This is a genomic window from Micromonospora sp. NPDC126480 (assembly GCF_040302465.1).
In the GTDB taxonomy this organism is placed as follows: domain Bacteria; phylum Actinomycetota; class Actinomycetes; order Mycobacteriales; family Micromonosporaceae; genus Micromonospora.
Map to the genome: position 1 here is coordinate 56,006 of NZ_JBEORU010000019.1, position 57,671 is coordinate 113,676.

Genomic DNA, 57,671 nt, shown 5'->3' on the forward strand with positions numbered 1-57,671 from the left:
GGCCCTGCTCGTACGGGTGTGAGATGCGGGTCGCGATCCGCAGCGCCGCTTCGTGCAGCCCGACGGTCCGTTCCGTCCGGCCCATCTGCGCCAGGGTCAACGCCAGGTCGTTGAGGGCAGCGGCCTCCACCTGCCGCTCGCCGGAGTCGACCGCCAGCTTGGCGGCGAGTTCGTGCTGCTCGACAGCCTCCTCGAGCCGTCCCAGGTGCCGCAGGGCCACACCGATGTCGTTGCGTACCTCCGGCTCCGCGTACCGGTGGCCGGTCCGGTCACGCAGGGCCATCGCGGCGGACATCAGCCGGATCCCCTCTGCATGCCGGCCCATCCTGCTCTTGACCGATCCGATGTGGCCGAGAGCGTTGAGCACGTGGAAGTAGTTCTTGTTGAGTCGGGCGTGGAAGAGATGGGTGCGATGCATCCACAGCGCCTCGTCGTACCGACCCAGAGCGGTGAGCGCGAGACCGATGTTCGGCAGGAAGCTCGGCACCTCGTCGCTCTCGAGGAAACGGCGGGCCCGCAGGCCCTGGAAACCCAGCTCGACGGCCTTGGTCAGGTCACCGCGCATCCAGTACACCGCAACCATGTTCGCTCGATAGCGGTCGATGCTCGGGCGGTCGCCGAGATCCTCGGCGATCGCCACCGCCGCGGCAAGGTGTTCGAGACAGGACCCGTACTCCGCCATCCGCAGGTGGGCGGAGGCCAGATAGTTGTGCATCATCGCCGTCGCCCGCTGGTCGCCGAGGGCCCGCGCGGCAGCCAGCCCGTGCGTGTGGATGGTGATGATGTCGTCGAAGTAGGCGCGGATATAGAGAAACCGCCACAGCGTCCGGGCGAGGCGCCAGGTCTGCCCGTGCAGGCCGCGGCGGCGGGCCGCCCCGACGAGCGATACGAGACTGCCCCGCTCCGCCTCCAGCCACTCAGTCGTGGCGGGCTCCGCCATCTCGACGAGGTCGGGCCTGCGCGGTGCGCCCAGCGCCACCTGACTACGGAGAAATCTGGGCTCGACGGTCAGCGCCGCACGCAGTGCTGTGTGCAGCACGAAATCGAGCAGATCTGACAGTGCGCCGTCACGTTGCTGGACGGTGTCGTCGCGTTGCGACAGATCGTGGGAGTACTGGCGGATCAGGTCATGCATCCGGTAACGCCGGGCGGCGATCTCCTCAACCAGGTGAAGGTCGACGAGTTCGTCCAGTGCGAGTTCGGCGGTGTCGGCGGGCAGGCCGGCCAGCGCCGCCGCCATGGGCAGACTCAGGTCGTCGCCGGGATGCTGACTGAGCAGCCGGAACAGCCGTTTCGCGGATGGCTCCAGGAGCTCGTACGACGTGGCGAACGCCCCCGCCACCGACCGGTCCTTCGCCGCCAAATGACCGAGCCGGCCAGCACTGTCCCCGAGAAGCTGCGCCAGGTGAGACACCCGCCAAGCCGGGCGGTTCGCCAGCCGGGAGCCGGCGAGCCGGATGGCCAACGGAAGGTAGCCGCAGTGCCGGACGACGGTTGCCGCGGCCTCGCTCTCCCCCGCCATCCGTGCCGCACCGGCAGTCGCTTCGAGGAGGGCCATCCCTTCCTCGGTGCTCAGTACGGGCAGCGAATACGGGGGGCCGGCATCCAGACCGACGAGTCGGCGACGGGACGTGACGATCACCAGGGTCCCGGGACGCACCGGCAGGAGAGGCGCGACCTGCTCGGCGCTGGCGGCGTTGTCTAGCACCACGATGCTGCGTCGACTGGCCAGTTCCCGGCGCCAGAGGTCGACACGCAGGTCTCGGTCCGACGGGATCCGACCGGCCGGTACGCCGATCTGCCGAAGGAGGACACCGAGTGCGGCGGTCGGGTCGATCCCACCGGAACCTTCGTGACCACGCAGATCGATGAAGAGTGCCGCATCCGGGTAGAGCGGCGCGAGAAGCCGGGCCACGTGCGCCGCCGTCGTGGTCTTTCCGCTGCCTGCCATACCGTCGATGACATGCACTGGGGAGCTGTGCCGCTCCAGCTGGCGGGTCTCGGCCAGCAGCAGGTTAACCGTCTCGGCGCGCCCGATGAACTGCGGCACGGGCCGCGGCAACCAGTTGAGCGACCCCTCCACCGGCCGCCCACTCGCTCCGCCGGCCTGGTCCGTCAGGCCGGGGGCACCGGTGGCCGGTGCAGACTCCCGGGCAGGCCCCGGCAGGTCGCGAAGCAGTTCTCGTACCCGCTGGAGCTCCTCACCGGGTCCGACGCCCAACTGCTTTTCGAGCAATGTTCGGGCTGAGTCGTACGCCTCGATGGCGGTCGCGCGGTCGCCGTGAAGGTGCAGGGCACGGACCAGCAGTGCGTGGGCCGATTCCCGGAGCGGATCACGTGCCAGGATCTCCCGCAGCACGGGCACGGCCTGTTCGGGCCGGTGCAACTCGAGCCACACCTGGGCGAGAAGCTCCGTGGCGCGAAGGCGCTGCTCCTCAGCGGCCGCCACACGGGCGGAGAGAATCTGACCGAGTGGAACTCCGGCGAGCATCCGGCCCCGCCACCGGCGAACCGCCCGGGCCAGGAGGTTCGCCGCGGACTCGCGCTCCTGCCGGCCGATCAGGATCTGCGCCTCCTCGTAATCAGCGGTGAACCGAATCAAATCCAGCTCGCACTGACCGAGGTGCAAGCGGTACGCATCCCCCTTTCGGACGATGAGTGCACCGGCGGAGTCGAGTCCTCGGAGGGTGCGCCGGAGGTTGGCGGCATACGTGCGAACGTTCGGTACGGCAGATCGCGGCGGCTCGACGCCCCACAACTCGTCGACCAGTTCGTCAATCGTCACCAGCTGTTCGGGCACGGTTACCAGCATCGACAGAACCATCTGCTGCTTGGGCGTTCCGAGGTGGACGTCGCCCGACGGGCCTCGCAACGACAAACCGCCGAGAACCTGAAGCTCCAAGAGGCGTCAACTCCGCTTGCCGGCATTCATGACGTCACGATGTGCAGTTCCGATGCCAACACGTGGTGGCGATGCCATACGTCGAATGCCTGATTTCCGGCACTGTCCCAGTCACCTTCGAGCACACAGCGTACGCGTTCATCGGCTCTCAGGGGTCCTCGCCGGACTCACTCGCGCCCTGCATCCCCCTACCGGCCGTCGACGCGACTCGCACCCTCGGACTGGATTCACCACGGCTGGCTCGTCGAGAATCGAGGCGGGCTACGCATCGACGGTGGCATTCCGTGAAGATCATAATGACGTCTGCACGGAAGGCAGCCGTTCGCACTGCACACCCTCAGTAACCCGGCCCACTACAACATATGAACAGCTACCCAACCGGCACTGCCCGACAAGGCAACTGTGCTGACGGCCTTACCGCCACGGCCAGCAGCACGAAGGTGGCCACGATGGCTGAGGGATATGGCATAGCAACCGATTTCGAAAAGCCGCACGCTTTCGGCACGATCGGTGGCGACAGCGCGAGCAAGGACACCAGAAGTCCCGAGAGAATTGCAGAAAGTAACGAAGCAAGGTCGAATTCTCATCTATCGCTCATAGTGACATATATCCCTCCATAATCGGTCTAACCGCGCCTAGGCTAACAGCCGCCAGATCCGAAGCGACGAGCTTCGGTCCTGATTGGGAGGGGCGGCGCCATGTCGGCACACGAGTGGCAGTGAGCGATTGTGGTCACCGGTTGACCCGCCGTAATCTTGAGCGCGGTGACAGGATCGAGCGATCGCAAGACAGAGGCCGAGCGGCAGCTGACGCTGCACGTCGGCCTCGTCTGCGTTCTGGCCTCCGGTGCGGCCGTCGCATCGATACACCAGATGTTGCGCCTCGATCTGGCCAGCGAGCACCTGGCGCTTTCGCTGGCATTGATTTCGATGGCGGCACTCGGTGTCGCGATCAAATGGCGGGTACGCATCCGTGCGACCGTGCATGCCATCTCCTGGAGCGAGACGGCGATCGTCCTGGGTCTTGCGGTCGCACCCGTGTCGCTTGTGGTCCTGACCACTGGCGTCGGGGTGGCGACCGCCCTTCTGCTCATCAAGCTTCCGCCCCTCAAGACCGCCTTCGGCGTGGCCAAGAGCATGCTGCTGGCGGCCGGGGGCGGGGCGGCCCTGACTGCTCTCGGCTGGTCACCGGCGAACGGTGACCTCCGGCAGGCTATCGTCATGATCGGTCTTGCGTACGCGGTCACGGTCGTCCTCGACGAGGCCCTGACGCTTCCGGTCATCGCACTCGCCACGGGCACCCGCGTCGGGCGGCTCTTCCGCGAAGACGTCGGAATGCGTCTCACCAGTGCCGTGGCTCGATTCATCCTCATCGTCACGACACTTCTCATCCTGCACGCTGATCCGCGACTGCTGTTGGCCGTGCCGCCCCTGGTGCTCAGCCTGCACCTGCTCTACTCCAACCGGGTGAAGGCCCGGACCGAGCAGCAGGCTTGGCGACGGTTGGCGCGTACGACCGACGCGCTCAACGTGGTCGACCTCGACCAGGTCCTCAAGACCGCAGTGACCCAGGCCGCCGAGCTGTTCAGCGCCGACGAGGTCGAGATCGAGCTGCGCGAGGGCGGCCGCACGGTGCGGGGCGGCGCCGGCACGATCACGTACGACGGCCCCACCGGCGAGTCCACCCCGGTCGACGGCACGGTGCTCGCCACTCCGCTGGAGGGTCACGACCGGGCCGTCGACGTCGGCGTGCTGCGGCTGCGGTTCCGCGGCCCGGTCCAGCTCTCCGAACGCGAGCAGTACACCCTGCGCACCTTCGCCTCGGCGCTGTGCACCGCGGTGCGCAACGCGCAGGCGTACGCGGAACTGGCCCGCGTCGCCGACGAGCACGCCTACGCGGCCACCCACGACGCCCTCACCGGCCTGGCGAACCGCCGGCACCTGCTCGACGAGGGCACCGAGCAGCTCAGTACCCGGCACGCCGAGGGCGTCACCGCTCTCGTCCTGATCGACCTCAACCACTTCAAGGAGGTCAACGACACGCTCGGGCACGCCGCCGGGGACCAGGTGCTGGTGCAGGTCGCCGACCGGCTGCGCACCGCCGCCCAACCCACCGATCTGGTGGCGCGGCTCGGCGGCGACGAGTTCGCCGTCCTCCTGCGCGGCCTACCGGCCCCGGCGGTGGCCGCGCACCGGGCGGAGACACTGATCGCCACCCTGCACGAGCCGTTCGACCTCGACGGCATGCGGATCAGCGTCGAGGCGAGCGGCGGCATCGCCGCCGCCCCCGCCACCGGCGGCATGGCCGAGCTGCTCCGCCGCGCGGACGTCGCGATGTACCAGGCGAAACGGGTTGGCCAGCGGATCGCCACGTACGCCCACAACCGGGACACGGCCGACGTCGCCCGGCTCACCCTCGGCGGGGAACTGCCCCGGGCCGTCGCCGACCACGAGTTCACAGTCAACTTCCAGCCGATCGTCGACCTCGGCACCGGCGCCGTCACCGGCGCGGAGGCACTGGCCCGCTGGCACCACCCCACCCACGGGGTGATCGACCCCCTGCGTTTCCTCGAGGCCGTGGAACGCTCGGGTCTGCTCCCGGCCTTCGCCGAGGCCATCCTCGACCAGGCGCTCGTCGCCGCCGCCAGCTGGCGGGACGCCGGGTTCGACGTGCCGGTGGCGGTCAACGTGTCGCCCCGCAGCCTCCTCGACGCCCGGTTCCCCGGCTCGGTGCTGGCCCGCCTCCGCGCCAACGACCTGCCACCCGACCGGCTCGTGCTCGAACTGACCGAGACCCTCACCCTCAGCCAGCTGGACATCGTCGACCGGGTGCTCAGCCGGCTCCGCGACGAGGGCGTACGCCTCGCCCTCGACGACTTCGGCACCGGCTACTCGTCACTCTCGCTGCTCTCCCGCATCCCCGTCCACGAACTCAAGATCGACCGAAGCTTCGTGACCGAGATGGAAAGCTCCGTCGAGGCCGCCGCCGTCATCCGCTCCACGCTGGACCTCGGCCGCAGCCTGGGCCTCACCGTGATCGCCGAGGGCGTGGAGAACGAGCCGCAACGCCGCGCCCTCTGGGAGCTGGGCTGCACCGGCGGACAGGGCCACCTCTTCGCGCGGCCGATGCCCGCCGGGACGCTGCTCGCGGCCCTGCGACGCGGCCCGGGCGGCCGTCCCGGCCTGCTCGCGGCGCCGCTGCACGACGCCGGAGCGGTCGTCCGGCTGCCCGCCGGCCGTCGCCCCGCCACCCGCGGCCGCAACCAGCCCGCCTGACCACCGCGCCCGGGCCGCCGGCGAGAAGCGGCCGGGCCTGCTCCACCGGGGCGGTTCTGCCAGACTGGCCCGCGTGACCGCCGCCGCCCCGACCGTCCGCCGCCACGGTTGGCGGGCCATCGACACCGCCGCCGGCGGCCTCGCCCTCGACCTCACCCTCTACGCCGCCTCCGGGGTGTTCGCCACGGTCACCGCGCTGACCTCTACTCTCCTCCCGCACCGGGCCTGGGGCGGCGTCGCCGCCGTCGGCTACCTCGTCGCCGCACTCGCCGTCGCCGGCCAGCTCCTGATCCGGCGGCGGCGCCCCGCGTCGGCGCTGGCCAACCTGCCCGCCCGCTGGGCGCTCACCGCGTTCACCTGGGCCACCACCGCCCTGCTCCCGGTCGTGCTGCAGAGCGTCGAACGGGCCGGCGGGCGCACCGACCGGGCGCAGGAGGAGGTCATCGTCGTCGAAGAGTCCGGCCGCCGCCTGGTCGACACCGGCACGCCCTACCTCGGGCACGACGCGATCGCCGCGCTTCCTCCCGGCGAGCAGCTGCTGGGCTACACGCCGTACCAGCCGGGCATGGCCCTCTTCGGTCTGCCGCGGGCCGCCGTCGACGCCGCGTGGACCGACGCTCGGGTCTGGTTCGCGCTCGCCACCGCCGCCGCGCTCGCGCTCGCCGTGCGTACCCTCCGGCACGCCGGCACGCCCGAGGAGCGCGACCGCCGGGACGGCCCGGTGCTGCGGGGTGTCCAGGCCGCCACCGTGCTTCCGGTCTGTGCGCTCACCCTCGCCGCCGGCGGCGACGACCTGCCGGTCCTGGCACTCTGCCTGCTGGCCCTCGCCCTCGCCGCCGCCGGCCGGCCCGGCCGGGCCGGTGTGGCCGTGGGTCTGGCCGGCGCCCTGAAGCTCTTCGCCTGGCCGGTGGCCCTCGTCCTGGTCATCTGGGGCGCGACCCACCGCGCCGGCCGGCGGGTCGCCGCCGGTGCCCTCGGACTGCCGATCGCCGCTCTCCTGCCCGTCCTGCTCGTCGACCGCGACGCTCTCGTGGAGAACGTCCTGCGCTTTCCGCTCGGCCACGGCCTGGTCACCAGCCCCGCCCAGTCACCGTTCCCCGGCCACCTCGTCGCCACCGCGCTGCCCGCCGGCCGCGCGGTTGCCGGCGCCCTGCTGCTCGCCGCCGGGCTCGTCATCGCCGTCCGGCTCGCCCGCCGCCCGCCCCGCACCGCCGCCGACGCGTCGCTCGTCTGCGGGTACGGGCTGCTCGCCGCGATCCTGCTGATGCCCTCGACCCGGTTCGGCTACCTGCTGTATCCCCTCGCGTTCCTGGTCTGGGCACCCGCGCTCAGCCGGCCCGGATCCGCCAACCACCCGGCGGATCCCCCCGACACGGCGTAAACCTGAGGGATGACCACCTACCGAGACCGAACCGACGCGGGACGCATGCTCGCCGACCGGCTCACCGCTCTCGTCGGCGACCCGGACGTCATCGTCCTCGGCCTGGTACGCGGGGGCGTGCCCGTGGCCGAGGTGATCGCCCAGCGGCTCGGCGCGCCGCTCGACGTCCTCGTCGTCCGCAAACTCGGCATGCCGTGGGCCCCCGAGGTCGCCTTCGGCGCTCTCGGTCCCGGCGACGTACAGGTGCTCAACGATGTTGTCGCCAATCGGCTCAGCCCGGACGACATCGCCGAGGTGCGCCGCCGCGAGCAGGCCGAACTGGACCGCCGCGAGCGGCTCTACCGGGGCGGCCGCCCACAGCTGGATCTCGCCGGCCGCACCGCCGTCATCGTCGACGACGGGCTCGCCACCGGCGCGACCGCCCGCGCCGCCGTCCAGGTCGCCCGCCACCTCGGCGCCCGCCGGGTCGTCGTGGCCGTCCCGGTCGGCTCGCAGGAGGCGTACGAGATGCTCTCCGCCGAGGCCGACCAGGTCGTGTGTCCGCAGCACCCGCCGGAGTTCATGGCGGTCAGCGCCTACTACGACGACTTCCACGAGGTCTCCGACGACGAGGTGACCGAGGCGCTGACCGCGACGGCGTGAACCGACCAGGTACCGTCGGGTGATGAGCCTCACCTGTCCCAAGTGCCACGGAGACATGCGCCAGTACGAGCGCAGCGGCGTCGTCATCGACCAGTGCAGCGAGTGCCGGGGGATCTTCCTCGACCGCGGCGAACTGGAGAAGCTGTTCGAAGCGGAGGCCAACTGGAACCGGCAGCACGCCGCTCCCGGCCCCGCGCAGCCCGGCCAGCCGGCACACCAGCAGGGCGGGTACCCGCCGCCCCCTCCGCCGCCGCCCGCGCCGGCCCCGCACCAGCCCGGCTACGGTGCCGTGCCGCCACCGCCGCCGCCCGCGCACGGCTACCCGCCGGCGCCGGCGTACGGGAGCCACGGGCAGCACTACGGCTACCACGGCCACTACCGGCGCAAGAAGCACAAGAGCTTCCTCGACGAGATGTTCGGCTGAGACCGGGCCCGGTCGGAGCCTCCCCGGCCGTGCACACCCGCCCCGCCCGTGCGACGCTGCGTCCCATGACGGCGCACGTCGCACTGGCGGAGGCGTACGGCGGGATCACCGCGGTCGTCGCCGGTCTCGACGACGTCGACCTGCAACGGCCCACCCGGTGCCGGGGCTGGCTCGTCGTCGACCTGCTCCTGCACGTCGTCGGTGATGCCCAGCGGGCCCTGGTCGCCCTGGCCAGCCCCGCCACCGGTCCGCCGGACGTGGACGACGTCAGCTACTGGCGGTCCCTCCCGGCGGAGGACGGTTCGCGGCACGCCTGGTGGGTGCGCCGCTCGGCGGCCGCGTTCGAGCGGCCCACCGGCGTCGTCCGGCTCTGGACCGACACCGCTCCGGCGGCTGTCCGGGCGGCCGCCGCCGCGGACCCGGACGCCCGCGTCGCCACCCAGGGACACGTGCTGCGGGTCGCCGACCTCCTGGCCACCCTGACCACCGAGGCCGTCGTCCACCACCTGGACCTGGTGGTGGACCTCCCCGACGTGCCCGCGCCCGGTGCGGCGGCGACCCGGGTCGCGGTGGCGACAATGGACGGGCTGCTCAGCGACGACGCAGTCCGCCCCGCCGGCTGGGACGACCACGAGTACCTGCTGAAGGCCGCCGGGCGGCTCCCGCTCACCGACCGGGACCGCCTCGAACTCGGCGAGGTGGCCGGCTGGTTCCCCCTGCTCGGCTGAGCGGGTCGGACGGGACCTCGCGGAATCAGACGATCGCCATGTCCACGAACCGCGACAGGTGGAGCTGGGCTGCGACTGTCACGGTGTCTGTTGGTCCATTTCGATGCTTTGCAACAATAAAGTCCGCTTCGCCCGCTCGCGGCGACTCCTTGTCGTAGTAGTCGTCGCGATGGAGAAGGATGACAACGTCGGCATCTTGCTCAATTGATCCTGATTCGCGCAAATCGGACAATTGTGGGCGCTTGTCGGTGCGTTGCTCGGGGCCACGGTTCAACTGACTCACCGCGATGACCGGGCACTCGACCTCCTTGGCCAGCAGCTTGAGGCCACGCGACAGGTCGGCCACCTCCTGCTGCCGGCTCTCCGTACGCTTCGGCGAGGTCATCAGCTGGAGATAGTCGACGACGATGAGCTTCAGGTCGTGCTTCTGCTTGAGGCGGCGGGCCTTGGCCCGGATCTCCATCAGGTTCATGCTGGGCGTGTCGTCGACGAAGAGTGGCGCCTCGCTGATCTCGCCCATGCACCGGGCCAGCTTGGTCCAGTCGTCATCGGAGAGCTGGCCGCTACGCAGCACGTGCAGCGGCACCCGGGCCTCGGCCGAGAGCAGCCGCATGACAATCTCGACCTTGCTCATTTCAAGCGAGAAGATCGCCGCGGCCTGATTGGCGCGGATTGCAGCGTTTCGGGCGAAGTCCATGCTTGCGGTGCTGTTGTGCGTGGGAATCATGGACCGGCCGGCCAGGTAGAGGTGCTCGGGATTGTCGACCGTCACGCACCGGACCGGCACACTCGGCACCGGTCGGACGTCCACGATGAAACGCGACGTCGACCGCACGTCGGAGATGGTGCGCCGACGGGCGGTGTGCGCCGCCCGCTTGCGCTCGAGACGGAAGATGGAATCTGGTGTCGAGAAGTTCAGGGTGTACGCGGTCGAGGAGTCGGCCGTGCGACCCCGGACCGCCCTCGTCGTGACCGTGCAGCGATAGCCGAGGCTGACCACCAGCTCGTGCACGTCCTCAGCGAGCCGCTTCGAGGTGGAGGTGTACTGCAGATTGCCGGTCGGTGCAACGGTGCCGTCGGTGTCCATCAGGCCGGCCAGCAGCGCGCGGCGCTGCGCCTCGGACGCGCGTAGGTAGTACCCGGGAATGTGCTTCACGGCCGCGACGCCGATCCGTCGAAGCAGGGCGAGAAACGACCCACTCGCCGCTCGGCAGTCGGCGCAACGCTTGACGGCCGGATTGTCGCGGAGCGCGCGGGTGGACCGGCCGCAGTACGCGCAGGTCCGGTCCGGCGAGGCGTCGATCTCGGGCGGCAGGATGGTGTACACCATTCGGCCGCTGGGACGGACGGCGAAACCATCCCGCTCGACGTACTCACAGATCTCTGGATCGGCCGTGGTAAAGCGACTGGCTCCGGTGTGTCCATCGCCCAGCCAGATGCCCAGGGTGTACGGCGGGATCGGCAGATCCCGCTCTGCGAGCTGGAGCGGGCGGCAGTTCTCCACCGCGTGGTTCAGCCGCTGGTCCGCCGTGTCGGTGCGCAGCGTGGCCGCGATCGCCGCGGTCGTCACCACGCTTTCATGGCGGACCCGGGTGGTCGGACCCCCCTGCCTCTCGACCCGGGTGAGCAGCCCGGTCAGCAGCGCTTTGGCCGGGTAACCCGGGGCGCTCCAGTTCCGCGCCTTGCCGGCTCTCGTGACGGGCCGGCTGATGCGGCCGTTGGAGCCGATGTCGGCCGCGACGGTGTGCAGAACGTTGCGGAACTCCGGGCCGACCTGTCCCACAGCATCCGACATCGTGACGAGGTGGTCGGGAACTGCCGCCACCCTCGCGGTCGCCGCCCGGACAGTTGCCAGCGACGATTCCGACCAGCGCCGACGGGATCGCCGCTCGGGCTGCCGACGGCTCGCCCGGGTGGTCGTCTTCCACAGGTGCTCGGCGTCGGCGACGATCACCGTTCCGTCGGAGAACTCGACCTCGTAGCACGGCCGGCCGTACATGACGTCGAACGCCGCCGTGACGGTGGTGGGCCGGCCGTCGGCGGAGAGCAGCTGGTCGCCGGCCTTGACCTCGCCCATGGTGGTCCAGCCGTCCGGCGTTGGCAGGGGCGTATCGAGGGCGAGCGCCTTCCCCAGACCGGGCCGGCCGGCAACGATGATCAATTGCCCTGGGTGCAGGCCGTTGAGCAGGCGGTCGAGGTCGGTGAAGCCGGTGGGCACGCCGGTCATGACGCCGCCCTGGGCGCCTACCGCCTCGATCTCGTCGAGGGTGGGTTGGAGCATGTCGGCGAGGATTGCGAAGTCCTCGCTGACCCGGCGCTCGGTCACGTCGTACACGGCCTGCTGGGCGAGGTCGACGACGTCGTCCACGTCGCGGCTGCCGCCGGCGGCGGTGCCGTAGCCGAGCTGGACGATGCGGGTGCCGGCCTCGACCAGCCGGCGCAGCACGGCCCGCTCGCTGACGATCCGGGCGTAGTAGGCGGCGTTGGCCGCGGTGGGCACGCTGGCGATGAGGGTGTGCAGATAAGGTGCGCCGCCGATCCGGACCAGGTCACCGGAGTCGGCCAGGGCCGCCGCCACGGTGATCGAGTCGGCCGGCTCGCCCCGGCCGTAGATCTCGAGAATGGTGTCGAAGATCGTGGCGTGGATCGGCCGGTAGAAGTCGTTGCTCTTGAGGATCTCGACGACGTCGGCGATGGCGTCCTTGGAGAGCAGCATGCCGCCCAGCACGCACTGCTCGGCGGCGATGTCCTGCGGGGGCGCCTTCTCGTACTGGCCGTCGCGTGGCGCCGGCGTGGGCGGCTGCCCTCCGGGGCGCGGGTCCGCCCGCATGTCGTCGGTGACCGACACGGTCCCCCCTCCACGCCGTCGGATCCTCGTCCCAGCTCTACCGCCGGGGTACGACAACTTGTCGACCTGTGCGGCGATCGGGGGTCATCGTGCGGCAGGTCGGGTGGTCACCATACGGAACGCGCGGTCAACCGCTCAACAGCACCGGTGGACGAGTCTCGGGACAACCTGTGGACGCCGGTGGACGAGCATGTGCGCAGCGTGTGCACAGGCTGTGGACAACGGTTGGGGAATCCACCACCGATACGGCCCTGAGCTGGGTGGATGCAATCCCCACCCTGTGGACGGAAAAATTCCGGTCAGACTTGGACCTCATTTGTCCCGTACTATCTGCACCACCGGCTATGTCTACACAGCGGGTTGCGCTTTCAGGTGGAGAAGGGTCACGCTGCGGCCGTGAGTTACCGGGACTGGGAACGCGGAGAGGATGACCCGCGCGGGCGACGGTCGGCCGCCCGCTGGGACGACCCAGCCGTTCCACCGGTCGACTCGTACGCGTCCGGTGCCGGTGGCTACCGCACGCCGAGCCGTCGCCGTGCCATCGAGCGGGGCCAGGAGGAACCGGTCGACGCCTATCTTCCTCGTTGGGCGCTGGAGTCCGGCGTCCGTCGCGCCGACGGCGGCGGCCGGCACGCGGCCCCGGACGACGACGAGGGGTACGAAGCCTACCCGTCGCGCTCGCCGGACGACTGGGACTCCGACGGGGCGACGGGCGGTTGGCGGCGGGTAGCCGAGACCAGCTGGCGGGAGACGCCGGCGATCGGTGCCGCGCCGGAGTCGGACCACACCCGTGAGTGGACGTTCGACCGGCCGCAGGACCAGGGGTACGTGGGCAGCCGGCGGGCGGGGGACGATCCGGTCTCCGACCTGGGCCCGCAGTCGCGCCCCCGGCGCGCGGTGTCGCGCCGGCAGCCGGTGGTCTGGTCCGGTCTGGAGGAGACGGAGACGCCGGCCGAGTCGGAGCCCGCCTGGTCGCCGGACCGGCCGGCCCGGCGCAGCCGTCCGGCGACCGCCTCCCCTCCGGCCGTGGATCGGTGGGACCGGTCGGCGGCGTCCGCCCCCGTCGACCCGTGGGGCCGGGAGGCGCGACGCGGGCCGGAGCCGGCGTACCGGCCGGCGGTGGATCCGTGGGACGCGTCGGGTGTGCACGCGTGGCAGCCGGCCGACGAGGTCGACCGGTGGGGCCGGGGCGAGGGCCCGGACCGGTGGGACCGGACGGACGCCACCGGCCGGTGGCAGCAGCCGGACGCGACCGGTCAGTGGGACCGGTACGTGGAGCCGGCGTGGGAGCGTACGGAGGCGCCCCGCTCGGACGGCGGCGCCGAGGGTTGGTCGTGGGCGCGGGACGAGCGGGATGACGGGTTCTGGTCCGGCACCCGCCTGGCCGGGGACGATCCGCGGTGGATGGACCCTCCGCCGTCGGCACCGCGCTCCCCGGTGGTGTCGTACACGGCTCCGCGTCCGCGTACGGCGTCGCGGCGGCGGGTGGAGCGTCCGCTGGCACCGGCCTCGGTCGGCACGGTGCGCCGCCGGGTCGAACCGGTGGGTTCGGGACCGTGGTCCCGCCGTCTCGAGGACGACCTGCTCGATCCGGACACCGGTGGGCCGCTGCGACCGTTGCTCTACACGGCGGCGTGCTATCTCCTGCCCGCGTTGGTGATCTTCGTGTGGGTGTTGACGCTTGACGCCTCGGCGCCGGCCGGCTGCGTCACCGACATCAGCGGTGGAGGGTGCGATTCGTCGCGGTCGCGGGCGCTCGGTTCGCTCGCGGAGGGCATGCCGCGGTTCGGGCTGGCGCTGGTGAGCAGCCTCGTCGTCGCGGTGCTGCTGCGTCGGGTCGGGACGACGTGGCGGGCGGCGACCGTGGCGCTGGCAGCGGCGGTTGTCGGCGGTGGCGTGTCGACGGTGATGATCAGCGCGATCACCGGTCAGCCGATCGGCTGACCAGGCGCGGTCCCGCGCGTCGGACGGTCCGCTCCGGCCCGGGCCGCTGGTGCGGAGTGCTGCGACCGGGATCGGTGTGCGGCGGGCCCGGCACCCGGCGGTGGCCCGACCTGTCGAGGCGGCGCGGACGCGAACAGGGCCCGCGCCGGAGTCGGCGTGGGCCCTGTCGTGTCGCTGGCCGGGGTGTCAGCTCTTGGTGACGCTGAGGTCGAACGTGGCGGTCACCTCGGGGTGCAGCCTGATCCGCACCGGGTAGGAGCCGGTCGACTTGATGTGACCGGGGAGCTCCAGCCGGCGGCGGTCCAGCGTCGGGCCACCGGCGGCCTTCACGGCCTCGACGACCTCGGTCGGGGTGACCGAGCCGAAGAGCCGGCCGCCGTCGCCGGCGCGGGCCTTGAGGGTGACCTTCAGGCCCTCGAGCTGGCCCTTGACCTCGTTGGCGTGACCGAGGTCGCGGATCTCGCGGGCGGACCGGGCCCGCTTGATCAGCGTGACCTGCTTCTCCGCGCCCTTGGTCCAGGCGATCGCGAAGCCCTGCGGCAGCAGGTAGTTACGGCCGTAGCCGTTCTTGACCTCCACGATGTCGCCCGGGCTGCCGAGGCCGGACACCTCCTGAGTCAGAATGATCTTCATCTCGGTGCCCCCTCTCAGCGAGCCGTCGCCGTGTACGGCAGGAGCGCCATCTCGCGGGCGTTCTTGACCGCACGGGCGATCTGCCGCTGCTGCTGCGAGGTCACGCCGGTCACCCGCCGAGCGCGGATCTTGCCGCGGTCGGAGATGAACTTGCGCAGCAGCGCGGTGTCCTTGTAGTCGATGTACGTGATCCCGTCCTTGTCGAGCGGGTTCACCTTCTTCTTCGGCTTGCGAAGTGCCGCAGCCTTGGCCATTGCTCTTGCTCCTGGTTTGCGATCGCGGGCGCTCGGCGCCATCAGAACGGGGGCTCTTCGTCGAAGTTGCCGCCACCGGATCCGCCGCCGCGCGAGGGGGCGGGAGCCGCCGAGGCCCAGGGGTCGTCGAAGTTGCCTCCGCCGCCCTGGCCACCACCGCCACCGAAGCCGCCGCCACCGCCACCCGAGCGGGACATCTTCTGCACCTTCGCCGTGGCGTAGCGCAGCGACGGGCCGATCTCGTCGACCTCCAGCTCGATGACGGTGCGCTTCTCACCCTCACGGGTCTCGTAGGACCGCTGCCGCAGCCGGCCGGACACGATCACGCGGGCGCCGCGCTGCAGCGACTCCGCGACGTGCTCGGCGGCCTGCCGCCAGACGGTGCACGAGAGGAACAACGGCTCGCCGTCCTTCCACTCACCGGACGCCTTGTCCATGAACCGGGGCGTCGAGGCGACCCGGAACTTGGCGACCGCCGCGCCGGAGGGGGTGAACCGCAACTCGGGGTCATCGGTCAGGTTGCCGATGACCGTGATGGTGGTGTCTCCTGCCATGACCATCTCCTCGCGCACTCATCGTCTCGCCGTACAGGCTCTCAGAGCCGTCCGACAATGCCGACGAGGCTGATCCGGGGGTGCCGGGTCGGAACGCGACTAGCGCGTCTCCGGCCGGATGACCTTGGTGCGCAGCACCGACTCGTTGAGTCGCAGCTGACGATCCAGCTCAGCCACGGCCGCAGGCGTGGCCTGCAGGTCGACGACGGCGTAGATGCCCTCGGTCTTCTTGTTGATCTCGTACGCGAGGCGCCGGCGGCCCCACACGTCGGTCTTCTCCACCGAGCCACCCGCGGTCCGGATCACGTTCAGGTACGTGTCGAGCGACGGGGCGACGGTGCGCTCCTCGAGGCTGGGGTCGAGGATCACCATGATCTCGTAATGACGCAAGACGTGCTCACCTCCTGTGGGCTAAGCGGCCACGGTCCTTCCGTGGCAGGAGGTCGTGCGTCGTGGCCCGGACCGGACCGGGGGAACCCGGCCGGACGCGGACAACCGGACCAGGATACCCGGTCCGGACGATCATGCCCGGGGTGGTGGGCCTACCCCGCGGGCGTACGCCAACGGGGGGCCCACCAGGACGTCGATGTCGAGGCGGGCCCCCCGTGACGGAGGCCGCGGGGCGTCCCGTCCGCATTCCTTGGGTGGGACCTGGGGAGGAACGACCACACCGATGAGGTTGGACCGGAGACGCCCCGCGGAGCTTCATCATGTTGTTACCCGAACTTATACCGAATCACGCTACTTGTCGGAGAAATCGGAGAATCTCCGACAATTTTCTTGAGTAGTTGAATCGGGCGGATCGTGGGCGGTCCCCGCCGCGCCGGGCCGCGCGGCGGGGTGCCCTGCTTTGAACGGATCGTCCGGCCGTGCTCGGCGGTCCGCCGCACACGCGACGGACCGGCCGTCCCACTTCCCTCAACGAGCGCCGCCCGGCTCCGGTGACGCGCGTGCCCCACCGCCGTCGCCCCGACTGTCAGCGACTCGACGTAGGCTCCCCTCCATGCGTATCGGAGCCCACGTCGACTCGTCCGACCCGCTGGCGGAGGCGACCGCCCGAGCGGCAGACGCCGTGCAGTTCTTCCTCTCCGACCCTCAGGGCTGGAAGGCGCCGAAGCCCCGCGAGGACGCCGAGCGGCTGCGCGCCGCCGAGGTGGACCTGTACGTGCACGCGCCGTACGTCATCAACGTGGCGACGCTGAACAACCGCATCCGCATCCCCAGCCGGAAGCTCCTGCTCGCGCACGCCCAGGCCGCCGCCGCCATCGGTGCCCGCGGGCTCATCGTGCACGGCGGCCACGTCAACGCCGGCGACGACCTCGCCGTCGGCTTCGACAACTGGCGCAAGACCTTCGCGTACGCGGCCGACTCGGGCGGCCTCGGCGTGCCGGTGCTGATCGAGAACACCGCCGGCGGCGAGAACGCCTGCGCCCGTCGGCTGGACGCGCTCGCCCGGCTGTGGGACGCGCTCGGCGACCACGAGGTGGGCTTCTGCCTGGACACCTGCCACGCGCACGCCGGCGGTGAGGAGTTGCTCGGGCTGGTCGACCGGGTCAAGGCCATCACCGGCCGGATCGACCTGGTGCACGCCAACAACTCCAAGGGCGCGTTCAACTCGGGCCAGGACCGGCACGACAACCTGGCCGGCGGCACGATCGATCCGGAGCTGGTGGTGGCGGTGATCCGCGCGGCCGGCGCCCCCGTGGTCGTCGAGACCCCGGGCGGCGTGGCGGGCCAGGCGGCCGACATCGCCTTCCTGCGCGACCGGCTCGGGACGGGGGCTCCGACCGCATGACCACCGGAAAGGCCGGCGGTTCGCCGCCGCTTCGTCCCGTGGCACCGACCACGAACGGCACCGGCGACGCCGCACGCCCCAACGACGCGGCGGCCGGGCCTGCCGCCGGCGACGGCTCCGGGGAGGGTCCCGCCGGAACGGGCCGGCCCGGGAACGACGAGTCCGGCGCGGCCGCGGCCGCGGGCGACACGACCGGCGCGGCAAAGCCGAGCGGCGGCACGGGCGACACGGCCAGCGCCGACAAGGCCAGCGCCGACAGGACCGGCCCGGCGAAGGCGCTCAGCGGCACGTCCGGCCCGGCGAAGGCGGCCCCCGACCAGACCGGCGCCGGGAGCACCACCGGTGACAGCACCGGTGCCGGCCGGGCCGCGGACGGCGCCGGCAGCGAGGACCGGGACCCGTTCGCGTCCTTCGGGCCCGCGCCGGAGCCGGTGCCGACCCGCGCCCGCCGGGGGGCCCGTGCCGTCGGGCGGGTGCTGGTGCACGAGTGGACGCTCGCCGTCCTCGGCTCGCTCGTCCTGGCCGTGGCGATGACCTGGCCGGCACTGCGCTATCCGCGCTACACCCTGCCCCAGGACTACTGGGACCCGAGCCTCCAGGCCTGGCAGATGGCCTGGTCCGGCCACGCGCTGCTGACCGATCCGGCCCGCCTGTGGCACTCGAACGCGTTCTTCCCCGAGCGGTGGAGCTTCGCCTTCTCCGACACCCTGCTGGGGTACGCGCCCGCCGGGATGATCGGGTCCGGGCCGGAGGACGCCATCCTCCGGTACAACATCATGTTCGTCCTGGCCCACGCGCTCGCCACGTTCGGCGCGTACGCGCTGGCCCGGCAGCTGGGATCCGGCCGGATCGGCGCCGCGGTCGCCGGCGTGACCTACACCTACGCGCCCTGGCTGCTGGCGCAGGCCGGGCACCTGCACGTCGTCTCCAACGGCGGTATCCCGTTGGCGCTGGCCATGCTCGCCCGTGGACACGGTTGGTCGTTGCGGCACGGCTACCGCCCGGAGAGGCGGCAGGTGGGCTGGGTGTACGCCGGTTGGTTACTCGCCGCCTGGCAGTTGAGCCTCGGCTTCGGCATCGGTCTGCCCTTCGCGTACGTCCTCGCCGGCACCGTCGTGGTCTCGGCGGTGACCTGGTTCCTGCGGCGGTGGGTCATCCGCCCGGTGAAGCGGCCGTTCGGGCAGCGGCTGCTCACCGCCGACGTGTTCGGCGGGCTGGTCTTCGCCGCCGTGGGGCTGTTGCTGGCGGTGCCGTACTTCCAAGTGGCCGAGCTGCATCCGCAGGCGGAGCGGACGGTCGGCGACATCGCCCTGTTCTCCCCGCCCGCGACCGGTTTCCTCACCGCGCCGGCCGAGTCACGGATCTGGGGCGGCCTGCACGAGGGGGCGCGGGAGACGCTGCCGTGGCATCCCGAGATGACGCTGCTGCCCGGGTACGTCCTCTACGCGCTCGCCCTGGGTGGCCTCTTCTTCTCGGTCTGGCGGCTCCGGCACCGGCTCCTGCTGCTGGCCGGGGTCGTGGTCAGCATGGTGCTGGCCATGGGCACCGAGTTCTTCGGGGGCCGGTTCACGTTCGTGCCGCTCTTCGAGCACCTGCCCGGCTGGAACGGGCTGCGTACCCCGGGCCGGCTGATGCTCTGGGCGACGCTGCTGCTCGGTCTGCTCGCGGCCGGCGCGGTGAGTGCGTTCTCCGCCCGCGTGCGGGAGATCTCCGCCGAGCGGATCCCGTCCTGGCCGAGCCCGTGGCTGCGGATCGCCACGCTGCTCCCGCTGCTGCTGGTGACCGTCGAGGGGTTGAACCGCACACCGCACCCGGTCGTTCCGGTGCAGCCGGCGGCGATGCGCACCGTGGACGGTCCGCTGCTGGTGCTGCCCAGCGGCCAGAACCACGACCAGCCCGTCATGCTCTGGTCGACCACCCATTTCCAGGACATCGTCAACGGCGGGAGCGGTTTCACCCCGACCCTGCTGGACGACGTGCGCCGGGTGACGATCGCGTTTCCCGACCGGACCAGCGTCGAGTACCTGCGCACCCTCGGCGTGCGCAACGTGCTGATCGTGCGCGACCAGGTGGCCGGCACGCCGTGGGAGATCAGCGTCGACGCGCCCGTCGACGGCCTGGGCATCGCCCGTGAGGAGATCGGCGACGTGGTGGTCTTCCGGCTCTGACCCCCGCCGCCGGTCAGGTGGTGACCGGCTCGGGGGTCGGGTCGGCGGCCGCGCGACGTCTCTGCAGCCACGGAGCGTCCGGCGCGCCGTCGATCACGCCCGCGTCCGGGTCGTCGGCGTAGGTGGCCCGCACCGCGTCCTGCTCAGGCCGGAGGATCTCCCGTACGACGAGGACGCAGAGCACCACGACGGTGGTCAGCCGGAGCGTGGCGGCAAGCACGAAGACGCCCTCGGGAAACACCGGCCGGCCGGTCGACGCGCCGAGCAGTTCCCCGTAGAAGGCCGCGAAGTAGGCGACCTCGGCGAGCTGCCAGGCCAGGAAGGCGCCCCACTTGGGCCGGGCGAGCACCGCGAGCGGCAGCAGCCAGAGCACGAACTGCTGGGACCAGACCTTGCTGAAGATCAGGAACGCGGCGACGACCAGGAAGGCGAGCTGGGCGAGACGCGGCCGGCGCGGCGCCCGCAGCGCCAGCACGGCGATGCCGACGCAGGCCAGCAGGAACAGTGCGTACGACAGGTTGTTGAGCACCGGGATGTTGACGTTCAACCACTCGAACGGTCCTTGCGAGCCCGGATCCCCGAGGTTGACCTTCCCGTCCAGGTAGCGGCCGATGTACCAGAGGGTGCCCCAGTCGATCGGCCGTTCGGTGTTGAGTTCGAGGAAACGTCCCCAGTTCGTGGGGTAGAGCAGGGCGGTGGGCAGGTTCACCACGAGCAGGGCGGCCGCGCCGGTGCCGATCGCGGTCAGTGCCGCCCGTAGCCGACCGCTGCGGATCGCCAGCAGCAGGATCGGCCAGAAGAGGAAGAGCGGCCAGAGTTTCGCCGCTCCGCCGAGGCCGAGCAGCAGGCCGGCCAGGGCGGGTCGGCTGCGCGCCCAGGCGAGCAGGCCGAACGCGGCGAGGCCGATGGCGAGGAGGTCCCAGTTGACCGTGGCGGTGAGCAGGAGCGCGGGCGCCAGCGCGAAGAGCGCCGCGTCCCAGGGACGGCGGCGGCGCAGGGCGAGGAGTACGGCCACCGTCGCCACCGCGAGCGCGCCGAGCACGAGGACGTTCAGGTTGTAGAACCACATGCCCTGGTTGAGGCCCGGGTCGTCGGCGCCGAGCGCGTGCACCGGCAGGCCCAGGGCGCCCATGAAGTAGCCGGTGAGCACCGGGTACTCCACCGGGTGGTCCCGGTAGGGGACCTTGCCCTCGTTGAGGCCCTCGGCGTAGTAGAGGGCGAGCACGTCGGTGTAGCAGAAGCGGGTGTACTGGACGTTGTTGGTCCAGGCGCCGTCCTGGCAGGGCGACTTCTGCACCCAGTGCAGGGCCATCGTCAGGCAGACCAGGGCCAGGACGATCCGCGCGGCGGTCCAGAACCGACGCTCCCGCCCGACCGGCCGGTCCAGCGCGACGGCGTGGTCGCCCAACGGCCCGCCGATCAGGCCGGAGGCTCCACGGACGAATCCGTCGGAGCGGGACGGGTGGTCCGGGGCACCGGCGTCGTCGATGCCGCGCGTCGACTGCGTGCTCATGAGGGTGCATCCTGCCGTACGCGAGGGCTCCGCGTCCCGCCCCGAGGCCACATGTCGTACGCGAAGACGCCGCCGGTGGGCGGAGCGGCTGCTCGGCCCACCGGCGGCGTCCGGATGGTCAATCCCGACGTGGTGTCAGGGTCGGCTGGATCCCGTCCCGGTCGTCGCCGCCCGGCGGGGGCGGTGGCTCGTTCGGGTTGCGCGGGCCGCCGCCGTTGTTGCCGCCGTTGTCGCCCCCACCGTTGTTGTTGCCGCCACCGAGCTGGCAGAACAGGTCGAGCGGCGGGCAGTTCGGCTGCTCCGGGGGCGGCGGTGCCTCACCGTTGCCGGAGTCCGGGTCACCGACGTTGGCCGCCGGCGGGAACTCCTTCTTGTCCGCCCCCTTGAGCGCCCGCTCCATGAACTTCTCCCAGATCTCGCCGGGAAGATTGGCGCCCGAGACGTTGCCGCCACCCTTCAGCTTGAGCGCCTTGCGGTCCTTGACGTTGCCGACCCAGACCGCCGTGGCGAGTTGCGGGGTGTAGCCGATCGTCCACGCGTCGCCGTTCGCCAGGGTGCCGGGCTTGAGTTCCCAGGTGCCGGTCTTGGCGGCCGCCTGCCGGCCGTCCTCCAGCCGGTGGTTGATCCGGCCCGGGTACTCCTTCAGCACGCTGGTGACGTCCGCGACGACGTCCTTGGAGATCGCTTCCCTGGGCTTGATCTGCTCGCTGGCGACCGTGTCCCACTTGCCGGTCTGCTGGTTCCGCTTCTGCACCGAGTGCAGGAAGTGGGCCTTGACGTACTTGCCCTCGTTGGCGAAGGTGGCGACGCCGTTGGCGTGGTCCAGCACGGTGATCGGGTACTGGCCGTAGGCGACGACGTGGAAGAACGGCGCCGGTGCGACCTCCTTCGTGTCCTTCACCTTGGTCAGGTCGACCGCCTCGGCCGGGTTGGTGTTCCACATCGTGGTGATGCCGGCCCGCTTGGCGACGTCGACGATCGCGTCCGGCCCGATGTCCTCACTGACGTGGTAGAACGGCACGTTCAACGACTTCAGCGTCGACTCCCGCAGCGTGCAGGAGTTGCCGCAGGAGGGGTTGTCGGTGCCGGCGTTGCTGACCTTGAACTTGGTGCCCTTCGGCGTGAAGGCCTTGCCCTTCCACCGCGACTCGAGGGACTTCTCCTTCTCCAGCGCCGCCGCCAAGGTGTAGATCTTGAAGCTCGAGCCCGGCGGGTGGCCACCGATGAGGTTGCCGTTGCTGTCGGTGTTCTTGCCGGCGTAGTCGGTGCCGGTGCCGTTGTCACCGCCGTAGTAGCCCTTGACCCGGCCGGTGGCGGGCTCGACCGCTACCACCGCGGCCATCAGGTTCGACGGCTGGCCGGCCAGCTCGGAGTCCTTGCTCTTGCGCTGCGCGGTCTGCACCGCCGCCGCCTGGATCTTGGTGTCGATCGTCGTGCGGATCCGGTACCCGCCGGACATCAGGGCGTCCGAACAGGTCGGCTTGTCGGGCGTGACCTCCTCCTCGCTGGAGACGCAGACGCCCTTCTCCCGCATCTCCGCCTTGACGTAGTTGATCACGTTGCCGTACGGGGTGTTGATGCCGTAGTCGAGCCCGGCACCGGCCTTCTTCGGGTCCTTGATGTTCTTGGGGTACTCGGTCGGCGCCGCCTCCCGGCCGGGAGCGTTGAGCCAGCCCTCCTGGATCATCCCCTGGATGACGTAGTTCCAGCGGACCTTCGCCTCCTCCGGGTTGACCGCCGGGTCGTACCCCTTGTGGGTCGGGCTCGGCACCGGTTGCTTGATGAGAGCCGCGAGCACCGCGCCCTCGGCCACGGTGAGCTTGCTTGCCGACTTGCCGAAGTACGTCTGCGCCGCCGCCTCGATCCCGTACGCGCCCCGCCCGAAGTAGATCACGTTCAGGTAGTGCTGCATGATCGTGGGCTTGTCGTACTTGTCGTTGAGCTTGGAGGCGAGGATCGCCTCCTTCACCTTCCGGGCGTACGTGTCGTCCTTCAGGTTGTCGTAGGCGTTGCGGGCGTACTGCTGGGTGATCGTCGAGGCGCCCTGCTTGTCGCCGCCGGTGAAGTTGTTCCACGCGGCCCGGGCGATGCCCTTGTAGTCGACGCCGGAGTGCTTGTAGAAGTTCCGGTCCTCGGCGGCGGCGACCGCGTCCTGCACGTGCTGCGGGATCTGATCGATGGTGACCAGGGTGCGGTCCTGGGTGCCGAGCTTGGCGATGAGCGTCTTGTTGTCGTACGCGTACAACGTGGTGGCCTGCGGCGGGGTCGTGTCCTCGGGAAGGACCACGTTCGTCGAGTAGTAGGTGAAGCCGACCACGCCGAGACCGGCGAGCATGATGAAGACCGCGAACGCGGCGATCAGCATGTTGGCCCGTTTGCGCTTCTTCGCCCGGGCGATGGCGTCCGGATCGCGTCCGGGGCGCGCGAACCCGCCGGGCCCGCCCGGACCGCCCGGCCCGCCGGGACCACCCGGGCCCCCCGGACCGCCGGAGACCGGCGAGACGCTGGCGCGCGCCACCGAGGCGCGGCCACCCACCGCGGCCGAACCGACCCGCGCGCGGCCCGCCGACGCGGCGCCGACGGCGGCCGCACCGACTCCGACGGTCGCGCGTCCGGCCGAGCCGCCCGGGGCCGGGGACACCGGGACCGAGGCACGACCGGGTGCCGGGGACACCGGCACCGACGCCCGACCCGGGCGGCCGACCGGGGCCGAGCCGGCTGCTCCCCGTGCGGGGACGGACGCCGAGCCGCCGACGGAGGCCCGGCCGCCGGAGGCGCCGCCGCGGGGGGACACCGAGGCGCGGCCCGCCGATGCCGTACCCTCCGATGCGGCCGACCAGCCACCCGCCTCACCGCCCCTGGCGCGGTACGTGTCGTCGGCCGGCCCGGGGTCGCCGTGCTGGCCCGGAATCCGGGCCCGCCCGTGCGGGGAACTGGGATCGCCGTACGAGTTCATTCCTCACACCCTGCCGGTCGCGGTGGGGCGCGGCTGCGCCACCACCGGGTTGCCGTGAGTTGGGACACCCGCCGCCGCACGGTCGCGCCGGACGGCCGGTGTCACTTGCGAATCTTTCGGGCCAATCAGACCAACGAGCCGTCGGTCGCTCCGGGCGTGCACGCGCAGGCCGGGGTCAGCCGATCGAGCTGAAGTCACCGTTGCGCCTCTCGCCTCCGTCGCCCGGTCCGAGCGCCGGCGGCGGCCACGCCACCCACCGCGCCCTGCTCCGGCCCCTCCTCGGCCAGCCCGTCCCGCCCGAGCAGGTACTGCTCGACGAGATGGTTCCAGTCACAGCCGAGGCACACCTCCACTACGAAGACCTGGAACTCACGGAGCGTCATCGCCAGCACGGGCAACTCGGCCAGTGTCCGGGCCTGGCCGGCGGACTGCTTGAGTTCGTCCCCGTAAATGTAGTGCACGTGCGTCAGGTTCTCGCTCCGGCAGATCGGGCACCGCTCGTCGGTCGGCTCACCGTGGAAGCGAGCCGCGTTCTTCAGGTACGGCGATGCGTCGCACACGTCGTACGTGCCGACCCGCCCGGCGAGGAGATCACGCAGCACCGCTCGCTTCTGGAGCGAGTAGTCGACGACCTGGCGCTGCGTACGCATGCGCAAGAGGGTACGCGGTCTCGCCCGGCCCGGCGACAAGGGTGACTGAGCGTGATTGCGGGACCCCGGAACGGGGGTTTGCCCTGCCCCCGACGATCCGCTAGCGTGCGATGTATCGGTCCGATACATCGCAGCGAATAGGGCCCGGTGCGCAGGGTAAAGGGAGGGTGGCCGATGCTCGAACTCGCCATCCTCGGCCTCCTTCAGGAGGCCCCGATGCACGGCTACGAGCTGCGCAAGGAGTTGACCGCCAAGCTCGGCGCCATCCGGGCCGCGATCAGCTACGGCTCGCTCTACCCGACCCTGCGCCGCCTGCAGGCGGCGGGGTGGATCACCGAGGCCGCTGAGACACCCGCAACCGCCGAGGAGGTTCCCGCGCTGACCAGCCGACGAGGTCGGGTGGTCTACAAAATCACCGCGGAGGGCAAGGAACGCTTCGCCCAGCTCATCGCACAGGCCGGGCCCGAGACGTACGACGACACGGGCTTCGGGGTGCACTTCGCGTTCTTCGCCCGGACCGACCAGGCGACCCGACTGCGCATCCTGGAGGGTCGTCGCCGAAAGATCGAGGAACGTCGCGAAGGGCTCCGCGACGTGCTCGGCCGCGCCGCCGAGCGCCTCGACGCGTACACGCTGGAGCTGCAGCGCCACGGCCTGGAGGCCTGTGAGCGCGAGGTCCGCTGGCTGGAGGAGCTCATCGCCAACGAGCGCTCCGGCCGTGCCCCGACGGTCCCGGGCACCGGGACGGCCGGCGGCCGACGAGAAGACAACAGCCCGCCTCCGCCTGGAGAGTCCAGGAAAGAGCGGCCGTGATGAAGAAGAAGGAGGCAGACGCTATGGGCTCCGTCCGCGTCGCCATCGTCGGTGTGGGGAACTGCGCCTCGTCCCTCGTACAGGGCGTGGAGTACTACCGCAACGCCGACCCGAACGACCGCGTCCCGGGTCTCATGCACGTCACCTTCGGCGACTACCACGTCTCGGACGTGAAGTTCGTCGCGGCGTTCGACGTGGACGCCAAGAAGGTGGGCATGGACCTCGCCGAGGCGATCGTCGCCAGCGAGAACAACACCATCAAGCTGTGCGACGTGCCGCCGACCGGCGTGACCGTGCAGCGCGGCCCGACCTTCGACGGTCTCGGCCAGTACTACCGCGAGATCATCGAGGAGTCGGACGTCGAGCCGGTCGACGTGGCCCAGGCGCTGCGCGACGCCGAGGTCGACGTGGTCGTGTCCTACCTGCCGGTGGGCTCGGAGCAGGCCGACAAGTTCTACGCCCAGGCCGCGATCGACGCCGGCTGCGCGTTCGTCAACGCGCTGCCCGTCTTCATCGCCTCCGACCCGGTGTGGGCGAAGAAGTTCGAGGACGCGGGCCTGCCGATCGTCGGTGACGACATCAAGAGCCAGGTCGGCGCCACCATCGTGCACCGCGCCCTGGCGAAGCTGTTCGAGGACCGTGGTGTCGAGCTGCTGCGCACGTACCAGCTCAACTTCGGCGGCAACATGGACTTCATGAACATGCTGGAGCGCAACCGCCTGGTCTCGAAGAAGATCTCGAAGACCCAGTCGGTGACCTCCCAGGTGCCGCACGAGATGGCCAAGAGCGACGTGCACATCGGCCCGTCGGACCACGTGCCGTGGCTGGACGACCGCAAGTGGGCGTACATCCGCCTGGAGGGCCGCTCCTTCGGTGACGCTCCGCTCAACGCCGAGCTGAAGCTCGAGGTGTGGGACTCGCCGAACTCGGCCGGTGTCATCATCGACGCGGTCCGCGCCGCGAAGATCGCCCTGGACCGGAAGATCGGTGGCCCGATCCTGTCGGCGTCGTCGTACTTCATGAAGTCCCCGCCGGTCCAGTACGCCGACCACGACGCGCACGCCGCCGTGGAGGAGTTCATCGCGGGCGAAATCGAGCGCTGACGCGCCGAGCGAACAGCGACGGGAAGGGCCGGGTCCGTGCGGACCCGGCCCTTCCCGTCTGCTCACGACCAGGCGTGCCGGAGGGCCACTCCCGCCTCCAACTCGAGGAGCGTCACCTTGCGGTCGAGCCCGCCGCCGAAGCCGACCAGCTTCCCGCCGGCGCCGACGATCCGGTGGCACGGCACGATCACCGGGATCGGATTGCGGTTGCAGGCGACGCCGACCGCCCGCGCGGCGGACGCGTCGCCGAGGCGGCGCGCCACCTCGCCGTAGGTGAGCGTCTCCCCGTACGGGATCGTGGTCATCTCGCGCCAGACCGCCCGCTCGAACTCCGAGCCGCGCGGGATCCGCACCGGAACCGTGAACGCGGTCAGGTCACCGGCGAAGTAGGCCCGCAACTCCGCGACGGCGCGCGCCGCCGCGTCGCCGGGCGGTTCGTCGTCGACGGTGGCGACCCGCCCGAAGTGCGCCCCGCACACGGCGGACCCGTCGGTGGCCACGGAGAACTCGCCGATCGGGGTGTCGAGCACGGTCCAGCGCATAAACCCATTGTCCCCGCCGGTACGACACCGTTCTCAGAGCAGGTTCACACCGAGCAGCAGCGTTCCCGCGGCCAGGCTCGCGCCGCCGGCGACGGTCAGCCAGATCAGCTTGTTCGGCTTCGTGTCGGTCGGGCGGACCACCGACAGGAAGAAGCCGAGCGGCATCAGGATCGGCGCGGCGACGAACAGGGTCCGGATCAGCGTCCGGGTGCCCTCCGACACGTCGGCCGCGTCGATGTAGGGGAGGGCGACCAGGGCGAAGAGGACCAGCACGCCGGCGTGGGCGTGCCCGGCGGTCCAGAGCCCGCGCCGAACCGGGTTGTCCAGGTAGCCGGCTTTGCGCCGGGCCAGGTGGGTGAGCAGGGTCAGCCCGCCGTACGCGATGGTCACGACCGTGATCATCAGGATGCCGGCGGTGGTCAGCGTCGCCGAGGACACGTGGCACCTCCATCTAGTCACTGTAAAGATGCCAAGCGAGGCGAATCTTGTCAACAGCTAGATTGCGGGTTGCGCAAGGCCGGTACCGTGCCGGGCGTGGCAACGGGGACTCTGATCTTCCTCATCGTCGGCGCGGTCGGCGTCGCGGTGCTGGTGCTCGCACTGCTCGGCGGCGAGCTGCTCCACTTCGGTCAACCGGACATCGACGGCCCGGTCACGACCGAGGCGGTCGCCGGTTTCGCCGGTGCGTTCGGGTTCGGCGGCGCCGTCGTCAACGAGCTGCTCGGCGGGCGTACCCCGGGAATGCTGGCACTGGCCGTCGCCGGAGGCGTCGTCGCCGCCGTGCCCACCGCCTGGGCCGCGTCCCGCCTCGGCCGGGCGGCCCGCGACATGCCCACCGATCCGACGCCCACCCGCGCCGACGTGGTCGGCGCACTCGGCCTGGTCGTCACCCCCGTTCCCGCCGACGGTTACGGCGAGGTCCGGGTCCGCGTCGCCGGCACGCCGGTCAAGTTCAACGCCCGCGCCGACCGACCCATCCCCGCCGGTTCCCAGATCTTCGTGGTCGAGGCGCTCAGCGACACAAGCGTGCACGTCGAGACCTACTGATCCGCCGAACCTCCCGACCGACACGTCCCGGACGTGTCGGGATCCACCCACGCCAGAAAGGCGGTTCTCATGCCCCTCGTCATCGCCATAGCCGGAGCCGCGCTCCTCTTCGTCGTCCTCATCCTCTTCGTGCTCTCCCGGATCAAGGTCGCCGGACCCAACGAGGCGTTCATCGTCACCGGCCGCAAGGGGCGCACGACCCAGACGGCCGACGGCAGCCGGTCCACCGACATGTCCGGGCAGAAGGTCGTGCTCGGCGCCTCGGTCTTCGTGCTGCCGGTCGTCCAGAAACTCCAGTCGCTCGACCTGTCCAGCCGCCGCATCGACGTCGGCATCCGGGGCGCGGTCAGCAAGCAGGGCATCCGCGCCGACCTGCACGGCGTGGCGATCGTCAAGGTCGGCGGCACCGAGGACTCGATCCGGGCCGCCGCTCAGCGCTTCCTGCACCAGCAGGACGAGATCGACAACTTCACCCGCGAGGTGCTCGCCGGCGCGCTGCGCTCGATCGTCGGCCGGCTCACCATCGAGGAGGTCATCCGCGACCGGGCCGCCTTCGCCAGCGCGGTGGCCGAGGAGGCCGAGCATTCGATGACCAACCAGGGCCTGGTGCTGGACACGTTCCAGCTCCAGGACATCCTGGCGGAGGGTTCGTACCTGGCCGACCTCGGCCGGCCCGAGGCCGCGCGGGTGCTCAAGGACGCGGCGATCGCCGAGGCGCGCGCCCGCCAGGCCGCCGAGCAGGAGCGGCTGCTGGCCGAGGAGGCGATCGCCGAGGCCAACCGGAACCTCGCGCTCAAGCAGGCCGCGATCCAGGCCGAGATCGACGCCGCGAAGGCGAAGTCGGCGGCCGCCGGCCCGCTCGCCCAGGCGGAGCGGGACCAGGCGATCCTCTCCGAGCAGCAGAAGGTGGCCGAGCGCAACGCCGAGCTCAAGCAGCGCCAGCTCGACACCGAGGTACGCAAGCCGGCCGACGCGGCCCGCTACAAGGTCGAGCAGGAGGCCGAGGCCGCCCGCAACGCCGCCGTGCTCCACGCCGACGCCCAGCGTCAGTCGGTCATCGCCGCCGCCCAGGCCGCGGCCGAGCAGGCACGGCTCACCGGTGAGGGTGAGCGGGCCCGGCGTGCCGCGCTCGCCGAGGCGAACGCCATCGAGGGTGCCAAGGAGGGCGAGGCCGAGCAGCGCCGCCGCTCCGCGATCGCCGAGGCGGTCGAGCGCGAGGGACAGGCCGAGGCGGCCGCCACCCTCGCCCGGGGACAGGCCGAGGCGGAGGCGATGGCGCGCAAGGCCGACGCGTTCGCCGCGTACGGGGAGGCGGCCGTCCTGGACCTGCTGGTCAAGGTGCTCCCGCAGGTCGTCGAGGCGGCCAGCGCGCCGATCGGCGCGATCGACAAGATGACGGTGATCTCCACCGACGGTGCGTCCTCGCTGACGAAGTCGGTCGCCGGCAACGTCGCCCAGGGTCTTCAGCTCGGCAGCGACCTCACCGGCATCGACCTGGCGGGGCTGCTCGCCCGCCTGGCGTCCTCGACGGACTCGGTGGGCAACGGCAAGCCGGCGGTCGAGAGCGCCGAGACCCGCTGACCGTGACCCCGGGGCGGCGCCGCGCGGTGCCGCCCCGGGCTACGCGATGACGCCCTGCTCCCGGGCCCAGCGCAGCAGCTCCGCCTCGGCCTCGTCCCGGTCCAGCGGGCCGCGCTCCAGCCGCAGCTCCTTCAGGTGCTTCCACGCACGCCCGACGACCGGCCCCGGCGGTACGCCGAGCAGCTCCATGATCGCGTTGCCGTCCAGGTCGGGGCGGACCCGGGCCAGGTCCTCCTCCGCCGCGATCCGGGCGATCCGCTCCTCCAGCGCGTCGTAGTCCGCGGCGAGCTGAGCGGCCTTGCGCCGGTTGCGGGTGGTGCAGTCGGAGCGGGTCAGCTTGTGCAGGCGCGGCAGCAGGTCACCCGCGTCGGCCACGTACCTCCGGACCGCCGAGTCGGTCCACTCGCCGCGCCCGTACCCGTAGAAGCGCAGATGCAGGGCGACAAGCGCGGTGACCTTGGCGATCACGTCCTTCGGGTAACGCAGCGCCTTCATCCGGGCCTTGGTGAGCCGGGCACCGACCACCTCGTGGTGGTGGAAGCTGACCCGGCCGTCCGTTCCCACCGCCTTTGTGGCCGGCTTGCCCACGTCGTGCATGAGCGCCGCCATCCGGAGGATGAAGTCGCAGCCCTCGTCCTCGTATGAGACCGCGTTGCCGACCACGGTCAGCGTGTGCTCGTAGACATCCTTGTGCTGGGCGTGCTCGTCGATCTCCAGCTTCAACCCGGTCAGCTCGGGCAGGAAACGCTCGGCCAGGCCGGTGTCGACAAGCAGCCGCAGCCCGGTCACCGGGTCGGCGCCGCAGAGCAGCTTGGTGAACTCGTCACGGATCCGCTCCGCGGTGATCCGCTCCAGGTCGGCGGCCATCCGGGTCATGGCCGTCCGCACGTCGGGGTGGACCGCGAACCGTAGCTGCGCGGCGAATCGGGCCGCCCGCAGCATCCGTAGCGGGTCGTCGCCGAACGACTCGTGGGGTGCGCCCGGGGTACGGATGATCCGGGCGGCGAGGTCGGCGAGGCCGCCGTGCGGGTCCGTGAACCGGTGGTCGGGCAGGCTCACCGCCATCGCGTTGATGGTGAAGTCGCGGCGGCGCAGATCCTCGGTCAGGTCCGTGCCGTACTCGACAAGCGGGTTGCGGCTGACCTGGTCGTACGACTCGGCCCGGAACGTCGTGATCTCCAGGCGCAGGCCGTCGCGCTGCACGCCGATGGTGCCGAACTCGCGGCCGGTCTCCCAGATCGACTCCGCCCAACCCCGGACGATCCGTAGCGTCTGGTCGGGGTGCGCGTCGGTGCAGAAGTCCAGGTCCTCGCCGAGCCGGCCGAGCAGGGCGTCCCGGACGGAACCGCCGACCAGGTGCAGCTCGTGCCCCGCCTTCGCGAACCGGCGGCCCAGCTCGTCGGCGACCGGAGAGACCCGGAGCAGTTCGGCGACGGCGGTGCGCTGCGCGGCGGTGAGATCGCGGCGGTCGGCGGCGTACGGTGCGGAGGCGGCGTCGGACATCGGATCGTCAGCCTATCGGTCGGTGCGGGCATCCTGTCCGGCGGGCGCGGGTAACGACGGGCCGTTGACTAAGGTCTGTTGGCGGGCTCGGACTCTGTGGCGGGCTCCGACGCACCCCTGGAGGCGACAAGGATGAGCGGCCGGGTCTACCGCAGCGCGAACGCGCAGGGTGGCGATGACGGCGCCTTCATCGCCGCCGAGCCGCTGAACCAGCCGGCCGCCGAGGCCACCGCACCGCCCCAGGAGGTGGTGGCCGAGGGCAGCGCCGCCGCGAACAGCGCGGTGATGGCCGTCGGCAGCCTGGTCAGCCGGGGCACCGGCTTCCTGCGGACCCTGGCGCTCACGGCGGCGCTCGGCTCGGCCGTGGGTGACGCCTACACCACCGCGCAGATCCTGCCCGGGATGGTCTACGAGTTCCTGCTCGGCGGCATCCTCACAAGCGTCCTGATCCCGGTGCTGGTCCGTCGGCGCAAGGTGGACGCGGACGGCGGCCAGGCGTACACCCAGCGGCTGCTGACCCTGGCGGTGCTGGCCCTCGGCGCCGCGGCCGTGCTGGCGGTCCTCCTCGCGCCGGTCCTGACCTGGCTCTATGCGAGTGACCAGTCGAGTCCGGACTACCAGGATCTGGTCACCGCCTGGGCCCGCCTGATGCTGCCGATGATCTTCTTCACCGGCCTCAGCGCGCTGATCAGCGCCGTGCTCAACACCCGCGGCCACTTCGCCGCCCCGATGTGGGCGCCCATCCTCAACAACATCGTGGTGATCGCGACCGCGGGTCTCTACATCGCGATCTTCACCACCGACCGCCTGGCTCCCGCCGAGATGACCCCCGGCCGCATCCTGCTGATCGGCGGCGGCACCCTGCTCGGCGTGGCGGTACAGGCCGCGGGACTGCTCCCCGCCCTGCGGAAGGTGGGCTTCCGGTGGCGGTTCCGCTTCGACTTCCGCTCGCTCGGCCTGGGCGAGCTGGCCCGGCTCGGCGCGTGGATGTTCTGTTACGTCGGGGTCAGCCAGATCGGGCTGATCGTGGTGTTCAACCTGCTCAGCCGCACCAGTGGCACGGCGGCCGGCCCGCTGATCTACAACAACGTCTTCCTCCTGCTGATGATGGCCCACGGCATCATCGCCGTCTCGATCATCACCGCGCTGATGCCCCGGATGAGTGCCGCCGCCGCCGACGCCCGGTACGGGGACCTGGCCGCCGACCTGTCCCGCGGCACCCGGACCGTCTCGGCGGTGCTCGCCCCGATCGCGGTCTGCTACGCGGTGCTGGCCACCCCGATCTCGTTCACCCTGTTCCGCTACGGCGCGTTCGAGGCCGAGAACGCCCGGGCCACCGCCCCGGTCCTCGTCTTCGCCGCCGTCGCCCTGGTTCCGTTCGCGATCAGCCAGCTGTTCACCTTCGCGTTCTACGCCCTGCCCGACACGCGTACCCCGGCCCTGGTCAACATCCCGGTCGTCGTGCTCCGCGCGCTCGTCCAGATCGGTCTCTTCGCGGCGTTCTCGGCCAGCTTCGCAGCCTCCGGGATGATGATCGGCAACGCGGTCTCGTACCTGGCCGCCGCCGTCGCCTCGGCCTGGCTGCTGCGCCCCCGGGTCGGCCGGATCGGGCTCGGCGCCATCCTGCGGACGCTGGGTCGGGTGTCGGTGGCCGCCACCGGTGCGGCGCTGGTCGGCCTGCTCGTGGTCGCCCTGCTGCCGGGCGACGACACGCCGACCCGGCTCCAGGCCGTCGTCCAACTGGTGATCGGCGGGACGGTGATCGGCGGCACCTATCTCGGGCTCGCGGTGCTGCTGCGGATCGGGGAGATCACCGAGGTGGTCGGGATGGTGCGTCGGCGGCTCGGTCGCTGAGCGTCCGGTCGGCGGCCCTTCGAACTGCCGCCGGAATGGACTGCACGCTGAGTGAACGAGGATCACCAGCCTGGGGATGCGGCTGTGGATAACTCCGCGATCCACCGCTCACTGACCGGATCGGCCTGTGGATAACCAACCGGACGGCTGAGCATGGCCGACCGTGGTGCGGGAACTACCGGTCGCGTCGGCGTGGCCGGCGCATCCGGTCCAGCCCCACCGGCGACTACTTGCGGTCAACCTCTAGATTGGCTAGTACATGTGCCAGCAACGCGGCTGACAACGGTCGTAATCGGACAAGTTCCCCGACCGCCGGCAGCCTCTCCCGGTGCGGCGGGAAGATGACATGTCGAGGAGCCGGCCAACCCGGGTAAGGTCGCTCTCGACGGGTACGGCAGGCGACGGCGCCCGCGCGTCGACACCGGCCGGCCGGTTCCTGGAAAGCAGAGCGGAAGCCACAATGCCCAGCAGCACGGGTCCATCGATCGACACGATCACCGAGGGAGGACGGGTGACCCAGGTCGGCGAGGGTCAGGAGGCGGACGAGAACGCTCCGTCGGTCATGACCTTCGGTGCTCCGACGGCCGGTGAGGTCCTCGCCGAGCGGTACGAACTCGTCGAGCACATCAACAACGACAGCGCAGGCCGACTGGTCTGGCGCGGGGTCGACGTCGTGCTGCGCCGTCCCGTCGCGGTGGTGCTGCGCTATCCGGGTGGCGACTCCGCCACCGAGATGCTTCAGGCCGCCGTCGCGGCCAGCCGGGTCATCCACCCCAACCTGGTCGGGGTCTACGACGCGATCGACGAGGGCGAGCGGGCGTACGTGGTCCGCGAGTGGGTGGACGGGCAGTCGCTCCGGGAGCACGTGACCGAGGAGCCGCTCGACCCCGCCCGCGCCACCGCCGTCGGCAACGCGGTCGCCAGCGCGCTGGCCGCGGTGCACGCCACCGGGATGGTGCACGGCAACGTCCACCCCGGCACCGTCATGATCAGCGATGACGGCCGGGTCGTGCTGGCGGACGCGCGCACCGACGGGGACGACAGCCAGGAGAGCGACGTCCGGGCCGTCGGCGGCGTGCTGTACTTCGCCCTGACCGGCCACTGGCCGCACACCGAGGTTCCGCTGCGCGGCGCGACCGCCGGCCACGGCCGCGCGGCCATCCCCGACGCCGTCCGGGACGCCGAAGGGGTGCTCGCCGCGCCGCGCCAGGTCCGCGCCGGGATTCCCGCGTACCTGGACGACCTCACCATGGACCTGCTGGACGCCGAGATCGCGCCACCGCCGTCGGACGTCCTCGCGGCGGAACTGGCCCGGCTGGACGTCCCGGCGGACGAGCACTTCCTGGACAACACCGGTCCCCTGCGCTTCGCCGCCGAAACCGAGGAGGAGCCCTCCCCGCTGGCCGCCGCTGGCGGGCGCAAGGTCGCCATCGGCGTCGCCGGCATGCTCGCCGTCGCGCTGGTCGGCCTGCTGGTCGGCATCAGCGCGCTCGCAAACGGTGACGACTCCGACCGGCGCCCGAACTCCGCCGCCGTCGCGACTCCCAGCCCCGGCGGGGACGCCACCCCGGCCGCCGCCGCGGTCGGCCCGCTGAAGATCAGTGCCGCCAGGATCATCGACGACCCCCGCGGAGACCGCGAAGAGGTTCGCGACGCCGAGAAGGTCTTCGACGGCGACGAGGACAACGCCTGGGAGACCCAGACCTACAACCGGACCAATTTCGGCAACTTCAAGAAGGGCATGGGCGTCTGGATCGACCTCGGCGAGCCGCACACCGTCAAGTCGCTGCAGGTCAAGCTCTCCGCCCGCGGGGCGTCGGCCCAGCTGTTCGCCGGCACCAACGACCATCCCTCCTCCAAGACGGGCGACGACGCCCTCTACAAGGAGTACTCGAAGAACCCCATCGGCGAGCCCTTCGAGGACGCCGACACCACCATGACCTTCATCGCCTTCGACCCCGACAAGCAGTACCGCTACCTGCTGTTCTGGCTCACGGAACTGCCGCCGAGCGACGGTGGCTTCAAGGTCGGCGTCCAGGAGATCGAGGTCAAGGGATCGTGATCCGCGGGCCACGCTCCGGGCACCGCCTCCGCCGGACGTGGTGATGGCGACGAACGGGACCACCGGGCGACCCGCGGGCGACGACGTCCCGCCGGTGGCGGCGTCCGACCTGGAACTGCTGCACGCCCACGTGGCGGGTGACCGGGACGCCTTCGCGGAGCTGTTCCGCCGGCACCGGGACCGGCTGTGGGCGGTCGCAATCCGCACACTCGGCGACCGGGAGGAGGCGGCCGACGCGCTGCAGGACGCGCTGCTGTCCGCCCACCGCGCGGCCGGGCGGTTCCGGGGCGACGCGGCGGTGACCACCTGGCTGCACCGGATCGTGGTCAACGCCTGCCTGGACCGCGTACGGCGCCGGCAGGCGCACCCGACCGTGCCGCTGCCCGACGGTGTCCGCGACGCCGAGGGCGCGACCGGCGGCGTGGAGCCCGCCGCCCCGGCGGCCGACCACGACACCGCACTCGTGGTGCGGGAGGCGCTGGCCGGATTGCCGGTCGAGCAGCGCGCCGCGCTGATCCTGGTGGACGTGCAGGGCTACCCGGTCGCCGAGGTGGCCCGCATCCTGGGCGTCGCCGAGGGGACGGTGAAGAGCCGGTGCGCCCGCGGCCGGGCCCGACTGGCGGCGGTGCTCGGGCACCTCCGACCGAAACCCGCGGCCGGGCCCGCGCGGCCGGGCGGGAACGTGCCGACCGTCACGCGCGGGAACCCGGAGCCCGCCGGGGGCGTCGGATCGGTGTCGGGGCGTTCCCGGCGCGACACCCACCAGGAGGACTCGTGACGACCGGGGGTTTCCGGGAGGTCGACCACGACCTGCTCGCCGACTACGTCGGCGGGGCGCTGGACGGCACCCCGGACGAGGTGAACGTCGCCCGCCTGGTCGAGGAGGACGCGGCCTGGGCCGAGGCGTACGCCCGGCTCGCTCCGGCGGTCGCGGACGTGCGTGCCGACCTGCTCGCCTGGGGCACCCGGGCGGAGGAGATGCCCGCCGACGTCACCGATCGGATCGCCGCGGCGTTGGCCACAGCCGACCCGACCGGCCCGGCACGGGCCCCGGCCGGTCATGTCGTCCCGGTGCAGCCGCACGGCGGGCCGCGACGTCCCGGCGGTGCGTCCCGACCGGGCGGTTCCGCGGCCGCCGGCCGGCGGCGCCGGCGCTGGACGCGGATCGGCGCTCCCGTCGCGCTCGCCGCGGCGGCGGTGACCGCCGTCGGACTCCTCGGCGTGGACCAGCTCGGCGGCCGGCGGGGCGGCGACAGCGCGGTCACCGGAGCCGGCTCGGAAGCAGCCGCTCCGGCCGTCGGCCAGCCGGTGCGCACCGCCGCACCGCCGCTGCGTACCGGCCTGAACTACACGCCGGAGGCGCTGGCGGCCCCACCCGCACGGACCTTCGCGAGCGACGGGCCATCGATCCGGTCGGGCGACGCCCAGCAGGGCGGCCGGGTGGCCGGGCCGATCGGGCTCGACCGGCTTGAGGATCCCGGCGCCCTCACGGCCTGCCTCGCCACGATCGGCGCCGAGCACGGCCACGCTCCGATGACCGTCGACCTGGTCGACTACGCCCGGTTCCAGGGCGTGCCGGCGCTTGTGGTCCGGTTCACCGACGCCACCGGGGCCCGCTGGGCCTGGGTGAGCGGTCCCGAGTGCGGGGTGCCCGGGTCCGGCTCGGACAGCCGGTACCGGACCCGGGTAGGGTGAGACCACGGTCGTAGGGGCTGTGTCCCGCGACGTGACGTGACCCACCGGATGACCGGCTCGGGAATCCCCGGTTCGTACGATGACGTTCTGCACATCAGTTGCCGGCACTGGCTGAGGCGTCGGCACGGGATCGGCATCGGTGCGCGCGCCGATGGCGAACACACACAATCGGGAGACGGCAGTGGACGAGGTCCGCAACCTGATCATCATCGGCTCCGGGCCAGCCGGGTACACGGCGGCGGTCTACGCCGCGCGCGCCAACCTCAACCCGCTGGTCATCGAGGGCGTGCAGTCCGGCGGTGCACTGATGACCACCACCGAGGTGGAGAACTTCCCGGGTTTCGCCGACGGCATCCTCGGCCCCGAGCTGATGGACAACATGCGCAAACAGGCCGAGCGGTTCGGTGCGGAGTTCCTGACCGACGACGTCACCCGGGTCGAGCTGAAGGACACCGGCGAGATCGGGTCGGACACGGTGAGCACCGTGTGGGTGGGCGGGACCGCCTACCGGGCCAAGGCCGTCATCCTCGCCACCGGCTCCGCGTGGCGCCCGCTGGGCGTGCCCGGCGAGCAGGAGTACCTCGGCCACGGCGTCTCCTCCTGCGCCACCTGCGACGGCTTCTTCTTCCGCAACCAGCACATCGTGGTCGTCGGCGGCGGTGACTCGGCGATGGAGGAGGCCAGCTTCCTGACCCGGTTCGCCGAGTCGGTCACGATCATCCACCGCCGGGACGAGTTCCGCGCCAGCAAGATCATGGCCGCGCGGGCGCTGGGCAACGACAAGATCAAGGTCGAGTGGAACACGGTGGTCGAGGAGATCCTCGGCACCGACGGCAAGGTCTCCGGCGCCCGCGTCCGCAACGTGCACACCGGCGAGGCCAAGGTGCTCGACGTGACCGGCGTGTTCGTCGCGATCGGCCACGACCCCCGCAGCGAGCTCTTCCGCGGCCAGGTGGAGCTCGACGACGAGGGGTACGTGAAGGTCGAGGTCCCCAGCACCCGGACCAGCATCCCGGGTGTGTTCGCCGCCGGTGACCTGGTCGACCACACCTACCGGCAGGCGATCACCGCCGCCGGCACGGGCTGCGCCGCCGCCTTGGACGCCGAGCGCTTCATCGCCACCATCCAGGGCTGAACAACCGAAACACATCCCCGAGGAGGGTCGTAGTGGGAGCAACCAAGTCGGTCACCGACGCCAGCTTCGCCACCGACGTGCTCAAGTCCGACAAGCCGGTTCTGGTGGACTTCTGGGCCGAGTGGTGCGGACCGTGCCGGAAGGTGTCGCCGCTGCTCGAGGAGATCGCCGGCGAGATGGGTGACCAGGTCACCATCGTCAAGCTCAACATCGACGAGAACCCGGAGACCGCCCGCACCTACCGGGTCATGTCGGTGCCGACCCTCACGGTGTTCGTCAACGGCGAGCCGGTGCAGTCGATCGCCGGCGCCAAGCCCAAGGGCGAGCTGGTCAAGCTCATCCAGTCAGCGCTCTGACCAGGGCCGACACGATCCGACCCCGCACCCGGCGGCACCGGATGCGGGGTCGCGTCTTTTTCCCGGCGCGCCGCACCTGAGGCCCGGCCAGCGCATAACCTCAACCTCAGAGGCTGTCCGGAGAACCCGAGGCGGGGCCCGACGTGGGACACCCGACAGCCTCTCCGGGCCGCCCGGCCAGCCAGCGTCCGTGCAGAGGGGGTCGAGCGTGCGTCCGATCCGACCTGGTGATCGCGGCCCGGCGGTCAACGAGATCCGTACGGTGCTGGCCGGCCTCGACCTGCTCGCCCCGTCGGCACCGGACGCCGACGAGTTCGACGCACACACCGAACGGGCCGTACGGGCGTTCCAGCAGTCCCGAGGGCTGAGCGTCGACGGCCGGGTGGGCGCGGAGACTTGGCGGGCGCTCGACGCGGCGCGCTGGCGGCTCGGCGCCCGTACCCTCTACCACGCCGTGCCCGAGCCGCTCACCGGCGAGGACGTCCGGTCACTCCAGGAACGGCTGCTGGAGATGGGCTACGACGCCGGTCGCGCGGACGCCATCTACGGGGTACGGACGTCCCGGGCGGTCGCCCAGTTCCAACGGGAGGTGGGCCTTACCCCGGACGGCACCTGCGGCCCGCACACCATGAACGCCCTGCGGCGGCTGGGCCGCAAGGTCGTCGGAGGACGCCCGCAGTGGCTGCGCGAGTCCGACGCCATCCGGCAGTCCGGGCCCACCCTGGTCGGGCGGACCGTGGTCGTCGACCCGGGCCACGGCGGCACCGACCCCGGCGTCGTCGTGCCCGACGGCGCGTTGCGCTGGACGGAGTCCGACCTCGTCCACGACCTCGCCAGCCGCCTCGAGGGACGACTCGCGGCGGTCGGGGTGCGCGTCCACCTCAGCCGTGGGCCGGCGCAGCGGGAGTGCCTGCCCGACGTCGACCGCGCGGGCCTGGCCAACTCGCTCGGCGCCGACGTGTTCATCTCCCTGCACCTCGACGGTCACGCCAATCCGGCGGCCGAAGGTGTGGCGACGTACCACTACGGCACCGACAACGGCGTCACCTCCGCCACCGGGGAGCGCCTGGCCGGCCTCGTGCAGCGGGAGATCGTGGCGCGTACCGGGCTGCGGGACTGCCGTACCCACGCGAAGGCGTGGGATCTCCTGCGGCTCACCCGGATGCCGGCCGTCCGCGTCGAGGTGGGCTACCTGACCTCGCCGGGGGACCGCGCCCGGCTGGTGGACCCGCGCTTCCGGGATCGGGTGGTGGAGGCGATCGTCGCGGCGGTCCAGCGGATGTACTACCCGGTCGAGCGGGACGTCCCGACCGGGTCGATCGACGTGAGCGAGCTGCGGGCGGTGGTGGCCGCCGGCACGGTGGTCGACTGAGCGGCCCCGGTCAGCCGCTGGTCGAGCGGGTGGCCGGGGCTGGGCGGACCGGCCGGAGGAGCGTCTCCGGGCTCATCGAGCCGAGCAGCTTCTCCAGCGCGTACTCGACGTCGGACTTCCAGCTCAGCGCCGTGCGCAGTTCCAGTCGCAGACGCGGGAAGCGCGGATGCGGGCGGACCGTCTTGAAGCCCACCGAGAGGAAGAAGTCGGCCGGTGCCACGCAGGCCCGGGTCGGGTCGTCGCCGTCGCCGAACTTCGCGTCACCGAACGCCTCGATCGCCTTGATCCCGCGCTTGGTGAGGTCCCGGGCGACGCCCTGCACGAGCATCCGGCCGAGGCCGCCCCCGGCGAACGCGGGCACCACCTTCGCCGTCATCAGCAGCGCCGCGTCGGGCGAGACCGGAGAGGTGGGGAAGGCCATCGAGCGGGGCACGTACGCCGGTGGGGCGTACATCACGAAGCCGGCCGGCATGCCGTCGACGTACACCAGCTTGCCGCAGGACCCCCACTCCAGCAGGGTCTGCGAGACCCACGCCTCCTTCTCCAGCCCGGGGTCACCGGCGGCGCACGCCCGGTCGGCCGAGACCGGGTCGAGCTCCCAGTAGACGCACTGCCGGCAGGAACGGGGCAGGTCCTCCAGGGTGTCCAGGGTCAAGCTGACCAGACGTCGCGACATTGGCGCATCCCCACATTAGGCTCGGAGGTGAGACCGGCACGGAGCGGCCCCGCCGCCATCCCTGCCCCCGACGAGCGATCGTACGCCGCGCACGGACGCCGCGGGAGGGGACGCCCGAACGGGCACCGTGTGGGTGACCGGACCGTCCGGGATGTGGACCTGGCCGTCCGGCCGGCGACGTTCCTGGTGGAAGCCGACTAGGATCGGCATCCGGCGCCCCGAGCCGCCATGGTCGCCGGTGTCCCGGGTACGCCCGGGGCGGGGGAGGCACCCGAGCACGCATCGAGGTGATGTCATGACCGGCACGACGCTCGACGACTACACCGACCGGTACGCCCGTCGGGTCCGGGGCATGACCGCCTCGGAGATCCGGGCGCTGTTCGCGGTGGCCAGCCGCCCGGAGGTGGTCTCGCTCGCCGGCGGCGCCCCGTACATCGCCGCGCTCCCCCTCGACGCGGTCGGCGACATGCTCGGCCGGCTCGGCGCCGACCACGGCGTCACCACTCTCCAGTACGGCATCGGCCAGGGCACCCTGGAGCTGCGTGAACGCATCTGCGAGGTGATGTCGCTCTCCGGCATCGACGCCGCCTGCGGGGCCTCCCCGGACGACGTCGTGGTCACCGTCGGCGGCCAGCAGGCGCTGGACCTGGTCGCGCGGCTCTTCCTCGATCCGGGCGACGTGGTGCTCGCCGAGGGTCCGACGTACGTCGGGGCGCTCGGCGTGTTCCAGGCCGCCCAGGCACAGGTCGTGCACGTGCCGATGGACGACGACGGGCTGATCCCCGAGGCGCTGGAGACGGCCATCGCCGAGCAGGCGCGCGCCGGGCGCAGGGTGAAGTTCCTCTACACCATCCCCACCTACCAGAACCCGACCGGCGTGACGCTGACCGAGGAGCGCCGGGAGCGGGTGCTCGACATCTGCGAGCGCGCCGGCCTGCTCGTGGTGGAGGACGACCCGTACGGTCAGCTCGGCTTCGCCGGCGACGCGCCGGCGCCGCTGCGCGCCCGGCGCCGCGACGGGGTCTTCTACCTCAGCACGTTCTCGAAGACCTTCGCCCCCGGGCTCCGGGTGGGCTGGATCCTCGCGCCCCACGCCGTGCGGGACAAGCTGGTGATCGCCAGCGAGGCGCAGATCCTCTGCCCCAGTGGCTACGCGCAGGCGGCCGTGTCCACCTACCTGGGCACCATGCCCTGGCGGCAGCAGCTGAAGGTCTACCGGGAGGTCTACCGCGAGCGGCGGGACGCGATGCTCGACGCCCTGGCGGACCTGATGCCGGATGGCACCACGTGGACGCGGCCGGACGGCGGCCTCTTCGTCTGGGCGACCCTGCCCGACGGGTTGGACTCGAAGGCGATGATGCCGCGCGCCATCGCCGCCCGGGTGGCTTACGTGCCCGGCACCGGCTTCTACGCCGACGGCACCGGCACCGGCAACATGCGGCTCAACTTCTCCTTCCCCTCCCCGGAGCGGATCCGGGAGGGCGTCCGGCGGCTGGCCGGCGTCATGGAGCAGGACATCGCCATGCGCCGGGTGTTCGGCACCGTGGGCCGGCCAGGGTCCCGGCGGGGGCAGGCCGGCTCGGACGCGCCGGGACCCGACTTGGCATGATTCCGGCATGCGTACGACCGCTGCCGAACCTTCCGTCCTGACCGACCTGCGGGTGCTGGTGCTCGCCGGCGGTCTCTCCTACGAGCGGGACGTCTCGCTACGGTCCGGCCGGCGGGTGCTGGACGCGCTGCGCGCGGTCGGCGTGGACGCGGAGCAGCGCGACGCCGACGTCGCCCTGCTGCCGTCGCTCACCGCCGATCCGCCGGACGCGGTCGTCATCGCGCTGCACGGGGCCACGGGTGAGGACGGCTCGCTGCGGGGCGTGCTCGACCTGTGCGACATCCCGTACGTCGGTTGCGACGCCCGCGCGTCCCGTCTCGCCTGGGACAAGCCGTCCGCCAAGGCGGTGCTGCGGGAGGCCGGCATCCCCACGCCGGACTGGGTGGCGCTGCCCCACGACCGGTTCTCCGAACTCGGCGCGGTGGCGGTACTGGACCGGATCGTGGACCGGCTGGGCCTGCCGCTCATGGTGAAGCCCGCGCAGGGCGGTTCGGGCCTCGGCGCCGCCGTGGTCCGGGACGACGCGGCGCTGCCGGCGGCGATGGTGGGTTGTTTCGCGTACGACTCGACGGCGCTCGTCGAGCGCTACGTCCCGGGGATGGACGTGGCGGTGTCCGTGGTCGACCTGGGCGAGGGCCCGCAGGCGCTGCCGGCGGTGGAGATCGTGCCGCGCAACGGCGTGTACGACTACGCGGCCCGGTACACCGCAGGCCGCACCACCTGGCACACGCCGGCCCGGCTGTCCCCTGACGTGGCGGAGGCGGTCGCCGAGGTCGCCCTCGCCGCCCACCGCGCCCTGGGGCTGCGGGACCTCAGCCGGGTGGACCTGATCGTCGACGGGGACGGCCGGCCGCACGTCCTCGAGGTGAACGTCGCGCCCGGCATGACCGAGACCTCGCTGCTGCCACTCGCCGTCCAGGCCGCCGGTCTCGACTTCGGTCGGGTGCTCGGCACCCTGGTCGCCCGCGCCGCCGCTCGGGGCAACTGATCCGGTCCCGGCCCACGCCTCGGGCGGGTGCCCGAGGTGCGGGCCGGTCCCGGCCGGCGCGGCCGACCTAGGAGGCCGGCCCGGTCGCCGCGTCGGGGGCCTCCTCCGGCCCGCTGACGGCCCGGACGTCGCCGGCCGGGCTCCGGGGGGCGACAACGCCCGTAGGGCCGTCACCGGGCCCGCTGGCCCCTTCAATGCCGCCCCCGGTTACCGGACCGCCGGTCGACCTGGCCCCGGGGCTCTGGGACACCGCGGCCGCCGACTCCGGACTCTCGGCCGCCGGCGCGTTCCCGACGGTCCCGCCGGCTGCCGCGGACGCGTTGGTCCGGGGTGTCGCGGTTGCCGTCGACGTGTGCCCACCGGACGCCGCGGCTCCGATCGCCGGTGCCCTCTTCGCGGCAGCCGGGGCGCTCGTCGGCCCCGGGCCGTCCGCCTCGGTGGCGCCGCCGGCGTTCCCGCCCGCCGGGACGTCGCCCGTCGTCTCCGCGTCGCCCGTTGTCTCCGCGTCGCCCGTTGTCTCCGCGTCGCCCGTTGTCTCCGCGTCGTCTGACGGCACCGTGCCGTCCGACGGCGCGCGGCCGCTGGCGGTGCCGCCGGGCGCGGGCTCCTCGTCGTGCGCCGGGTTCTCCTCGGCAGATTCGATCACGGAGGTGCCGTCCTCCTCCTCCGCCGCCACCGGCACCGGCTCGCTGAAGCTCGCCCGGGCCTGCCACTGGATCCGCGGCGGTTCGGCGAGCGGACGCCCGCCGAACTCCGCGAGCCACGCTGCGACCAGTGCGAGGTTCTCGCGCCACGTCGACTCGGGGATCGGGGGCAGGATCGAGTCCCACAACGGAAGGAACGTCCCCCGGAGCTGGAGCTGGCCAAGCGGCCGGGCGAGGAACCACAGGTGGAGGTGAGCGGAACCGTCACCCCAGCGGTTGACATGCACCCGGGCCACCCCGTCGAGGGAGCGGATGGCGCGCTCGAGCCGGACCGTCATCACCCCCAGCTCGGCCGCGAGCAGGTTCGGTAGGTCACCGAGATCCAGATGTGAACGCGATTCGAGGATCAGCACCATCGGCAGACCGGTGGGCCGGTCCATGGTGCGGACCCGCCAGCGCTCGCCCACCCAGATGTACGCCTCGTCCGGGGCGCCGCAGGCGGTGCACTCCCGGTGCCCTTCGCCCCTGCGGGGCGGCTCGACCGGGACGGGATCGTCGAGCTGCTTGACGCGGATCTCGCCCTCGAAGGGAAAGGACGGCCACTGGGTGAAGTCCGGAGGTGAGGGAGGGGTGTCTTGCACGAGGCTGACCCTAGCCGTTTCCGGCACCGCTGTCCCTACCCCTCTCGTCGCCGATCACGGGACGGAATTCGGCCGCCGCCCCTGGTTTCCCCAGAGATATCCACAGGCCGCTCAGGTGCCGACCACACGCCGTCATCCACAGCTCAGCAAGGGATTCGGGGCGGTGTTTCACGTGAAACGACGACGCCCTGTGGACAACGTCTGTGGATAACGCTGGGCCCTACGACAGTTAGCCGCTCCCACCTCGGACCGATGAACCGGGCTCACGCGAAGGATCGCTGCCGCGGGCGGCACCTCGCCGGTTCTGTGTTCCCAAGCGGACCGCGGGTTGCGACGGGCGGCCCCCGGACGAGCGTCCGGCGAACCGATCACCAGGGCTACCCGGCCGCGCCCGGACTGATGAGTCCGCCAGGAGGGCGCGCTCCCGGTCCGGTGCCTCACGTAGCCCGGTGTCGGGGAGCCGTCCGGCGGGTGGTGGCCGACATCGGTGAGCCGTCGGGGCGGTGGCCGGCGTCGGTGAGTCGTCAGCGCGGCGGTGACGGTGCCATGCGACCTCGATCGGCAACTGGTTGAGGAGCGACGTGGCCCCGCATCCGCAACGGACCACGGATGGGCTCGCCGGTCTCCGCACGCGCCGGTCGGAGTCGGGGCTCGGCCGCCGTGCCACCGTGCCACCGTTTCACGTGGAACAGCCCGCCCGCCGTTTCACGTGAAACCGCGCACCCCCGGCATCAGCGTTCCACGAGGGCGACCGGTCAGGCGGGCGGCACCGATGCGCCGGTGACCCGCGCGCGGCGCCGCGATCCGCTTCGCGTCCGTGTCGGTGTTCCACCCCCGGCATTTCTGCCAGAGAACGACGCGGCCGCGCGGTCCAGCTGGACACACGCGGCCGAGTAGCCCGGGGGATCAGGACGTGGGCTCGTCCCGGTCGACGCCGATGATGCCGACGATCCGTTCGAGGTCGTCGACCGTGGCGAATTCAATTGTGATCTTGCCCTTGCTCCGGCCGATGTCCACCTTCACCCGGGTGTCGAACCGGTCGGAGAGCCGGTCGGCGAGGTCCGACAGGGCCGGAGCGTGCGGCTTCGGGCGGCGCTTTGGCGACTCCTTCCGGCCGGTGCCCTCGCTGAGCGACAGCGCGACGATCTCCTCCGTGGCACGGACGGACAGACCTTCGGCGACGATCCGGAGCGCGAGCTGTTCCTGGGCCTCCGCGTCGTCGAGGCTCAACAGCGCCCGGGCGTGACCCGCCGAGAGCACCCCGGCGGCGACCCGCCGCTGCACCTGCGCCGGCAGGTTCAGCAGCCGGATGGTGTTCGAGATCTGCGGACGGCTGCGGCCGATCCGTCGGGCCAACTCCTCGTGGGTGGCGCCGAACTCGTCGAGCAGCTGCTGGTACGCGGCGGCCTCTTCCAGCGGGTTCAGGTTGGCCCGATGGATGTTCTCCAGCAGGGCGTCCCGCAGCATGGCATCGTCGCGGGTGTCCCGCACGATCGCCGGAATGCTGTCCCGGCCGACCGCCTGGGCGGCGCGCCAGCGCCGCTCACCCATGACGAGTTCGAACTTCTCACCGTCGAGCTGACGGACGACGATCGGCTGGAGGAAACCGACCTCCTGGATCGAGACCTTCAACTCCTCCAGCGCGTCCTCGTCGAAGACCTGCCGAGGCTGCTTCGGGTTCGGCACGATCGCGTCGACCGGGATCTCGGCGAAGCGCGCCCCGGGCACCGGGCTGAGTTGCTCGGCTTCCTGGGGAACCGCCACGGAAGACTGCGGCAGATTGGCCGGCACGGCTGCCGCAGCGCCGGCGGCCGGGTCGAGCGCGCCGGTCGCCGCCGGTCCGGTGGGAATGAGGGCACCCAGCCCTCGACCCAGACCGCCCTTCGGACGGTTCTTCATGCCACGCCTCCCCGCGACTCGTCGGCACTACGCATTGCGCACCGGCGCCTTGGCGCCCCGCTCCGCGATCTCCTGGGCGGCCTCGAAGTAGCTCGTCGCCCCCCGCGATCCGGGATCGTAGGTCATCACCGACTGACCGTAGCTGGGCGCCTCGGAGACCCGGACGTTGCGGGGGATGACCGCCTGGAGGACCTTGTCGCCGAAGTGGTTGCGGACGTCCTGCTCCACGGCGTCGGCCAGCCGGGTACGCCGGTCGTACATCGTGAGCAGGATGGTGGAGACCTCGAGGCGAGGGTTGAGGTGCTGGCGAACCAGGTTGATGTTGTTGATGAGCTGGTTCAACCCCTCCAGCGCGTAGTACTCGCACTGAATCGGGATGAGCACCTCCTGCGCGGCCACCAACGCGTTGACCGTGAGCAGACCGAGCGACGGCGGGCAGTCGACGAAGATGTAGTCGAAGTGACCGGGGTACCCGGTGATCGCGCGCGACAGCCGGGACTCCCGGGCGACCACGGAGACGAGTTCGATCTCGGCGCCGGCCAGGTCGATCGTGGCCGGCACGCACCACAGGTTGGGGATGCCCTCGACGGCCTGGGCGACGTCCTCAAGCGGCACGCCGTTGATGAGGCAGTCGTACACGTCCGGAATCCCGGTGTGGTGGGGAACGTTGAGCCCCGTCGAGGCGTTGCCCTGCGGGTCGAGGTCGACCACCAGCACCCGGTTGCCGTGCAGGGCGAGTGCCACCGCGAGGTTCACCGTCGTGGTGGTCTTGCCCACGCCGCCCTTCTGGTTCGCGACGCACATGACCCGCGTCCGCTCCGGACGAGGCATTGTGACCTCACCACTCGGATTCAGGATCTGCACGGCACGCATCGCTTCCATCGCCAACGGTGGGTCATCCTCTTCGCGTGTCGGGGTTTCACGTGAAACGTACGTGTCGTCGGCCTCGCCACGCCCGTAGGGCACGTCCGGAATCGCCGTCGTGTCGGTCACCCGACCCGACTCCTCCGTTGGACCCGCCTGCTGCGGCACGGCCACCTCGAAGCGGGTCGGCGCGGCGGCGTTTCCCCGCGCCGGAGCGACCCGTTCCGCCGCGGACGGATTGCCGACCCGTGGGCCGTCCGCGGCGCTCCGCGGCGCCGCCGTCTCGGGTGGCACCGGACGTGCCGCGCCGGTCGCCGGAGGCTCGCGCCGGACGACCGGATCACAGTCCGGGGGCGACGGAGTCATGGACGGGCCGCGCGCCGCCCAACCGGGGTAGTCGGTTTCACGTGAAACGGAGTCGCCCGCTGACCCGGTCACGCGTGGATCGTCGTACCTGCCGTCGTCATGCACCTGTCATCCCTGCCCGCTTCGGATGGTCGGTCCGCATCCCGTCAACGGGCCGCACGTGCGCTCGCGCTCGGGGCGTGCGGCCGGCGGGAGCGATCGGGACTCTGGTGTGCGCCCGTCGCCGCCCGCTCCACATTATCGACGCGCGGCCAGCCTACGGGGATCGGGCGCAGCCGGTCCACGTCGGGTTCTCATCCACCCGCCCGTACCGGTCCAACGAGGCGGGAAGCCCGGAGGAAAGCGGCACCGCGGGCGCGGCACCGCGCACGGTGCCCGGCGCGGGCGTCACCGGCGCCGATCAAGCGACGGGGCCACGCCCGGCCCGACCGAGGATCGGAAGCGGCGGCCGCATGCAGTCGAGCGGCGGGGTGGCCGTCGAGGTCGGCGGGTCAGCGCCGACGGCCGCCACGCGAGCGCTTCGTGGACTTCGACCGCGGCGGCCCCACCACGCGTTCGCGGACCACCTCGACCACGGTCGTGGGCGGCTCGATCACGCCCTCACCGCAGCGGTGGACCTCGGGCGTGCCGCCGCCGAGCCGGCTCACGGTCACCGCGTGCTGCGCGATCTCCTCGTCGGCGGAGGCGCCCTTGAGCGCGACCAGCCGTCCACCGGGCACGGCCAGCGGCAGACACCACGCGGTGAGGCGGTCGAGCGGAGCGACGGCCCGGGCGGTCACGATGTCGCCGGCGAGTGGCTCGCCTCCGGAGGCGCCGGACACCGCCTCCTCCGCCCGTCCCCGGACGACCCGGACCGACGGAACCAGCCCGAGCTTCTCCACCGCCTCGACGAGGAACGCGGTGCGGCGGGCGAGCGGTTCGACAAGGGTCACGGCCAGGTCCGGCCGCGCGATGGCGAGAACGAGGCCGGGCAGCCCGGCGCCGGAGCCGACGTCGAGGACCGCCGCGCCGGGCGGGATCCGCTCCGCCACCGCCGCGCAGTTGAGCAGGTGCCGGTCCCAGATCCGGGGCGCCTCCCGCGGCCCGATGAGACCGCGCACCACCCCGTCGGTCACCAGTAGTTCGGCGTACGCGGCGGCCAGGTCGAGCCGGTCACCGAAGAGCGTGCGCGCCGCGCCGGCCAGGTCCGCCGGCAACGTCGCGTCGGCCGGGTCGGGTGCCGCACGCCGGTCGACAGGCGACGGCCCGGGTGGCGTGCCACCCGGGCCGGACGCGGCCGTCGCCGCGGTGTCGTCGTGGGTCACCCGGCTCAGTCCGCCGGCCGGACGATGATGCGCCGGTTCGGCTCGACGCCCTCGGACTCGCTCTCCACACCGCTGATGGCGTTGACCACGTCGTGGACGCACTTGCGTTCGAACGCGGACATCGGCTCCAGGCGCACCGGCTCGCCGTACTCCTTGACCTTTTCGACGGCGTTCTTCGCCACCGCCGCGAGCTCCTTGCGTCGGTTGGCCCGGTAGCCACCGACGTCGAGCAGAAGCCGGCTCGGCGTGCCGGTCTGGCGGAAGACGGCAAGCCGGGTCAGCTCCTGCAGCGCCTCCAGGGTGGCGCCCCGCTGGCCGACCAGGTTCTGCAGCCGGCCACCGACGACCTCCACCACCGGGCGCCCGCCGGAGACCAGCTCGTCGATGTCCCCGTCGTAGTCGAGGATGTCGAGCAGGCCCTCCACGTAGTCCGCGGCGATCTCGCTCTGGCGGAACAGGTCGCTCTCGGCGGCGGCCTTCTTCTCCGTGCCGGTCTCCTCGGCCTCGTCGCTGCCGTGCGTCGCGGTCGGCTCGGTCCCCTCGTCGTCCAGGGACTCGTCGGCGTGGGGGATGCTGGTGTCGGTCACGGTCTCATCTCCGTACTCGCTCGGCCGGACCGTCGGGTCCGCTGGTCTCCCGGGGGGCCGGCGGGAGGTCGCCGGTGCCCACGGGCACGTCTGTAGGGGCAGTGTCACCCCCGGGCCGCGGCGCGCGCGGCGCTTTGCGCTCCGGCGCCGGCCGTACGGCGGCTGCGCGGTGCGGGACGGGCCGCCGCCGGAGTACGACGGCGGCCCGGACGGTTTCAGCGCCGCTTGGCGGGCTTGCTCTTCTTCGGGTTGACCGGCTTGGCGCCCGGCTTCGGGCCGGCGACCTTCGGTGCCGCCGGCTTGGCGGGCGCCGCCGGCGGGGCGGCCTTGCGGCCGAACAGTCCACCGGTCTTCGCCGGCTGCACCGGGTTGCGGGCGCCGGACGTGCCCGACTTCGCGGTCATGCTGGGCGGCGGCGGGAACTTGCGCAGCACCCACTGCTGCTGGGCCAGCGTGAACAGGTTGTTGGTGACCCAGTAGATGATCACACCGATCGGGAAGATCGCACCGGAGATGAGCAGCGACAGCGGGATGCCGTAGAGCATCAGCTTCTGGATCATCCGCTGCTGCGGGTCCTCGGCCCAGCCGGTCTTGAGGATCATCTGGCGGCTGGTCAGGTAGGTGGTGCCCATCATGATCAGGACCAGGACACCGGCCATGATCTTCACCGTCGTGCTGTTGGCGGCGCCCAGCGCGGCCAGCTCCTCGGCGGTGGAGCCGAACTTGCCGGCGATCGGTGCGGTGAACAACTTCGCGACGGAGGCGCTCTCGAACTGGTCGACGGACCAGCCGTAGAGGGTCTTCTGCTCGTTGGACGGGCTGAGCCGGCGCAGCACGTGGAAGAGCCCGAGGAAGACCGGGATCTGAAGGAACATCGGAAGGCAGCCCATGAGCGGGTTGGCCTTTTCCTTCCGGTAGAGCTCCATCATTTCCTTCTGGAGCGTCTCCCGGTCACCCTTGTGCTTCTCCTGCAGGGCCTTCACCTGGGGCTGCAACGCCTGCATGGCACGCTGCGACTTGATCTGCTTGACGAAGACCGGGAAGAGGATCACCCGGACGGTGACCACCAGGAAGATGATCGCTAGGATCCAGGCCCAGTTGGTGCCGAGCACCGCGCCGTCCGACACCCCGATGGCTTCCCAGGCCCGGTGCCAGATCAGCAGGATCCACGAGATCGCGTAGTAGATCCAGTCGAGACTCAATTCTCAGGCTCCAGTCACATCGGCACGGCGGCGACCGCCCGGCTCCGGCACCGGGTCGAATCCACCAGGGTGGAATGGGTGGCAGCGCAACAACCGCCGGACCGTCAGGCCGGCTCCCCGCAACGCGCCGTGGCGGGCCACCGCTTCCAGGGCGTACGCGCTGCACGACGGGTAGAACCGACAGCGGGCCGGCAGTGCCGGACTTATCCACCGACGGTACGCGATGATTGGCCCGGCCAGCATCCGGCCACCTGGTGTGGTCGGCCGTGGCACCTCGTGGCCCTGACTCACCGGGACCGCCGCCCCCGGGGCGCCCGGGCGGCCGCGACGGCGGCGTCGAGGTCGACGCCGAGCCGCTGGTACGACGCGTCGGCCGCCGCGGGCAGGGCCCGGACCACCAGGGTGCTCCCGGCCGGCAGCCCGGCAAGGCGTTCGCGGACCAGGTGCCGCAGCCGGCGGCGAACGCGGTTGCGGACGACGGCGTTGCCGACGGCCTTGGACACGACGAAGCCGGCGCGGGCGGGTGCGGGAGTCTCCTCCGCACCGGCACTCCGCGCCGGCTCCGGCGAGGTTGTCTTGCTCGGGGTCGCTTGCAGGCTCAGGTGGACAACGACGGCGCCACGCCCGGCCCGCCGGCCACCGCGGACCGCTGCGGCGAAGTCAGTGCTGCGCCGCAGTCGTTGTGCGGCGGCCAGCACGACTGCCCACGTTCCGCGGATCGGGCCCGGCCGGCGTCAGGCCGCCAGGCGGGCGCGCCCCTTGGCGCGACGGGTCGAGAGGATGGCGCGGCCGGCACGGGTGCGCATGCGCAGCCGGAAGCCGTGGGTCTTCGCGCGCCGGCGGTTGTTCGGCTGGTAGGTGCGCTTGCTCACGTCAGGCTCTCCGTTGTCGTACGCCCGGGCGACGGGATCGCCGGGGTCGTGTCCATGGTCCGGGTCACCTGGCGGTGACCTCCGATCGGCGCTGCCCGGCGGCGCGGGACCTCGACGGTGCGGGGCGGCGACCGCGGGCAGCAAGCACCCATCACCCTAGCAGAGGGCGAGAGAGCAGCCGTTCCAGCCTACGCAGGGGCGCAACGACCGTCAAACCTCCCCACCAGGAGCGACGCGGGTCGTGGCCGGCGACCGAAGCGGTGCTTTTCGCTGATGCCGCCAACGGGCGCCGCGCGTCGGCGGTTGATGGCTCCGGGACATCGCTGTTACCGTGCCCGATTGCGGTCAGCGTCGACGGGTGGGGTCGCCGCCGGCAGGCAAGACCGGACAGGGCGGTGAATCGTTCGGCACGGTGAACCCGCTTCAACGCCCGTTCCGACAGGGGGCAGGTCCGACCCGCATCCGGCGGGCGGCCACAATCGGTACGTACACAGGCTGTGGATAACTTGTGGACGAGGACCGGTCGGCCGTCCGGGTGGGGTGAACCACCCGCTCGAACGCGGCGGGCCCGGGACGGCCGACGGGGAGAACGGCGGCGTCCGGGAGCAGAGGCGAGGGGGTGGCACGACGGTGGCCGGTACGACCGACCTTGCCGCGGTGTGGACGGCGACGACCGACGAACTCGCCGACGAGATCATCTCCGCGCAACAGCGGGCGTACCTCCGGCTCACCCGGTTGCGGGCGATCGTCGAGGACACCGCCCTGCTCTCCGTCCCGGACGCGTTCACCCGGGACGTGATCGAGTCCCGGCTACGACCGGCGATCACCGAGGCGCTGACCCGCCGGCTGGGCCGGCCCATCCAGGTGGCGGTCACCGTGCGGGTGCCGGAGGACGGCTCGGGCCGCCCGGCGGGCACCGTCTACCGCAGCACCCCGGACCCGGAGCAGGGCGAGCCGTACGGCGACGCCTTTGACGGTCACGACCGTTCGTCGGGGAACGGGTCGGAGGACGACGCGGACCGGCAGCTGCCGCTCATTCCCGAGCAGGCCCAGCCCGGCGGCCGGGCCGAGACGCCGGCCGGGCCGCCCCCCGTCGCCGACCGGACGGTCCCGGTCGCCCGGGACGCGCAGGAGCCGCTGTTCAGCACCGCCTTCGCCGAGCCGCCTCGCCCCGACCGCCCGGCCCGCCGTCCCGAGCGGCGCGGCTACGACGAGCAGGCGGCCCGGCTGGATCCGACGGTGGACGGCCGCGCCTTCGACGCCCGCTACCGGGAGGACGGCGCGTCGCCGCGCGACCAGCACGTGATCCGGCCCCTGCCGCGGGACCTGGGCACCGACAGCGGGCCGGGGCGGGTGGATCACCGGTCCGGTGGCCGGGAGGAGCGGCGGCTGCCGGCGCCCGCGGACAGCGGCGGCAACCGGCTGAACCCGAAGTACATGTTCGAGACGTTCGTCATCGGCTCGTCGAACCGGTTCGCGCACGCGGCGGCGGTAGCGGTGGCCGAGTCGCCGGCCAAGGCGTACAACCCGCTGTTCATCTACGGCAGCTCGGGGCTCGGCAAGACGCACCTGCTGCACGCCATCGGCCACTACGCCACGACGCTCGGCAACGCCCGCTCGGTCCGGTACGTCTCGACCGAGGAGTTCACGAACGACTTCATCAACTCCCTGCGCGACGACAAGACGAGCGCGTTCCAGCGCCGCTACCGGGACGTCGACATCCTCCTGATCGACGACATCCAGTTCCTGGAGAACCGGGAGCGGACGCAGGAGGAGTTCTTCCACACCTTCAACACGCTGCACAACGCCAACAAGCAGATCGTGATCACCTCCGACCGGTCGCCGAAGCAGCTGGCGACCCTGGAGGACCGGCTGCGGACCCGGTTCGAGTGGGGCCTGCTCGCCGACATCCAGCCGCCGGACCTGGAGACCCGGATCGCGATCCTGCAGAAGAAGGCGGCCCAGGAGCGGCTGTTCGCCCCGCCGGACGTGCTGGAGTTCATCGCCTCGCGGGTGTCGAACTCGATCCGGGAGCTGGAGGGCGCGCTGATCCGGGTGACCGCGTTCGCCAGCCTCACCCGCTCGTCGGTGGAACTGTCGCTGGCCGAGGAGGTGCTGCGGGACTTCATCCCCGACGGTGCCGGCCCGGAGATCACCGCCGACCAGATCATGGTCTCCACCGCCGACTACTTCGGGGTGAGCCTGGAGGACCTGCGCGGTCACTCCCGCTCGCGGGTCCTGGTCAACGCGCGCCAGGTCGCCATGTACCTGTGCCGGGAGCTGACCGACCTGTCGCTGCCGCGGATCGGGCAGGCGTTCGGCGGCCGCGACCACACCACCGTCATGCACGCCGACCGCAAGATCCGCCAGCAGATGGCCGAGCGGCGCTCGCTCTACAACCAGATCGCCGAGCTGACGAACCGGATCAAGCAGACCACCTGAACGTGTTCCGCCCCGAACGCCCGGCCGTATTACCGGCCGGGCGTTCGCGTCCGCACCGGCCGGGGTTGACCCTCGACATGGTCGACACCACAGCATCGAGGCCGGGACCGTCCACCGCCCGACTCGTTGTCCACAGCTCGTTGTCCACCGACGGTGGACAACTACGATCCGCCGATGCCGCCGTTACCCACAGGTTGTGGAGAAACCCTGGGGACGACGCTGTGGACGCCTGGGGACAACCACGTGGTTGTCCCCAGGAGACGGTCCGCCTGTGGGCGGCCTGTTGAAGGTTCTGGGGAAAACGTGGATCCGGGCCCGTCCGGTGATCCACAGGCCTGGGGAGAAAGTCGGTGGATTACCGGTGGATAACCGGTGGATAACCGGTGGACAACCTGGGGGCGGAGCGCGCCTGTGGATCGCGACGCCAGTTGTACCCCTGGTTCTCCACAGCGAAACCACCGGTGGATAACCTGTCTGACCTGCGCGGACGGCGGTTCTCCACAGTTTGCACAGGTGCGATGAAGACGATGAGTTAGATCTTCTAAGACAACAAAAACCAATCATCACCGTTGGACTTTCTGTGGATCGGGCCGCAGACCGCCGTGGCCGGTCCATCGGCACCGGGACGACACGGGGTCGGGCGCACAGCCGATGCCCGCGCGCCCTAAGGTGCGATGTGAACCCGCACGCTCAGGCGGGCGGTAGGCAGCGGTCGGCATGAGAGAGTTGTCGCTGACGTCGACGCGGAGGCATTGATGAAGTTCCGAGTAGAGCGCGACGCGCTCGCCGAGGCCGTGGCCTGGACCGCGAAGAGCCTGCCCAACCGGCCGTCCGTACCGGTGCTCGCCGGCGTGCTGCTGCGCGTCACGGACGGCAACCTGCAGGTCTCCGGGTTCGACTACGAGGTCTCCAGCCAGGTGACCGTCGAGGTGCAGGGGGACGCCGACGGCGCCGCCTTGGTCTCCGGCCGCCTCCTCGCCGAGATCACCAAGGCGCTGCCGGCCAAGCCGGTCGACATCGCCGCCGTCGGTGCGCACCTGGAACTGGTCTGCGGCAGCGCCCGGTTCACCCTGCCCACGATGCCGGTGGAGGACTACCCGACCCTGCCGGAGATGCCGGAGAGCGCCGGCACCGTCGACGCCGCCGCGTTCGCCGCCGCCGTCGCCCAGGTGGCCGTGGCCGCCGGCCGCGACGAGACGCTGCCGATGATGACCGGCGTCCGCATCGAGCTGTCCGGCCGCACCCTGGCGATGCTCGCCACCGACCGCTACCGGCTCGCCCTCCGCGAGATGGAGTGGAACCCGGACGACCCGGAGATCAGCCTCAACGCGCTCGTGCCCGCCCGTACCCTGCACGACACCGCCAAGGCGCTCGGCCCGCTCGGCGGGCAGGTCACCATGGCGCTCTCCCAGGGCGCGGCCGGTGAGGGCATGATCGGTTTCGCCGGCGGCACCCGCCGAACCACCAGCCGCCTGCTCGACGGCGCCAACTACCCCCCGGTGCGCTCGCTCTTCCCGGCCACCCACAACGCCCAGGCACAGGTGCCGGTCAGCACGCTCATCGAGGTGGTCAAGCGGGTGGCGCTGGTCGCCGAGCGCACCACGCCGGTGCTGCTGAGCTTCAGCGCCGACGGGCTGGTGGTCGAGGCCGGCGGCACCGAGGAGGCCCGCGCCAGCGAGGCGATGGAGGCCACCTTCACCGGCGACCCGCTCACCATCGGCTTCAACCCGCAGTACCTGATCGACGGCCTCACGAACCTGGGGGCCCAGTTCGCCGTGCTCGCGTTCGTCGACGCCTTCAAGCCGGCGGTGATTTCCCCCGCCGGCGAGGATGGCGAGGTTCTTCCCGGGTACCGGTACCTCATCATGCCGATCCGCGTCTCCCGCTGATCGCACCCCGAGAAGATCCACGACGCACGGAGGTACGGACACATGCAGCTCGGGCTGGTAGGGCTCGGCCGGATGGGCGGCAACATGCGCGAGCGGCTGCGCGCCGCCGGGCACGAGGTGGTCGGCTTCGACCACCACCCGGAGCTGAGCGACGTCACGAGCCTCGCGGCCCTGGCGGAGAAGCTGGCGGCGCCCCGGGCCGTGTGGGTGATGGTCCCCGCCGGTGTCACCGACGCCACCATCGACGAGCTGGCCGACGTTCTCGAGGCCGGCGACATCATCATCGACGGCGGCAACTCGCGGTTCAGCGACGACGCCCCCCGCGCCGAGCGCCTCAACGAGCGCGGCATCGGGTACGTCGACGTCGGGGTCTCCGGGGGAGTCTGGGGCCGGCAGAACGGGTACGCCCTGATGGTCGGCGGCGCCCAGGAACACGTCGACCGGCTCATGCCGATCTTCGAGTCGCTCAAGCCGGCCGGCGAGTTCGGCTTCGTGCACGCCGGACCGGTGGGTGCCGGGCACTACGCCAAGATGGTGCACAACGGCATCGAGTACGGCCTCATGCACGCTTACGCCGAGGGCTACGAGCTGCTTGCCAAGTCCGAGTTGGTCACCAACGTCCCGGGTGTCTTCAAGTCGTGGCGGGAGGGCACCGTCGTCCGGTCCTGGCTGCTGGACCTGCTCGACCTGGCCCTTGACGAGGACCCGGAGCTGGCCGAGCTCAGCGGCTACACCGAGGACACCGGCGAGGGGCGGTGGACCGTCGACGAGGCGGTCCGGCTCGCCGTTCCGATGAATGTCATCGCCGCCTCGCTGTTCGCCCGGTTCGCGTCCCGCCAGGACGACTCGCCCGCCATGAAGGCCGTCGCCGCGCTGCGCCAGCAGTTCGGTGGGCACGCCGTCCGCAAGCGCTGACGCCCGTCCACAGCCTGTGTACGTCCGCCGGCTCGAACTGGTCGACTTCCGCTCGTACGAGCGGGTCGGCGTCGACCTCGAACCGGGGGCGAACGTCCTCGTCGGTCCCAACGGCGTCGGCAAGACCAACCTGGTCGAGGCGCTCGGCTACGTGGCGACCCTGGAGTCCCACCGGGTCGCCACGGACGCCCCCCTCGTCCGGATGGGCGCCACCGCCGCGATCATCCGCTGCGCCGTCGTGCACGAGGGCCGCGAGCTGCTGGTCGAGCTGGAGATCGTCCCCGGCAGGGCGAACCGGGCGCGGCTCGGCCGCTCCCCGGCCCGGCGCGCCCGGGACGTCCTCGGCGCCCTGCGGCTCGTGCTCTTCGCCCCGGAGGACCTGGAACTCGTCCGTGGCGACCCCGCCGAGCGCCGCCGTTACCTCGACGACCTGCTGGTCCTGCGCCAGCCCCGGTACGCCGGGGTGCGCGTCGACTACGACCGGGTGGTCAAGCAGCGCAACGCCCTGCTGCGCACCGCGTACCTGGCCCGCAAGACCGGGGGAACCCGCGGCGGCGACCTGTCCACGCTCGCCGTCTGGGACACCCATCTCGCGCAGCACGGCGCGGACCTGCTCGCCGGCCGCCTGGAACTGGTCGCCGCGCTCGCCCCGCACGTCACCAAGGCCTACGACGCGGTGGCCGCCGGCAAGGGCGCTGCGGGCATCGCGTACCGGCCGTCGGTCGAACTGGCCGAGCCGACCACCGACCGGGCCGCCCTCGCCGCGGCGCTGGGCAGCGCGCTCGCCGAGGCCCGGACCGCCGAGATCGAACGCGGCACCACGCTTGTCGGCCCGCACCGCGACGACCTCACGCTGACCCTCGGCCCGCTGCCCGCCAAGGGGTACGCCAGCCACGGCGAGTCCTGGTCGTACGCCCTGGCGCTGCGGCTGGCCGGGTACGACCTGCTGCGCGCCGACGGCATCGAGCCGGTGCTGGTGCTCGACGACGTCTTCGCCGAACTCGACACGGGCCGGCGGGAACGCCTCGCCGACCTGGTCGGCG

Annotated in this window: 46 protein-coding genes and 1 pseudogene (2 of these 47 running past the window's edge); 25 read left to right on the plus strand and 22 right to left on the minus strand. The window is 71.8% G+C overall.

The genetic code is table 11. The features are described 5' to 3' along the window. Window positions 1-2,902: the 5' portion of an AfsR/SARP family transcriptional regulator gene (locus tag ABTW87_RS18775; RefSeq protein ID WP_350652099.1), read on the minus strand. Its footprint begins 158 nt before the window's first position; only the first 2,902 of its 3,060 coding nucleotides appear in the window; it begins with the start codon at window positions 2,900-2,902; its stop codon lies off the left edge, out of view. Between the two features lie 764 nt (window positions 2,903-3,666). Here ABTW87_RS18775 and ABTW87_RS18780 point away from each other — a divergent pair. From ABTW87_RS18780 to ABTW87_RS18800, 5 genes are all read left to right on the plus strand, one after another. Next, window positions 3,667-6,177 carry a putative bifunctional diguanylate cyclase/phosphodiesterase gene (locus tag ABTW87_RS18780; RefSeq protein WP_350652100.1) on the plus strand — a complete coding sequence of 837 codons (2,511 nt, stop codon included), beginning with the start codon at window positions 3,667-3,669 and terminating at the stop codon, window positions 6,175-6,177. Between the two features lie 73 nt (window positions 6,178-6,250). After that, window positions 6,251-7,558: a glycosyltransferase 87 family protein gene (locus tag ABTW87_RS18785; RefSeq protein ID WP_350652101.1), complete on the plus strand. Its 1,308-nt coding sequence runs from the start codon at window positions 6,251-6,253 to the stop codon at window positions 7,556-7,558. A gap of 9 nt (window positions 7,559-7,567) precedes the next feature. After that, window positions 7,568-8,200 carry a phosphoribosyltransferase gene (locus tag ABTW87_RS18790; RefSeq protein WP_350652102.1) on the plus strand — a complete coding sequence of 211 codons (633 nt, stop codon included), beginning with the start codon at window positions 7,568-7,570 and terminating at the stop codon, window positions 8,198-8,200. Between the two features lie 19 nt (window positions 8,201-8,219). Beyond that, complete coding sequence (locus ABTW87_RS18795) at window positions 8,220-8,624, plus strand: TFIIB-type zinc ribbon-containing protein (protein WP_350652103.1); 405 nt, start codon at window positions 8,220-8,222, stop codon at window positions 8,622-8,624. Between the two features lie 65 nt (window positions 8,625-8,689). Beyond that, window positions 8,690-9,352 carry a maleylpyruvate isomerase N-terminal domain-containing protein gene (locus ABTW87_RS18800; RefSeq protein ID WP_350652104.1) on the plus strand — a complete coding sequence of 221 codons (663 nt, stop codon included), beginning with the start codon at window positions 8,690-8,692 and terminating at the stop codon, window positions 9,350-9,352. A gap of 25 nt (window positions 9,353-9,377) precedes the next feature. Here the strand turns inward: ABTW87_RS18800 and dnaB are convergent, their stop codons facing one another. After that, the gene (gene dnaB / locus ABTW87_RS18805; RefSeq protein WP_350652105.1) at window positions 9,378-12,200 is read right to left on the minus strand and encodes a replicative DNA helicase; all 2,823 of its coding nucleotides are present in this window, start codon (window positions 12,198-12,200) and stop codon (window positions 9,378-9,380) included. 396 nt (window positions 12,201-12,596) lie between these two features. Here dnaB and ABTW87_RS18810 point away from each other — a divergent pair, with 396 nt between their 5' ends. Beyond that, window positions 12,597-14,144: a hypothetical protein gene (locus tag ABTW87_RS18810; protein ID WP_350652106.1), complete on the plus strand. Its 1,548-nt coding sequence runs from the start codon at window positions 12,597-12,599 to the stop codon at window positions 14,142-14,144. A 186-nt stretch (window positions 14,145-14,330) separates the two neighbouring features. On the opposite strand, the gene rplI is transcribed toward ABTW87_RS18810, so the two are convergent. The 4 genes from rplI to rpsF form a co-directional block, all read right to left on the minus strand. Further along, a complete protein-coding gene (gene rplI / locus ABTW87_RS18815; RefSeq protein WP_350652107.1) occupies window positions 14,331-14,777 on the minus strand; it encodes a 50S ribosomal protein L9 in 447 nt (148 codons plus the stop codon). 14 nt (window positions 14,778-14,791) lie between these two features. Next, a complete protein-coding gene (gene rpsR, locus ABTW87_RS18820; protein WP_007073789.1) occupies window positions 14,792-15,031 on the minus strand; it encodes a 30S ribosomal protein S18 in 240 nt (79 codons plus the stop codon). A 41-nt stretch (window positions 15,032-15,072) separates the two neighbouring features. After that, window positions 15,073-15,603, minus strand: coding sequence for a single-stranded DNA-binding protein (locus tag ABTW87_RS18825; RefSeq protein WP_350652108.1), 531 nt, complete (start codon window positions 15,601-15,603; stop codon window positions 15,073-15,075). Between the two features lie 81 nt (window positions 15,604-15,684). Beyond that, the gene (gene rpsF / locus ABTW87_RS18830) at window positions 15,685-15,975 is read right to left on the minus strand and encodes a 30S ribosomal protein S6 (protein WP_350652109.1); all 291 of its coding nucleotides are present in this window, start codon (window positions 15,973-15,975) and stop codon (window positions 15,685-15,687) included. Window positions 15,976-16,588: 613 nt separating this feature from the next. On the opposite strand from rpsF, the gene ABTW87_RS18835 reads away from it, so the two are divergent. Together ABTW87_RS18835 and ABTW87_RS18840 are read left to right on the plus strand one after the other, a co-directional pair. Further along, window positions 16,589-17,380, plus strand: a complete 792-nt coding sequence (locus tag ABTW87_RS18835) for a deoxyribonuclease IV (protein ID WP_350652110.1) — start codon at window positions 16,589-16,591, stop codon at window positions 17,378-17,380. After that, complete coding sequence (locus ABTW87_RS18840) at window positions 17,377-19,548, plus strand: putative glycosyltransferase family protein (RefSeq protein ID WP_350652111.1); 2,172 nt, start codon at window positions 17,377-17,379, stop codon at window positions 19,546-19,548. Before ABTW87_RS18835 ends, ABTW87_RS18840 begins: the two co-directional genes overlap by 4 nt. Before the next feature lie 13 nt (window positions 19,549-19,561). On the opposite strand, the gene ABTW87_RS18845 is transcribed toward ABTW87_RS18840, so the two are convergent. The 3 genes from ABTW87_RS18845 to ABTW87_RS18855 form a co-directional block, all read right to left on the minus strand. Next, window positions 19,562-21,061, minus strand: a complete 1,500-nt coding sequence (locus ABTW87_RS18845) for a glycosyltransferase family 87 protein (RefSeq protein ID WP_350652112.1) — start codon at window positions 21,059-21,061, stop codon at window positions 19,562-19,564. A 118-nt stretch (window positions 21,062-21,179) separates the two neighbouring features. Continuing rightward, window positions 21,180-24,017, minus strand: coding sequence for a transglycosylase domain-containing protein (locus tag ABTW87_RS18850; protein WP_350652113.1), 2,838 nt, complete (start codon window positions 24,015-24,017; stop codon window positions 21,180-21,182). A 194-nt stretch (window positions 24,018-24,211) separates the two neighbouring features. Further along, window positions 24,212-24,667, minus strand: a complete 456-nt coding sequence (locus ABTW87_RS18855; protein WP_350652114.1) for a DUF5318 domain-containing protein — start codon at window positions 24,665-24,667, stop codon at window positions 24,212-24,214. A 174-nt stretch (window positions 24,668-24,841) separates the two neighbouring features. Here ABTW87_RS18855 and ABTW87_RS18860 point away from each other — a divergent pair, with 174 nt between their 5' ends. Next, on the plus strand, window positions 24,842-25,480 hold the full coding sequence (locus ABTW87_RS18860; protein WP_350652115.1) for a PadR family transcriptional regulator: 639 nt from the start codon (window positions 24,842-24,844) through the stop codon (window positions 25,478-25,480). 23 nt (window positions 25,481-25,503) lie between these two features. After that, complete coding sequence (locus ABTW87_RS18865) at window positions 25,504-26,583, plus strand: inositol-3-phosphate synthase (RefSeq protein WP_350652116.1); 1,080 nt, start codon at window positions 25,504-25,506, stop codon at window positions 26,581-26,583. A 62-nt stretch (window positions 26,584-26,645) separates the two neighbouring features. On the opposite strand, the gene ABTW87_RS18870 is transcribed toward ABTW87_RS18865, so the two are convergent. Together ABTW87_RS18870 and ABTW87_RS18875 are read right to left on the minus strand one after the other, a co-directional pair. Beyond that, window positions 26,646-27,125 (minus strand): methylated-DNA--[protein]-cysteine S-methyltransferase, encoded by a 480-nt coding sequence (locus ABTW87_RS18870; protein ID WP_350652117.1) that lies wholly within the window; start codon window positions 27,123-27,125, stop codon window positions 26,646-26,648. Window positions 27,126-27,158: 33 nt separating this feature from the next. Then, a complete protein-coding gene (locus ABTW87_RS18875; protein ID WP_350652118.1) occupies window positions 27,159-27,563 on the minus strand; it encodes a hypothetical protein in 405 nt (134 codons plus the stop codon). Window positions 27,564-27,632: 69 nt separating this feature from the next. On the opposite strand from ABTW87_RS18875, the gene ABTW87_RS18880 reads away from it, so the two are divergent. Both ABTW87_RS18880 and ABTW87_RS18885 read left to right on the plus strand, forming a co-directional pair. Next, a complete protein-coding gene (locus ABTW87_RS18880) occupies window positions 27,633-28,172 on the plus strand; it encodes an NfeD C-terminal domain-containing protein (RefSeq protein WP_502891609.1) in 540 nt (179 codons plus the stop codon). 69 nt (window positions 28,173-28,241) lie between these two features. Continuing rightward, entirely contained in the window at window positions 28,242-29,753 is a 1,512-nt protein-coding gene (locus ABTW87_RS18885) for a flotillin family protein (RefSeq protein WP_350652120.1), read from the plus strand. Between the two features lie 39 nt (window positions 29,754-29,792). Here the strand turns inward: ABTW87_RS18885 and ABTW87_RS18890 are convergent, their stop codons facing one another. Beyond that, window positions 29,793-31,256, minus strand: coding sequence for a CCA tRNA nucleotidyltransferase (locus ABTW87_RS18890; RefSeq protein ID WP_350652121.1), 1,464 nt, complete (start codon window positions 31,254-31,256; stop codon window positions 29,793-29,795). A gap of 132 nt (window positions 31,257-31,388) precedes the next feature. Between ABTW87_RS18890 and murJ the strand changes: the two genes are divergently transcribed. The 7 genes from murJ (at window position 31,389) to ABTW87_RS18925 (ending at window position 39,730) form a co-directional block, all read left to right on the plus strand. Next, a complete protein-coding gene (gene murJ / locus ABTW87_RS18895) occupies window positions 31,389-33,110 on the plus strand; it encodes a murein biosynthesis integral membrane protein MurJ (protein WP_350652122.1) in 1,722 nt (573 codons plus the stop codon). Between the two features lie 460 nt (window positions 33,111-33,570). After that, window positions 33,571-35,172, plus strand: coding sequence for a protein kinase family protein (locus ABTW87_RS18900; RefSeq protein WP_350652123.1), 1,602 nt, complete (start codon window positions 33,571-33,573; stop codon window positions 35,170-35,172). Window positions 35,173-35,215: 43 nt separating this feature from the next. Next, window positions 35,216-35,950, plus strand: coding sequence for an RNA polymerase sigma factor SigM (gene sigM, locus ABTW87_RS18905; RefSeq protein WP_350652124.1), 735 nt, complete (start codon window positions 35,216-35,218; stop codon window positions 35,948-35,950). After that, a complete protein-coding gene (locus tag ABTW87_RS18910; protein ID WP_350652125.1) occupies window positions 35,947-36,867 on the plus strand; it encodes an RsmA family anti-sigma factor in 921 nt (306 codons plus the stop codon). The genes sigM and ABTW87_RS18910 overlap by 4 nt, the downstream gene beginning before the upstream one ends. A 181-nt stretch (window positions 36,868-37,048) precedes the next feature. After that, the gene (gene trxB, locus ABTW87_RS18915) at window positions 37,049-38,002 is read left to right on the plus strand and encodes a thioredoxin-disulfide reductase (RefSeq protein ID WP_350652151.1); all 954 of its coding nucleotides are present in this window, start codon (window positions 37,049-37,051) and stop codon (window positions 38,000-38,002) included. Window positions 38,003-38,034: 32 nt separating this feature from the next. After that, window positions 38,035-38,358, plus strand: a complete 324-nt coding sequence (trxA, locus tag ABTW87_RS18920) for a thioredoxin (protein ID WP_350652126.1) — start codon at window positions 38,035-38,037, stop codon at window positions 38,356-38,358. 208 nt (window positions 38,359-38,566) lie between these two features. Next, window positions 38,567-39,730: an N-acetylmuramoyl-L-alanine amidase gene (locus ABTW87_RS18925; protein ID WP_350652127.1), complete on the plus strand. Its 1,164-nt coding sequence runs from the start codon at window positions 38,567-38,569 to the stop codon at window positions 39,728-39,730. Window positions 39,731-39,740: 10 nt separating this feature from the next. Here the strand turns inward: ABTW87_RS18925 and ABTW87_RS18930 are convergent, their stop codons facing one another. Continuing rightward, complete coding sequence (locus ABTW87_RS18930; RefSeq protein ID WP_350652128.1) at window positions 39,741-40,406, minus strand: GNAT family N-acetyltransferase; 666 nt, start codon at window positions 40,404-40,406, stop codon at window positions 39,741-39,743. A gap of 295 nt (window positions 40,407-40,701) precedes the next feature. On the opposite strand from ABTW87_RS18930, the gene ABTW87_RS18935 reads away from it, so the two are divergent. Both ABTW87_RS18935 and ABTW87_RS18940 read left to right on the plus strand, forming a co-directional pair. After that, window positions 40,702-42,015, plus strand: a complete 1,314-nt coding sequence (locus tag ABTW87_RS18935) for an aminotransferase-like domain-containing protein (RefSeq protein ID WP_350652129.1) — start codon at window positions 40,702-40,704, stop codon at window positions 42,013-42,015. Between the two features lie 7 nt (window positions 42,016-42,022). Continuing rightward, the gene (locus tag ABTW87_RS18940; RefSeq protein WP_350652130.1) at window positions 42,023-43,003 is read left to right on the plus strand and encodes a D-alanine--D-alanine ligase family protein; all 981 of its coding nucleotides are present in this window, start codon (window positions 42,023-42,025) and stop codon (window positions 43,001-43,003) included. A gap of 367 nt (window positions 43,004-43,370) precedes the next feature. On the opposite strand, the pseudogene ABTW87_RS30250 reads toward ABTW87_RS18940, so the two are convergent. From ABTW87_RS30250 to rpmH, 9 genes and pseudogenes are all read right to left on the minus strand, one after another. Further along, window positions 43,371-44,288 (minus strand): annotated as a pseudogene (locus ABTW87_RS30250) (hypothetical protein); the annotation flags it as partial. A gap of 906 nt (window positions 44,289-45,194) precedes the next feature. Beyond that, window positions 45,195-46,187 carry a ParB/RepB/Spo0J family partition protein gene (locus tag ABTW87_RS18950; protein WP_350652131.1) on the minus strand — a complete coding sequence of 331 codons (993 nt, stop codon included), beginning with the start codon at window positions 46,185-46,187 and terminating at the stop codon, window positions 45,195-45,197. Window positions 46,188-46,214: 27 nt separating this feature from the next. After that, window positions 46,215-47,522, minus strand: coding sequence for a ParA family protein (locus tag ABTW87_RS18955; protein WP_350652132.1), 1,308 nt, complete (start codon window positions 47,520-47,522; stop codon window positions 46,215-46,217). A gap of 386 nt (window positions 47,523-47,908) precedes the next feature. Then, the gene (gene rsmG / locus ABTW87_RS18960; protein ID WP_350652152.1) at window positions 47,909-48,613 is read right to left on the minus strand and encodes a 16S rRNA (guanine(527)-N(7))-methyltransferase RsmG; all 705 of its coding nucleotides are present in this window, start codon (window positions 48,611-48,613) and stop codon (window positions 47,909-47,911) included. A 113-nt stretch (window positions 48,614-48,726) separates the two neighbouring features. After that, window positions 48,727-49,308 (minus strand): Jag family protein, encoded by a 582-nt coding sequence (locus tag ABTW87_RS18965; protein ID WP_350652133.1) that lies wholly within the window; start codon window positions 49,306-49,308, stop codon window positions 48,727-48,729. Window positions 49,309-49,523: 215 nt separating this feature from the next. Then, the gene (yidC, locus tag ABTW87_RS18970; RefSeq protein ID WP_350652134.1) at window positions 49,524-50,510 is read right to left on the minus strand and encodes a membrane protein insertase YidC; all 987 of its coding nucleotides are present in this window, start codon (window positions 50,508-50,510) and stop codon (window positions 49,524-49,526) included. Window positions 50,511-50,513: 3 nt separating this feature from the next. After that, window positions 50,514-50,753 carry a membrane protein insertion efficiency factor YidD gene (yidD, locus tag ABTW87_RS18975; protein WP_350652135.1) on the minus strand — a complete coding sequence of 80 codons (240 nt, stop codon included), beginning with the start codon at window positions 50,751-50,753 and terminating at the stop codon, window positions 50,514-50,516. 44 nt (window positions 50,754-50,797) lie between these two features. After that, window positions 50,798-51,208 carry a ribonuclease P protein component gene (rnpA, locus tag ABTW87_RS18980; RefSeq protein WP_350652136.1) on the minus strand — a complete coding sequence of 137 codons (411 nt, stop codon included), beginning with the start codon at window positions 51,206-51,208 and terminating at the stop codon, window positions 50,798-50,800. 36 nt (window positions 51,209-51,244) lie between these two features. Further along, window positions 51,245-51,382 (minus strand): 50S ribosomal protein L34, encoded by a 138-nt coding sequence (rpmH, locus tag ABTW87_RS18985; RefSeq protein WP_155329601.1) that lies wholly within the window; start codon window positions 51,380-51,382, stop codon window positions 51,245-51,247. A 630-nt stretch (window positions 51,383-52,012) separates the two neighbouring features. Between rpmH and dnaA the strand changes: the two genes are divergently transcribed. The 4 genes from dnaA to recF form a co-directional block, all read left to right on the plus strand. After that, window positions 52,013-53,824, plus strand: a complete 1,812-nt coding sequence (dnaA, locus tag ABTW87_RS18990) for a chromosomal replication initiator protein DnaA (protein WP_350652137.1) — start codon at window positions 52,013-52,015, stop codon at window positions 53,822-53,824. A 755-nt stretch (window positions 53,825-54,579) separates the two neighbouring features. Continuing rightward, the gene (gene dnaN / locus ABTW87_RS18995; RefSeq protein ID WP_350652138.1) at window positions 54,580-55,713 is read left to right on the plus strand and encodes a DNA polymerase III subunit beta; all 1,134 of its coding nucleotides are present in this window, start codon (window positions 54,580-54,582) and stop codon (window positions 55,711-55,713) included. Between the two features lie 42 nt (window positions 55,714-55,755). Beyond that, window positions 55,756-56,628, plus strand: a complete 873-nt coding sequence (gnd, locus tag ABTW87_RS19000) for a phosphogluconate dehydrogenase (NAD(+)-dependent, decarboxylating) (protein ID WP_350652139.1) — start codon at window positions 55,756-55,758, stop codon at window positions 56,626-56,628. A gap of 16 nt (window positions 56,629-56,644) precedes the next feature. Next, window positions 56,645-57,671, plus strand: partial view of a DNA replication/repair protein RecF gene (gene recF / locus ABTW87_RS19005; protein WP_350652140.1) — the 5' portion only. It continues 107 nt past the right edge of the window; the window shows 1,027 of its 1,134 coding nt (coding positions 1-1,027); the start codon lies at window positions 56,645-56,647; the stop codon falls past the right edge of the window.

What these genes read in the sequence shown, in the direction of transcription:
- ABTW87_RS18835 (WP_350652110.1), top strand. Translation starts at nt 16,589, where the DNA reads ATGCGTATCGGAGCCCACGTCGACTCGTCCGACCCGCTGGCGGAGGCG.
- ABTW87_RS18790 (WP_350652102.1), top strand. Translation starts at nt 7,568, where the DNA reads ATGACCACCTACCGAGACCGAACCGACGCGGGACGCATGCTCGCCGAC.
- ABTW87_RS18870 (WP_350652117.1), bottom strand. Translation starts at nt 27,125, where the DNA reads ATGCGCTGGACCGTGCTCGACACCCCGATCGGCGAGTTCTCCGTGGCC.
- sigM (WP_350652124.1), top strand. Translation starts at nt 35,216, where the DNA reads ATGGCGACGAACGGGACCACCGGGCGACCCGCGGGCGACGACGTCCCG.
- ABTW87_RS18840 (WP_350652111.1), top strand. Translation starts at nt 17,377, where the DNA reads ATGACCACCGGAAAGGCCGGCGGTTCGCCGCCGCTTCGTCCCGTGGCA.
- gnd (WP_350652139.1), top strand. Translation starts at nt 55,756, where the DNA reads ATGCAGCTCGGGCTGGTAGGGCTCGGCCGGATGGGCGGCAACATGCGC.
- yidD (WP_350652135.1), bottom strand. Translation starts at nt 50,753, where the DNA reads ATGCTGGCCGGGCCAATCATCGCGTACCGTCGGTGGATAAGTCCGGCA.
- ABTW87_RS18890 (WP_350652121.1), bottom strand. Translation starts at nt 31,256, where the DNA reads ATGTCCGACGCCGCCTCCGCACCGTACGCCGCCGACCGCCGCGATCTC.
- ABTW87_RS18885 (WP_350652120.1), top strand. Translation starts at nt 28,242, where the DNA reads ATGCCCCTCGTCATCGCCATAGCCGGAGCCGCGCTCCTCTTCGTCGTC.
- ABTW87_RS18940 (WP_350652130.1), top strand. Translation starts at nt 42,023, where the DNA reads ATGCGTACGACCGCTGCCGAACCTTCCGTCCTGACCGACCTGCGGGTG.
- rpsR (WP_007073789.1), bottom strand. Translation starts at nt 15,031, where the DNA reads ATGGCCAAGGCTGCGGCACTTCGCAAGCCGAAGAAGAAGGTGAACCCG.
- ABTW87_RS18935 (WP_350652129.1), top strand. Translation starts at nt 40,702, where the DNA reads ATGACCGGCACGACGCTCGACGACTACACCGACCGGTACGCCCGTCGG.
- ABTW87_RS18950 (WP_350652131.1), bottom strand. Translation starts at nt 46,187, where the DNA reads ATGAAGAACCGTCCGAAGGGCGGTCTGGGTCGAGGGCTGGGTGCCCTC.
- ABTW87_RS18855 (WP_350652114.1), bottom strand. Translation starts at nt 24,667, where the DNA reads ATGCGTACGCAGCGCCAGGTCGTCGACTACTCGCTCCAGAAGCGAGCG.
- ABTW87_RS18860 (WP_350652115.1), top strand. Translation starts at nt 24,842, where the DNA reads ATGCTCGAACTCGCCATCCTCGGCCTCCTTCAGGAGGCCCCGATGCAC.
- ABTW87_RS18850 (WP_350652113.1), bottom strand. Translation starts at nt 24,017, where the DNA reads ATGAACTCGTACGGCGATCCCAGTTCCCCGCACGGGCGGGCCCGGATT.
- dnaN (WP_350652138.1), top strand. Translation starts at nt 54,580, where the DNA reads ATGAAGTTCCGAGTAGAGCGCGACGCGCTCGCCGAGGCCGTGGCCTGG.
- ABTW87_RS18800 (WP_350652104.1), top strand. Translation starts at nt 8,690, where the DNA reads ATGACGGCGCACGTCGCACTGGCGGAGGCGTACGGCGGGATCACCGCG.
- ABTW87_RS18900 (WP_350652123.1), top strand. Translation starts at nt 33,571, where the DNA reads ATGCCCAGCAGCACGGGTCCATCGATCGACACGATCACCGAGGGAGGA.
- ABTW87_RS18930 (WP_350652128.1), bottom strand. Translation starts at nt 40,406, where the DNA reads ATGTCGCGACGTCTGGTCAGCTTGACCCTGGACACCCTGGAGGACCTG.
- ABTW87_RS18865 (WP_350652116.1), top strand. Translation starts at nt 25,504, where the DNA reads ATGGGCTCCGTCCGCGTCGCCATCGTCGGTGTGGGGAACTGCGCCTCG.
- murJ (WP_350652122.1), top strand. Translation starts at nt 31,389, where the DNA reads ATGAGCGGCCGGGTCTACCGCAGCGCGAACGCGCAGGGTGGCGATGAC.
- rplI (WP_350652107.1), bottom strand. Translation starts at nt 14,777, where the DNA reads ATGAAGATCATTCTGACTCAGGAGGTGTCCGGCCTCGGCAGCCCGGGC.
- ABTW87_RS18845 (WP_350652112.1), bottom strand. Translation starts at nt 21,061, where the DNA reads ATGAGCACGCAGTCGACGCGCGGCATCGACGACGCCGGTGCCCCGGAC.